47 protein-coding genes, 1 tRNA gene and 1 pseudogene (2 of these 49 cut by a window edge) are annotated in these 57,671 nt (G+C 65.2%); 26 read left to right on the forward strand and 23 right to left on the reverse strand.

The annotated features are described in order from the left end of the window. A protein-coding gene (locus tag H4W01_RS05980) for a polysaccharide deacetylase family protein (RefSeq protein WP_209610289.1) crosses the window boundary here: on the forward strand, window positions 1-244 show its 3' end. 713 nt of this gene lie to the left of the window's left edge; 244 of the gene's 957 nt are visible here — the last part of the coding sequence; the start codon falls outside the window, past its left edge; it ends in the stop codon at window positions 242-244. Window positions 245-247: 3 nt separating this feature from the next. Here the strand turns inward: H4W01_RS05980 and H4W01_RS05985 are convergent, their stop codons facing one another. Beyond that, window positions 248-1,564 carry a sensor histidine kinase gene (locus tag H4W01_RS05985; protein WP_334685171.1) on the reverse strand — a complete coding sequence of 439 codons (1,317 nt, stop codon included), beginning with the start codon at window positions 1,562-1,564 and terminating at the stop codon, window positions 248-250. Next, on the reverse strand, window positions 1,561-2,235 hold the full coding sequence (locus tag H4W01_RS05990) for a response regulator (RefSeq protein ID WP_010408453.1): 675 nt from the start codon (window positions 2,233-2,235) through the stop codon (window positions 1,561-1,563). Before H4W01_RS05990 ends, H4W01_RS05985 begins: the two co-directional genes overlap by 4 nt. 88 nt (window positions 2,236-2,323) lie before the next feature. Between H4W01_RS05990 and H4W01_RS05995 the strand changes: the two genes are divergently transcribed. The 13 genes and pseudogenes from H4W01_RS05995 to H4W01_RS06055 all read left to right on the forward strand — a co-directional run bounded on the left by H4W01_RS05995 (window position 2,324) and on the right by H4W01_RS06055 (window position 21,687). Continuing rightward, the gene (locus tag H4W01_RS05995; RefSeq protein WP_209610290.1) at window positions 2,324-3,586 is read left to right on the forward strand and encodes an efflux RND transporter periplasmic adaptor subunit; all 1,263 of its coding nucleotides are present in this window, start codon (window positions 2,324-2,326) and stop codon (window positions 3,584-3,586) included. After that, window positions 3,583-6,774, forward strand: a complete 3,192-nt coding sequence (locus H4W01_RS06000) for an efflux RND transporter permease subunit (protein WP_209610291.1) — start codon at window positions 3,583-3,585, stop codon at window positions 6,772-6,774. Before H4W01_RS05995 ends, H4W01_RS06000 begins: the two co-directional genes overlap by 4 nt. Further along, on the forward strand, window positions 6,771-8,192 hold the full coding sequence (locus H4W01_RS06005) for an efflux transporter outer membrane subunit (protein ID WP_209610292.1): 1,422 nt from the start codon (window positions 6,771-6,773) through the stop codon (window positions 8,190-8,192). Before H4W01_RS06000 ends, H4W01_RS06005 begins: the two co-directional genes overlap by 4 nt. A gap of 42 nt (window positions 8,193-8,234) precedes the next feature. Continuing rightward, complete coding sequence (locus H4W01_RS06010; RefSeq protein WP_010408459.1) at window positions 8,235-8,798, forward strand: DUF4337 domain-containing protein; 564 nt, start codon at window positions 8,235-8,237, stop codon at window positions 8,796-8,798. A gap of 72 nt (window positions 8,799-8,870) precedes the next feature. Further along, window positions 8,871-10,490 (forward strand): SulP family inorganic anion transporter, encoded by a 1,620-nt coding sequence (locus tag H4W01_RS06015; RefSeq protein WP_209610293.1) that lies wholly within the window; start codon window positions 8,871-8,873, stop codon window positions 10,488-10,490. Further along, a complete protein-coding gene (locus H4W01_RS06020; RefSeq protein WP_209610294.1) occupies window positions 10,487-11,119 on the forward strand; it encodes a ParB-like protein in 633 nt (210 codons plus the stop codon). Before H4W01_RS06015 ends, H4W01_RS06020 begins: the two co-directional genes overlap by 4 nt. A gap of 238 nt (window positions 11,120-11,357) precedes the next feature. Next, window positions 11,358-12,649: pseudogene (locus H4W01_RS06025) on the forward strand (carbohydrate porin). A gap of 49 nt (window positions 12,650-12,698) precedes the next feature. Continuing rightward, entirely contained in the window at window positions 12,699-15,716 is a 3,018-nt protein-coding gene (locus H4W01_RS06030) for a valine--tRNA ligase (protein ID WP_209610295.1), read from the forward strand. A 262-nt stretch (window positions 15,717-15,978) separates the two neighbouring features. Further along, window positions 15,979-17,367 (forward strand): MATE family efflux transporter, encoded by a 1,389-nt coding sequence (locus H4W01_RS06035; protein WP_334685172.1) that lies wholly within the window; start codon window positions 15,979-15,981, stop codon window positions 17,365-17,367. Between the two features lie 48 nt (window positions 17,368-17,415). After that, window positions 17,416-18,408 (forward strand): porphobilinogen synthase, encoded by a 993-nt coding sequence (hemB, locus tag H4W01_RS06040; RefSeq protein WP_209610297.1) that lies wholly within the window; start codon window positions 17,416-17,418, stop codon window positions 18,406-18,408. Further along, window positions 18,405-18,950: a GNAT family N-acetyltransferase gene (locus H4W01_RS06045; protein ID WP_209610298.1), complete on the forward strand. Its 546-nt coding sequence runs from the start codon at window positions 18,405-18,407 to the stop codon at window positions 18,948-18,950. Before hemB ends, H4W01_RS06045 begins: the two co-directional genes overlap by 4 nt. Beyond that, a complete protein-coding gene (locus H4W01_RS06050) occupies window positions 18,947-19,474 on the forward strand; it encodes a GNAT family N-acetyltransferase (protein ID WP_209610299.1) in 528 nt (175 codons plus the stop codon). The genes H4W01_RS06045 and H4W01_RS06050 overlap by 4 nt, the downstream gene beginning before the upstream one ends. Beyond that, window positions 19,474-21,687 carry a spermidine synthase gene (locus H4W01_RS06055; RefSeq protein WP_209610300.1) on the forward strand — a complete coding sequence of 738 codons (2,214 nt, stop codon included), beginning with the start codon at window positions 19,474-19,476 and terminating at the stop codon, window positions 21,685-21,687. Before H4W01_RS06050 ends, H4W01_RS06055 begins: the two co-directional genes overlap by 1 nt. On the opposite strand, the gene H4W01_RS06060 is transcribed toward H4W01_RS06055, so the two are convergent. Next, on the reverse strand, window positions 21,684-22,250 hold the full coding sequence (locus H4W01_RS06060; protein ID WP_209610301.1) for a hypothetical protein: 567 nt from the start codon (window positions 22,248-22,250) through the stop codon (window positions 21,684-21,686). The genes H4W01_RS06055 and H4W01_RS06060 overlap by 4 nt on opposite strands. 49 nt (window positions 22,251-22,299) lie before the next feature. Here H4W01_RS06060 and H4W01_RS06065 point away from each other — a divergent pair. Beyond that, window positions 22,300-22,376 (forward strand) — tRNA-Arg (locus H4W01_RS06065). A 148-nt stretch (window positions 22,377-22,524) separates the two neighbouring features. Here the strand turns inward: H4W01_RS06065 and H4W01_RS06070 are convergent. The 13 genes from H4W01_RS06070 to H4W01_RS06130 form a co-directional block, all read right to left on the reverse strand. Further along, on the reverse strand, window positions 22,525-23,409 hold the full coding sequence (locus H4W01_RS06070) for a tyrosine-protein phosphatase (protein ID WP_209610302.1): 885 nt from the start codon (window positions 23,407-23,409) through the stop codon (window positions 22,525-22,527). A gap of 25 nt (window positions 23,410-23,434) precedes the next feature. After that, window positions 23,435-25,828: a TonB-dependent receptor gene (locus H4W01_RS06075; RefSeq protein WP_209610303.1), complete on the reverse strand. Its 2,394-nt coding sequence runs from the start codon at window positions 25,826-25,828 to the stop codon at window positions 23,435-23,437. A gap of 119 nt (window positions 25,829-25,947) precedes the next feature. After that, the gene (locus H4W01_RS06080) at window positions 25,948-27,294 is read right to left on the reverse strand and encodes an ATP-binding protein (RefSeq protein WP_209610304.1); all 1,347 of its coding nucleotides are present in this window, start codon (window positions 27,292-27,294) and stop codon (window positions 25,948-25,950) included. A gap of 88 nt (window positions 27,295-27,382) precedes the next feature. Continuing rightward, a complete protein-coding gene (locus H4W01_RS06085) occupies window positions 27,383-28,138 on the reverse strand; it encodes a 3'(2'),5'-bisphosphate nucleotidase CysQ (protein WP_334685173.1) in 756 nt (251 codons plus the stop codon). Next, entirely contained in the window at window positions 28,135-30,033 is a 1,899-nt protein-coding gene (cysN, locus tag H4W01_RS06090; protein WP_209610306.1) for a sulfate adenylyltransferase subunit CysN, read from the reverse strand. The genes H4W01_RS06085 and cysN overlap by 4 nt, the downstream gene beginning before the upstream one ends. A 122-nt stretch (window positions 30,034-30,155) precedes the next feature. Next, the gene (cysD, locus tag H4W01_RS06095) at window positions 30,156-31,058 is read right to left on the reverse strand and encodes a sulfate adenylyltransferase subunit CysD (RefSeq protein ID WP_209610307.1); all 903 of its coding nucleotides are present in this window, start codon (window positions 31,056-31,058) and stop codon (window positions 30,156-30,158) included. Between the two features lie 68 nt (window positions 31,059-31,126). Then, entirely contained in the window at window positions 31,127-31,345 is a 219-nt protein-coding gene (locus H4W01_RS06100; RefSeq protein WP_010408505.1) for a hypothetical protein, read from the reverse strand. A 65-nt stretch (window positions 31,346-31,410) separates the two neighbouring features. Continuing rightward, complete coding sequence (locus H4W01_RS06105) at window positions 31,411-32,664, reverse strand: N-succinylarginine dihydrolase (protein ID WP_209610308.1); 1,254 nt, start codon at window positions 32,662-32,664, stop codon at window positions 31,411-31,413. Between the two features lie 6 nt (window positions 32,665-32,670). Further along, window positions 32,671-33,687 carry an arginine N-succinyltransferase gene (locus H4W01_RS06110; RefSeq protein ID WP_209610309.1) on the reverse strand — a complete coding sequence of 339 codons (1,017 nt, stop codon included), beginning with the start codon at window positions 33,685-33,687 and terminating at the stop codon, window positions 32,671-32,673. Further along, window positions 33,684-34,892, reverse strand: coding sequence for a hydrolase (locus H4W01_RS06115; protein WP_209610310.1), 1,209 nt, complete (start codon window positions 34,890-34,892; stop codon window positions 33,684-33,686). Before H4W01_RS06115 ends, H4W01_RS06110 begins: the two co-directional genes overlap by 4 nt. A gap of 46 nt (window positions 34,893-34,938) precedes the next feature. Next, on the reverse strand, window positions 34,939-35,880 hold the full coding sequence (locus H4W01_RS06120; RefSeq protein ID WP_209610311.1) for a DUF481 domain-containing protein: 942 nt from the start codon (window positions 35,878-35,880) through the stop codon (window positions 34,939-34,941). Between the two features lie 62 nt (window positions 35,881-35,942). Next, window positions 35,943-36,422, reverse strand: coding sequence for an RNA pyrophosphohydrolase (locus tag H4W01_RS06125; RefSeq protein ID WP_209610312.1), 480 nt, complete (start codon window positions 36,420-36,422; stop codon window positions 35,943-35,945). A 17-nt stretch (window positions 36,423-36,439) separates the two neighbouring features. Next, a complete protein-coding gene (locus H4W01_RS06130; protein ID WP_435804017.1) occupies window positions 36,440-37,387 on the reverse strand; it encodes an alpha/beta hydrolase in 948 nt (315 codons plus the stop codon). Window positions 37,388-37,433: 46 nt separating this feature from the next. On the opposite strand from H4W01_RS06130, the gene H4W01_RS06135 reads away from it, so the two are divergent. The 5 genes from H4W01_RS06135 (at window position 37,434) to H4W01_RS06155 (ending at window position 44,222) form a co-directional block, all read left to right on the forward strand. Then, entirely contained in the window at window positions 37,434-38,360 is a 927-nt protein-coding gene (locus H4W01_RS06135) for a histone deacetylase family protein (protein ID WP_209610314.1), read from the forward strand. Window positions 38,361-38,455: 95 nt separating this feature from the next. Then, window positions 38,456-40,363, forward strand: a complete 1,908-nt coding sequence (locus tag H4W01_RS06140; RefSeq protein WP_209610315.1) for a 2-oxoacid:acceptor oxidoreductase subunit alpha — start codon at window positions 38,456-38,458, stop codon at window positions 40,361-40,363. 30 nt (window positions 40,364-40,393) lie between these two features. Continuing rightward, window positions 40,394-41,431 (forward strand): 2-oxoacid:ferredoxin oxidoreductase subunit beta, encoded by a 1,038-nt coding sequence (locus H4W01_RS06145; protein ID WP_010408528.1) that lies wholly within the window; start codon window positions 40,394-40,396, stop codon window positions 41,429-41,431. A 179-nt stretch (window positions 41,432-41,610) separates the two neighbouring features. Then, entirely contained in the window at window positions 41,611-42,984 is a 1,374-nt protein-coding gene (locus tag H4W01_RS06150; protein ID WP_209610316.1) for a cryptochrome/photolyase family protein, read from the forward strand. 41 nt (window positions 42,985-43,025) lie between these two features. Continuing rightward, complete coding sequence (locus tag H4W01_RS06155) at window positions 43,026-44,222, forward strand: class I SAM-dependent methyltransferase (RefSeq protein ID WP_209610317.1); 1,197 nt, start codon at window positions 43,026-43,028, stop codon at window positions 44,220-44,222. On the opposite strand, the gene H4W01_RS06160 is transcribed toward H4W01_RS06155, so the two are convergent. Together H4W01_RS06160 and purF are read right to left on the reverse strand one after the other, a co-directional pair. Continuing rightward, window positions 44,219-44,929 carry an SDR family NAD(P)-dependent oxidoreductase gene (locus H4W01_RS06160; protein ID WP_209610318.1) on the reverse strand — a complete coding sequence of 237 codons (711 nt, stop codon included), beginning with the start codon at window positions 44,927-44,929 and terminating at the stop codon, window positions 44,219-44,221. The genes H4W01_RS06155 and H4W01_RS06160 overlap by 4 nt on opposite strands. Window positions 44,930-45,030: 101 nt before the next feature. Next, window positions 45,031-46,515, reverse strand: coding sequence for an amidophosphoribosyltransferase (gene purF, locus H4W01_RS06165; RefSeq protein WP_209610319.1), 1,485 nt, complete (start codon window positions 46,513-46,515; stop codon window positions 45,031-45,033). A 259-nt stretch (window positions 46,516-46,774) separates the two neighbouring features. Between purF and hisI the strand changes: the two genes are divergently transcribed. From hisI to H4W01_RS06185, 4 genes are read left to right on the forward strand one after another with little or no spacing between them, the layout of a single operon-like run. Continuing rightward, window positions 46,775-47,137: a phosphoribosyl-AMP cyclohydrolase gene (gene hisI, locus H4W01_RS06170; RefSeq protein WP_209610320.1), complete on the forward strand. Its 363-nt coding sequence runs from the start codon at window positions 46,775-46,777 to the stop codon at window positions 47,135-47,137. Next, window positions 47,134-47,655, forward strand: a complete 522-nt coding sequence (locus tag H4W01_RS06175; RefSeq protein WP_209610321.1) for a hypothetical protein — start codon at window positions 47,134-47,136, stop codon at window positions 47,653-47,655. The genes hisI and H4W01_RS06175 overlap by 4 nt, the downstream gene beginning before the upstream one ends. 37 nt (window positions 47,656-47,692) lie before the next feature. Next, complete coding sequence (locus H4W01_RS06180) at window positions 47,693-48,121, forward strand: MerR family transcriptional regulator (RefSeq protein ID WP_010408546.1); 429 nt, start codon at window positions 47,693-47,695, stop codon at window positions 48,119-48,121. Window positions 48,122-48,127: 6 nt separating this feature from the next. Beyond that, window positions 48,128-49,930 carry an acyl-CoA dehydrogenase C-terminal domain-containing protein gene (locus tag H4W01_RS06185; protein ID WP_209610322.1) on the forward strand — a complete coding sequence of 601 codons (1,803 nt, stop codon included), beginning with the start codon at window positions 48,128-48,130 and terminating at the stop codon, window positions 49,928-49,930. Window positions 49,931-50,018: 88 nt separating this feature from the next. Here H4W01_RS06185 and H4W01_RS06190 read toward each other — a convergent pair whose 3' ends face one another. The 5 genes from H4W01_RS06190 to H4W01_RS06210 all read right to left on the reverse strand — a co-directional run bounded on the left by H4W01_RS06190 (window position 50,019) and on the right by H4W01_RS06210 (window position 55,158). Beyond that, window positions 50,019-50,879 (reverse strand): hypothetical protein, encoded by an 861-nt coding sequence (locus H4W01_RS06190; protein ID WP_334685174.1) that lies wholly within the window; start codon window positions 50,877-50,879, stop codon window positions 50,019-50,021. Window positions 50,880-51,037: 158 nt separating this feature from the next. After that, window positions 51,038-52,393: a cell wall hydrolase gene (locus H4W01_RS06195; protein WP_209610324.1), complete on the reverse strand. Its 1,356-nt coding sequence runs from the start codon at window positions 52,391-52,393 to the stop codon at window positions 51,038-51,040. Between the two features lie 182 nt (window positions 52,394-52,575). Further along, complete coding sequence (locus H4W01_RS06200; RefSeq protein WP_209610325.1) at window positions 52,576-52,890, reverse strand: hypothetical protein; 315 nt, start codon at window positions 52,888-52,890, stop codon at window positions 52,576-52,578. Window positions 52,891-52,957: 67 nt separating this feature from the next. After that, on the reverse strand, window positions 52,958-53,878 hold the full coding sequence (cysK, locus tag H4W01_RS06205; protein WP_209610326.1) for a cysteine synthase A: 921 nt from the start codon (window positions 53,876-53,878) through the stop codon (window positions 52,958-52,960). After that, the gene (locus tag H4W01_RS06210; RefSeq protein ID WP_209610327.1) at window positions 53,875-55,158 is read right to left on the reverse strand and encodes an MFS transporter; all 1,284 of its coding nucleotides are present in this window, start codon (window positions 55,156-55,158) and stop codon (window positions 53,875-53,877) included. Before H4W01_RS06210 ends, cysK begins: the two co-directional genes overlap by 4 nt. 164 nt (window positions 55,159-55,322) lie before the next feature. On the opposite strand from H4W01_RS06210, the gene pdhA reads away from it, so the two are divergent. Together pdhA and H4W01_RS06220 are read left to right on the forward strand one after the other, a co-directional pair. Further along, entirely contained in the window at window positions 55,323-56,369 is a 1,047-nt protein-coding gene (gene pdhA / locus H4W01_RS06215) for a pyruvate dehydrogenase (acetyl-transferring) E1 component subunit alpha (protein ID WP_209610328.1), read from the forward strand. Continuing rightward, window positions 56,369-57,671, forward strand: the 5' portion of a protein-coding gene (locus H4W01_RS06220) for a pyruvate dehydrogenase complex E1 component subunit beta (RefSeq protein ID WP_209610329.1). Its footprint extends 95 nt past the window's final position; 1,303 of the gene's 1,398 nt are visible here — the first part of the coding sequence; it begins with the start codon at window positions 56,369-56,371; its stop codon lies beyond the right edge, outside the window. Before pdhA ends, H4W01_RS06220 begins: the two co-directional genes overlap by 1 nt.

The following is a 57,671-nucleotide window of genomic DNA, read 5'->3' on the forward strand; positions in this document are numbered from 1 at the left end:
GAATGCAGATTCAATCGATGATCTCGCGGCCATCCTCCGGCGCGAGCATCTGCGACCGGTGACGCTATCGCAGGCGATGAAGGACCCGGCGTACCGCACCCCCGATCCCTATGCCGGAAAAGAGGGGATCGAATGGATCGAGCGCTGGTCGATGGCGCTGCACAAGCCGCTGCCGTGGAGCAGCTTCACCGACGTGCCGAAAGAGATCGAAGCCGCCTATGACCGGGTCGATCACGATCGGTGAGGTTCAATCGCCGGTGACGCCGAGTTTCGGCCGCCGGACCTTGATTTCAAACACCAGTCCGCGCCCGGCGTCGCCGCGCCGCACGTTCAGCCGCCCGCCATGGGCATGGGCGACCCGGTCGACAATCGAGAGACCGATGCCCGAACCTTCGACGGGTGAGCCGGCCCCGCGCCAGAGCCGTTCCGTCAGGCGCGCCAGATCATCCTGCGGCAGCGGCGGGCCGTCATCGCTGACAATGATGTGGCTGCTGCCGCTGCGGACGTGGATCGCCGTCCCGGGCGGGGTATGGCGGGTTGCATTATCGAGCAGGTTCTCGAGCGCGAGCGTCAGGGCCTCGCTATAGCCGTAGACCTGCGCCGGTCCGGAATCGCGATCGAGCGCAATGCTGCGGCCCGATGCCAGTATCGCAGGGGCGCGATCGGCGACGACCTGTTCCGCCAGGCGGTGAAGATCGACGGTTGTTCCGCTCGATTCCAACGGTCGCTCCAGCTCCGCCAATGCCAATAATTGGGCAATCACCCTCCCGGCGCGATCCACGGCCGCCATCAGGGCCGAGCGCGCCTCCGCGTCGGCAATCGCATCGGCGCGCAGCCGTATCGCCGCCAATGGCGTCCGTAATTCGTGTGCGACATCGGCGGCAAAGGCGGTTTGCACCCGGATCGCGGCGGCGAGACGGTCCAGCGCGGCATTGGCCGCCTCGGCCAGCGGCTCCGCTTCCAGCGGGAGTAGACCGCGCGGCAAGCGCGCATCGAGCGATTGCGGGCCGATTTGCGCGGCCGCCAGCGAGACCATGCGCATGCGGTGCGTCAAACGGCGGGCGAGCAGCGCGCCGATCACTGGCACGAGCAATGCAATCGGCAGTGATATCAGCGCGAAGCGCGAGAGGAAATTGCGCACGACATCGTCGGTGACCACCTCCGGGTCGGCATCGTCTTGCGATACGACGATCCAGCCAACCGAGGCGGGCAGGCAGAAGGCCTGGATCGCACCCTTGCGAAAGAAATGCGATGTCTCATCAAGCGGAGCTGCCGCCAGGATCTGCGGCCGCGGCGGTCCGTAGGAATTCAGCACCCGGCGATTCCGGCCGATCACGCTGACTGCCATGCCATTGGACAAGACCACGGGTTGCGGCGCACCGGCCTGCCCGAACGACGCCGAAAGCGCCGCCTGTCGGCGCAGCAAATTCCGCTGAAAATGGTCGGCGGTCTGGTGCAGCAGGGCAGACGCGCTCCACAGCAACGTAATCGCGGCGACCAGCGCGATGCCGACATGCAGCGCGATAAACTGGCCAAGCAGCGAGCGCGGCGCGCGCACTCTCACGCGGCGGCGACCATCATGTAGCCGACGCCGCGCACCGTCTCGATCCGCGCGCAGCTCGATCCGTCTTCCAGCTTCTTGCGCAAGCGGTGAATATAGACCTCGACCGCATTGGACCCCAGATCGCTGTCGAGGCCGAAGAGCTGATCCTCCACGACGGTCTTGGGCACGACCTTGCCCGATCGGCGCAGCAGCAGTTCCAGCAACTGCGTTTCGCGTACGGACAGCGCCAGCGGCTGGGCATCGATATAGGCGACGCGCGTCTCGACGATGAATTCCAAGGCCCCGCAGCGGAGCGACTTGCCGGTATAGCCGTCGCGCCGCCGGAGGATGGCAAGCAGGCGCGCGTGCAGTTCATCGACGTCGAAGGGTTTGACCATATATTCGTCGGCCCCTTCGTTCAGGCCGCGAATGCGGGCATCGATCGCGCCACGCGCGCTCAGCACCAGCACGGGCCGCGTGTCGCCGCGCGCGCGCATCCGCGTCAACAAAGCGATGCCGTCTTCGTCGGGCAAACCCAAGTCGAGCAACACCGCCGCGTAATCGATTGCGGCGAGATACGCTTCGGCCTCGCCAACGTCGCGTGCGCGTTCCACCGACACACCGCGCCGCGAGAGGGCATCGACCAGCGGCACCGCCACTTCATCGTCGTCCTCGACCAACAAGACCCGCATTCTCGGACTTTCTGCACTGCAGCAATTTGTAAGCGAGATGTAAGCTGGCTTACGTAGAGGTGCCAGCCTTGCCGCAATAGGGTTTCCGATGCACGCTTCTCCGACACCCGAATCCCTGCCCCAGACCCGCACGCTGGCCCCGGCCACGCAGACACGCTGGCTGGTCGTTGCCGCCGTCTGCGCGGTTGGCGCGGTGCTGTTGTGGTTCGCCGTCGAGCGCCTGACTCACCGCGAGCCCGCCGCCCCGCAACCGACGCCGCCGGGAACCTTGCGGCTGACCGCCGACCAGATGGCGGGATTGAAGACGATGCGCGTCGGCTATTCGGCCTCGGATGACCGCACGCTGGCGAGCGGCGCGATTACCGTCGATGGCGATCGCAGCACGCCGGTGCTGATGCCCTATGCCGGCCAGATCGTACGCGTCATGGCCGATGCCGGGCAATATGTCCGCGCGGGGCAGCCGCTGCTGCTGGTCAAGACCAGCGATTTCGTCGATGCGCGCAGCGGCCTGTTCGCGGCGCGCGCGGCGTTCCAGAATGCGCAGGCGCAATTGGCGACCGCGACGCGCAATGCCGAGCGCCAGCGCCAGATTTTCGAAACGGCGGGCGGCGCGCAGAAGGATTATCTTCAGGCGCAGACCGATCTCGTCGCGGCACAGGCGACCGCGCGCACGGCGGCGGCGGCGCTGGGCGCAGCGCGCGACAAATTGTCGATCCTGGGCAAGACGTCGGGCGAAATCTCGCGGCTGGAAAGCGTCAGCGAGGTTTCGGGCATTCACGACCGCACGACGCTCCACGCGCCGATCGGCGGCCTGATCGCTTCGCGCGATGTGTCGGCCGGGCAATATGTGTCGCAAGGCGGCGACAAGCCGGTGATGACGATCACCGATCCGTCGCATGTCTGGCTGATCGCGCAGATCGCCGAAAGCGATGCCAATGCGGTGCATGTCGGGGATTCGGTGACGGTGACGACGCAGGCGCTGCCGGGACGCAGCTTCCATGCAACGATCGATCTGGTCGGCGCGGCGCTCGATCCGCAAACGCGCCGCCTGCCGGTCCGCGCGACCATCGCCAATCCCGATGGGATGCTGAAGCCGCAAATGTTCGCCAGCTTCTCGATCCAGCGGCCGCAACGCGGCACCGCGCTGCGCATCCCTGCAGAAGCCGTGATCCATGAGGGCGAAACGGCGCGGGTGTGGGTGGTGCGCCCCGATGGGCTGCTCCAGGCCCGCACGATTACCGCCGGTGACGCGCAGGATGGCACCATTGCCGTGCTCGCCGGTCTGAAGTCGGGCGAGCGGATCGTCACCTCGGGCGCGCTGTTCGTGAACGAGGCGGGTCTCGGCGAATGAACCGCCTGGTCGAATTTTCGCTGCGGCAGCGATTGCTGATCGTCGGCATCTTTGCCGCCATGCTGGTCGCGGGCGCGATCGGTTTCTGGAACCTCAATATCGAGGCCTATCCCGATCCCGTGCCGCCGATGGTCGAGGTCATCACCCAGACGCAAGGCCTGTCGGCGGAGGAGATGGAGCGCAATGTCACCATCCCGATCGAGGTCGGCATGGCGGGCATTCCCCATTTGACCGCGATCCGCGCAATCTCGCTGTTCGGCCTGTCCGACATCAAGATCCAGTTCAGCTATGACCTGACCAATGAGGCGGCCAAGCAGCAGGTGATCAATCGCCTGTCGCAATTGCCGCCGCTCGCGGGCGGGGCGCAGCCGTCGCTGTCGCCGACCAGCCCGGTCGGCGAAATCTTCCGCTACAAGATCAGCGCGCCGCCGGGCTATTCGGTGATGGACCTGAAGACCTTGCAGGACTGGGTGCTGCAACGACGCTTCAAACGCATTCCGGGCGTGATCGACGTGACTGGCTGGGGTGGCAAGCTGCGTGCTTATGATGTCGTGATCGACAATGATCGGTTGTCGGCGCACGGCGTCGCGGTCGGGCAAGTGCTCGCCGCGCTAAGCAAGAGCGATGGCAATGTCGGCGGGCAGACGATCAACTTCGGCGCGCAGGCGGCGATCGTCCGCGGTGTCGGGCTGATCCAGTCGGTGTCGGGGATCGAGAATGTGCTGGTCGGCACCGCCAATGGTCAGCCGATCCTGTTGAAGGACGTCGCCCATGTCGAGATCGGCAATGCGCCGCGGCTGGGTATCGCCGGCTATAACAATGAGGACGACATCGTTCAGGGCATCGTGCTGATGCAGCGCGGCGCGCAATCGATGCCAACGATCGAAGCGGTGCAGAAGGAAGTCGCCGACATCAACGCCTCGGGCATCTTGCCGCCGGGCGTGCATCTTGATCGCATCTATGACCGATCCGACCTGATCCACCTGACGATCCACACCGTGCTGGAAAATCTGGTGGCGGGGATCGCGCTGATCTTCTTCCTGCAATGGGCGTTTCTCGGCAATTTGCGCAGCGCGATCATTGTTGCCGCGACCATTCCCTTTGCGCTGGCCTTCGCGATCCTGATCCTGGTGTTGCAGGGCGAGAGTGCGAACCTGTTGTCGGTCGGCGCGCTCGATTTCGGGCTGGTGGTCGATGCCAGCGTCATCATGGTCGAGAATATTTTCCGTCATATGGTGGAACGCTCAGCGCATGTCGAAGGCGGGCGCGGCCATTATACGCTCGCCAGCCGCTTCTCCGCGGTGTTGGGGGCGAGCCATGAGGTGAGTCGGGGTATCTTCTTCGCCGCCGCGATCATCATCGCGAGCTTCTTGCCGCTGTTCACGCTGACGGGCGTCGAGGGCCATATCTTCGGGCCGATGGCAAAGACCTATGCCTATGCCATTACCGGCGGCCTGATCGCGACCTTCACGGTCGCGCCGGTGCTGGCGACGATGCTGCTGCCCGATAAATTGTCCGAGGTGGAGACATGGATCGTCGCGCGGCTGCGCCGCCTGTACGAACCTGCCGCCGCCTTTGCGCTGGGCAATCGCGTGCTGGCGATCGGGGGTGCGCTGCTGCTGCTCGGTGGGGCGATGGTTGGCGTGCGCTCGCTTGGCATTGAATTTCTGCCCCATCTCGAAGAGGGCAACATGTATATCCGCGCCAGCCTGCCGGCCTCGATCAGCCTGGAGGCGGGGCAACCGGTGGTGGATGGTGTGCGCCGCATGATCGCGCAATATCCCGAAGTGGAATCGGTGTTGTCGGCGCATGGACGGCCCGATGATGGCACCGACTCAACGGGCTTCTTCAACGCCGAGTTCTTCGTGCCGCTGAAACCGGCCGGTAGCTGGCCGGCCGGCGTGACCAAGGAAACGCTGACCGCCGAACTGTCGAAAAAGCTGCAGGCCAAATATCCCGGCGTCGATTTCTCCTTCTCGCAATATATCGAGGACAATGTCGAAGAGGCCGCGTCCGGGGTGAAGGGTGCCAATTCGATCAAGCTGTTCGGGCCGGATCTGCCGACGCTCGCCAAATATGCCGATGCGATCAAGGCGGAGATGGCCAAGGTCAAGGGCATTGAGGATCTGGGCGTGTTCCAGTCGCTGGGGCAGCCGACGGTGCGGATCGATGTCGATCGCGCGCGCGCCTCGCGTTATGGCCTGACTCCCGACGACATCAACGCAACGGTGGCGGCCGCGATTGGCGGGCAATCCTCGGCCGAACTGTATGAAAAGGGCACCGACCGGCACTTCCCGATCGTGGTGCGCCTGAAGGCCGAACAGCGCGATTCGATCGATGCGATCCGCCGTATCACCATTGGCGCACCGGCACCCAATGGCAGCGGTACGATCCAGGTGCCGCTGTCCGAAGTCGCCGATATCAAACTGACATCGGGCGCATCGTTCATCTATCGCGAGCATCAGGAACGCTACATCCCGATCAAATTCTCGGTCCGCGGACGCGATCTCGGCGGCGCGGTGGAGGAGGCGCGGGCGCGGATCACGCGGAGCGTGCATTTGCCGACGGGCTATCATCTCGAATGGGCCGGCGAACTCGACAATCTCACCAACGCCGTCGCCCGGCTGGAGGTGGTGGTGCCGATCAGCCTGCTGTTGATCCTGTTGCTGCTCTATGCCAATTTCGGGTCGATCCGCGACAGCCTGCTCGCCTTCTCGGCGATCCCGATGGCGATTATTGGCGGCGTGCTGGCGCTGGCGTTGAGCGGCACCGCGTTCAGCATTTCCTCGGCGATCGGGTTTGTCGCTCTGTTCGGCATTGCGGTGATGGACGGCATTCTCGTCGTCACCACCTATAACCATGCGATCGACGAATATATGGGGCGGCAGGGGGCGTTGGCGACGACGGTGCGGCACAGCTTGCGCCCGGTGGTGATGACGTGCCTGGTGGCGGCCATCGGCCTGCTCCCTGCCGCTATCTCTAACGGCATCGGCAGCCAGGTGCAGAAGCCGCTGGCGCTGGTGGTGGTGGGCGGCATGACGCTTGCCCCGCTGCTGATCCTGCTGGTGCTGCCGGTGCTGATCGATCGCTTCTCGCGCCGGGTGCCGCCGGGGGATCGCGGTGCGCACGGGCGCGATGTCGGGCACCACCAGCCCCCCGCCGCCGATCATGGGGAGATGCCCGCATGAAGCGCCTCTTGCTCGCCTTGCTCGCCGGGTCGGTATCGGCCTGCGCAGTCGGCCCGCGCGACCTGGATCCGCACGTCGCGTTACCGCCGCCTGTCAAACCGCAGAGCTTCGCGCCGCGCGCTGGCGAGGCGCAGGTGGCGCAGACCGGCACGGTGGCGAGTGACTGGTGGCGCGCGTTCGGTTCTGCCGATCTCGATGCGCTGGTGAACGAGGCGCTCGGCCATGCGACCGACATCGCCGTCGCGGATGCGGCCTTGCGCCAGGCGCGCGAGCTTGCCGGGGCGGCGGGCGGCGCGGCGTCACCGCAGGTCGATGCGAGCTATCAGGCGCAACGCACGCGCGTGTCCAAGGCGCTTGCGCCCGCCGTTACCGATGCGTCGCAATATCTGTATTCGTTGCACACCGCGCAGGTGACGGTCAGCTATTCGCCCGACGTGTTCGGTGGAACGCACGCCAAGATCCGGTCGGCGCGCGCTGCGGCGGATGTGGCGCGATATCGTCTGGACGCGGCACGCGCGACCGTCGTGTCCAATCTGATCCAGGCCGTCATCCAGCGCGCCTCGCTGGCCGACCAGATCGAGGCGGCGCGGGCGAGCCTGGCGGTCAACCGCGACATTCTGCAAGCGCAGCGCCGCCGCCAGCAACTCGGTGCCGTGGGCGAGGCGGATGTGGCGACCCAGCAGACCGCCTTGGCGACGGCGGAAGCGGCGCTGCCGGCACTGGTGCGCGCTGAGGCGCATCAGCGCGTGGTGATCGGCACCTTGCTCGGTCGCGCGGCGGGGGGCGATTTGCCGACGTTGCCGACCCTTTCAGCACTCTCGCTGCCGCGCGAAGTACCTTTTGCCCTGCCATCGGACCTGGTGGCGCGCCGCCCCGATGTGCGCGCGGCGCGGGCGCAGCTCGAAGGGGCAGGGGCCGATGTCGGCGTGGCGATTGCCGCGCGGCTGCCCAGCCTTCAGTTGAGCGCGACCGCTGGCGGTGAAGCGCAGCATTTGTTCGACCTGTTCCAGAACGGCAATCCGTTCTGGGCGTTGCTTGGCGGCGTTACCCAGCCGATTTTCCACGGGGGGGCCTTGCGCCACCAGCAACATGCTGCCGAAGCGGCCTTGGACGGCGCGAAGGCGCAATATCGCGCGGCGGTGCTACAAGCCTTTGGCGATGTGTCGGACGCGTTGAGCGGTCTGCGGACGGATGCCGATGCGCTGGATGCCGCGGCCCGCGCGAGCGATGCCTCGGGCCGTGCTTTGGGGTTCGTCCGGCGCCAGTTGGCGCTGGGGGATGTCGGCACGCTGGCGCTGCTCAACGCCACCGCCGCCGATGCACAGGCGCGGGCGCAGCTCATTCAGGCCCATGCGGCGCGCTTGGCCGACACCGTTGCCGTGTTTCAGGCGGCAGGTGGCGGTGTCGTCACCGATTGAGACGTGATAGCGCGGCCTATTGCGATCACGAGGAGCTAGAGGATGCCGGAAGAAGGTTTTGAAATCCGCGGCGCGCATGAAGAGGAAATCGAGGAGCGCGCCCACCACCGCGAACCGCTCAGCCAGAAGATCGCGCTCTTTTCGGCGGTGCTGGCGACGCTCGGCGCGATCGTCAGTTTTCTCGGCGGTCACACCCAGAACGACGCACTCTATTACAAGAATGAAGCCGTGCTGATGAAGGCGCGGGCATCGGATAGCTGGGCCTATTATCAGGCGGAGGATATCAAGCGGCATTTGGCCGATAGCGTGGCCAAGATCGCGCCCGCTTCGGCCAGCGCCGCGGCGGCGGATTCGCGCAAATATGCCGAACGTGCCCGGGAACTGCGCGCTACGGCGGAAGAGCTTGATCGCAAATCCGAAGAGGCGGATGCGGAGTCGCGGCGCGCGCTTTCGCCCCATACCAAGCTCGCCATCGCAATGACCTTCATCCAGATCGCGATCGCGCTTGCTTCGATCAGCGCGTTGACTCAGCGGCGCTGGCTGTTGTGGGGCGCAGGCGCGTCGGCGGTGCTGGGCGTTGTGCTGAGCGTGGTTGCGTGGATTTGACGCGCGGCGAACCCGCCCAACCTCGACCGTAGCTCCTGCGCGTGTAAGGGGCGATTGATGGATCGGGATGGAATGAGACGGGACAGCGTCGCGGGCGTGTCGGTGGCAGCGTTGCTGCTGCCCGAGGCGATCGCTTATGGCGGCATTGCCGGTTTTCCACCGGGCCAGGCGCTGGTCGCGGCGTTGGCCGGGATTGCCGCTTATGCGCTGGTTGGGCGCAGTCGCGTCGCCATTGTTGCGCCGACCTCGGCATCGGCCGCGACGCTCGCTGCGGCGACGGCATCGCTTGCCATAGTCGACCCATCGCAGCGGTTGCTGGCGGCGGTGGTGATGGTCGGGCTGGTGGGGCTGTTGTTTCTCGTCGCGGGGGCGCTGCGGCTTGGTTTTGTCGCGGCGTTCGTTTCGCGGCCCGTGCTGCGCGGCTTTGCGATCGGGCTGGCGGCGAGCATCGTGCTGCGCCAGTTTATCGCCACCACCGGGGTCGCACCGGGCGATGGCAACGTGCTGTCGCAACTGGCCGTGACGGTCGCCCATATCCCGGGGTGGAACGGTGCCAGCCTCGCGATCGGGGCGGGGGCGCTCGCGGTGGCGTTGCTGCTGCGGCGCTGGCCCATGGTGCCGAGTGCGCTGGTCTTGCTGGCGCTGGGTACGCTCCTGGCGTCGCTCGTCGATCTTCGGGCATGGCATGTGCCCCTGGTCGGCGCGATCGACTTGACCTTTGCCGCGCCGCGCTTGCCGCAGCTCGATCACGCGCATTGGGTGGCGCTCGCCTCGGCCGCCATGCCGCTGGCGTTGATCGTGTTTGTGGAATCCTGGGGCACGATGCGCTCGCTCGCGCTCAACCGCGGGGAAAGTGTCGACCCCAATCGCGAGCTGGTGGCGATCGGTGTTGCCAATCTCGCCGCCGCAGCGGTGGGCGGGCAAGTGGTGGGGGCGGGGTTTTCCGCCGCGTCTGCCAATGACAGCGCCGGGGCGGCGACGCGGCGCGCCAGCCTGATCGCGGGCGGCGTTCTGATGGCGTTGATGGCGCTGGCGCTGGGGCTGATTGCGCGCGTGCCGATGCCAGTGTTGGCCGCAGTGGTGGTTTCAGCTTTGCTCCACGCGCTCGACCCGTCGCCCTTGCGGCGGCTGTGGCGGATCGACCGCGACCAATATGTGGCGAGCGCGGCGGCGCTGGGTGTGCTGGTGCTGGGCGTTTTGTACGGCATGTTGCTGGCGGTGGGGTTGTCGGTACTGGCGATCATCCACCGGCTGGCATCGCCCGAAATCGCGCAGCTCGGGCGGCTCGGCACGGGGCGTGATTTCGTCGATCTGTCGCGCCACCCGGAGGCTTTGGTGCAAGCCGATGTGCTGGTGCTGCGCCCCGGCGAACCCTTGTTTTTCGCCAATGCCGAGCGAATCATGGCGCTGGTCGAACGGCGCGCAGTGGCGCAGGATGCGCACACGGTGATCCTCAGCCTGGAGGAAAGCAGCGATTTGGACAGCACGGCAGTCGATGTTCTGAGCGAAGCGTCGATCCGCTTGGGGGCAGCCGGGCGCACATTGGTGCTGGCACGGCTGAAGGATCCGGTGCGCGATTTGCTCAATGCGAGCGGCCCGGCCTTGGTGGAGCTGGCCGGGCGCAGCGCACGCAGCGTCGCCGACGCGGTCGATTCAGCGACACGCCCTTTTTCACAGGAGACAACGGTATGAGAACCAGCCGCGAGCCGATGCTTCTTCCCATACACCTCGACGCGCTGCGCCCGACGCAGATGACGGTCGGCTTGCGCGAAGTCGAGCGCAAACGCGCGGAATGGCGCGGGCAGCGCGACGATGCCGGCAAGTATCTTGGGCGGCACATGATCCCGGTGGTGCTCGGCCCCAAGGGCAAATCCTATGTGATCGACCACCATCACCTTGCGCGTGCGCTGGTCGAAGAGGGGCAGGAGGAGGTGCTGACCACCGTGATCGCCGACCTGCGGCCGCTCAGCCAGGATGCCTTTTGGGTGTTCCTCGACAATCGCGGCTGGCTGCACCCGTTTGACGAGCAGGGCCAGCGTCGCGGCTATGACGATATCCCCAAACGCATTCGCGACCTTGCCGATGATCCGTTCCGCTCGCTGGCGGGTGCGGTGCGCCAGGCGGGCGGCTATGCCAAGGAAACCACGCCGTTCAGCGAATTCATCTGGGCGGATTATCTGCGCCGTCTGATCAAGCAAACGACGGTCGAAAAGAATTTCGACAAGGCGCTCGACAAGGCATTGGGCTATGCGCGGTCGCATGAGGCGCGGTTCATGCCGGGCTGGTGCGGTGTCGACCCGGACCTTGCGCATCACGTATGAAGCGTGCCGTTTCCGGCTAGCTTCGGTGCGCCCGGGCGATTAGGGGGCGTGGCGATGTTGCGCCGCCGAATCCGAAGCCGGGCGGTTGGCGGGACATTGTTAAAAGACAGATCGTCCGCTTCCGGTGCCGGATAGGTGTACGCACACCGTTTGGGCGTACCGGCGCTGGCGCGTGAATTCGGAGTCGCCGATGCGCATCTACCTCCTGGCTCTTCTGGCTGGCATTACGGCACCGGCGATGGCGCAGACCACACCAGCTGCGGAGTCGATCACCGCGGCCTCGGCCCCATCGCTGTCCGACATTTTCGCCGTCCACGGCCAGTTCACCCTCACCGCGCAAGGCACGCCGGGCTTTAGCTCGCCTTATGCGGGGCAGAACAGCCTGACGCCGCACCAGATCAAGGAAACGGTCGACGCGACGCTCTATGCCGGGGTGCGCCCGTGGCAAGGCGGCGAGGTGTGGATCAATCCGGAAATGGACCAGGGCTTTGGCCTGTCCAACACGCTGGGCGTCGCGGGTTTCCCCAGTGCGGAGGCGTATAAGGTTGGCAAGAGCAATCCCTATTTCCGGCTGCAGCGGCTGTTCTTCCGCCAGACGATCAATCTCGGTGGCGCGCGCGACGATGCGACCGCGACGCTCAATCAGTTCGCCGCCCGGCGGACGGCCGACCGGGTGGTGGTGACGCTCGGCAAGTTCGGGGTCGGCGATGTGTTCGATACCAACCGCTACGCGCATGATCCGCGCGCCGATTTCATCAACTGGACGCTCGTCGATGCCGGCAGCTTCGATTATGCCGCCGACGCCTGGGGCTATAGTACGGGTGCGGCGGTCGAATGGTATCGGGGGCCGTGGACGGTGCGGGGTGGGCTGTTCAACCTCTCCAAATTTCCAATGGCGAGACGCTGGAACGCGATTTCAGCCAGTTTCAACTGGATGGCGAAATCGAGCATCGCCACAAGATCGGGGCGCGCGACGGTGCTGTCCGCGTCACCGTCTTCCGCAATCATGGGCGGTTCGGGCGTTTTGACGATGCGCTGGCGCTTGCTGCAAAGACGGGTGCGGCTCCCGACACCGCGCCGGTGCGCGATTGGCGGACGCGGATCGGCGCGTCGGTCAATCTGGAGCAAGCGGTAACGGCATCGGTCGGCGTGTTTGCGCGCGCAGGGATCGCGGACGGGCAGATCGAGCCCTATGACTTCACCGATGTCGACCGCACCGCCTCGGCCGGCGTTTCGATCAAGGGCGCGTCGTGGGGGCGGGGCGGGGACACGGTCGGCATCGCCGCTGTCGTCAACGGCATCTCGGCTACGCATCAGCGTTATCTTGATGCCGGTGGCGTCGGGGTGCTGGTCGGCGATGGGAAATTGCCGCATCCGGGTGCCGAAGCGATTGGCGAAGTCTATTATTCGTGGGTGCCGATCGGGCCTGTCTCGATCACTGCCGATTATCAGGTGATCGGCAACCCTGGCTATAACCGGGATCGCGGGCCGATCAGTGCCTTTGCGATCCGCTTGCACGGGCAGTTTTGAGGGCGGGCCGCCCTTTTCTTTTGCGGCGTCGCGGCTAAAGCCAGACGCTATGAGCGAGCTTCCAAAAACCTTCGACCCCGCCGAAATCGAACAGCGCTGGTATGCGCATTGGGAAAGCACGGGCCAGTTCCGCCCGGATCGTCCCGGTGCCGAGCCGTGGACCATCGTCAACCCGCCCCCCAACGTGACGGGGTCGCTCCATATCGGCCATGCGCTTGATAACACGCTGCAGGATATCCTCGCGCGCCACGCCCGCTTGCAGGGCAAGGATGCCTTGTGGGTGGTCGGCACCGACCATGCCGGCATCGCCACGCAAATGGTGGTGGAGCGGCAGATGGCGGAGCGCCAGCAGAAGCGCACCGATTACACGCGCGAAGCGTTCGTCGCCAAAGTGTGGGAATGGAAGGAAGAGAGCGGCGGGGAAATCACCCAGCAGCTCCGCCGCCTCGGCTGTTCGATGGATTGGAAGAATGAGCGCTTCACCATGGACGAGGGCTTTTCCAAGGCCGTCCTCAAGGTGTTCGTCGATCTGCACAAGGAGGGCCTGATCTACCGCGACAAGCGGCTGGTGAACTGGGACCCCGGCCTCGGCACCGCGATCAGCGACCTCGAGGTCGAGACGCGCGAGATCAAGGGCAGCTTCTGGCATTTGCGCTATCCGCTGGCGGATGGATCGGGCTTCATCGAAGTCGCGACCACGCGGCCCGAGACGATGCTCGCCGATATGGCGGTCGCGGTGAATGCGGCGGACGAACGCTACACGCACCTTGTCGGCAAGCATGTGAAGCTGCCGATCACGGGCCGCCTGATCCCGATCATCACCGACGACCATGCCGATCCCGAGCTTGGCTCGGGCGCGGTGAAGATCACGCCGGGGCATGATTTCAACGATTTCGAGGTCGGCAAGCGGGCTGGCATCGCGGCGGGCGCAATGCTCAACATGCTCGATGCCAAGGCGCAGGTCGTGCAGGTGGCGGACGGGCTGATCCCCGGCACGTATCTCGGCCTCACCACCGCCGAGGCGCGCAAGGCCGTGGTCGCGCAGTTGAAGGCCGACGGCTTCCTGATCCCGCACATCGACAAGGACGGCGTGGAACACGACGCCGAACCGCGCACGATCCAGACGCCTTATGGCGATCGTTCGGGGGTGGTGATCGAGCCGTGGCTGACCGACCAATGGTATGTCGACGCCGCGACCTTGGCGAAACCCGCGATCGAGGCGGTGCGCAGTGGCGCGATCCAGATCGTGCCCAAGACGTGGGAAAAGACGTTTTTCAACTGGATGGAGAACATCCAGCCTTGGTGCGTCTCCCGCCAGCTTTGGTGGGGGCATCGGATACCGGCTTGGTTTGGGCCGACGATCGAGCAAGGTAGACCGCTTTATGAAAAGTCACTGATAACTCCGTCGGCGGAGGGACCAGTGTTTGTCGCAGAAGATGCTGCGGAGGTGTTGGCTCAAGCTCGTGCGTTTTATCGCTACGATAAAATCGAGTTCGCGAGCAGCTTCGCTGAAGCGATGATGCGCGAAAAGGTCGACACAGACTATGTATTGTATCTTTGGCAAGACATGGACGTCCTCGACACGTGGTTCTCCTCGGCTTTGTGGCCGTTCGCGACGATGGGCTGGCCCGACTCTTCTTCTCCCTCTCCCCGCTCGCGGGGAGAGGGTCGGGGAGAGGGGGACGCTGCAACAGGCGGCTCGCTCGATGTTCCAGGACAGCCCCTCTCCCCGACCCTCTCCCCTGAAGGGGAGAGGGAGACTTTGGGCGGTCGCTACCCCAATGACGTGCTCATCTCGGGCTTCGACATCCTGTTCTTCTGGGATGCGCGGATGATGATGCAGGGCATCCACTTCATGGGCGATGTGCCGTTCAAGAAGCTCTATTTGCACGGCCTCGTCCGCGCGGCGGATGGCGCGAAGATGTCCAAGTCCAAGGGCAATGTCGTCAACCCGCTCGGGCTGATCGACACATATGGCGCGGACGCGTTGCGCTTCTTCATGGCGGCGATGGAAAGCCAGGGCCGCGACATCAAGATGGATGAGAAGCGCGTCGAGGGCTATCGCAACTTCGCCACCAAGCTGTGGAACGCCTGCCGCTTCGCGCAATCGAACGGCATCGGCGCGAGCAAGACGCTCGATGCGCCGGAGGCCACGCTCGCGGTCAACAAATGGATCATCGCCGAGACGATCTCGACCGTTCAGGCGGTAGACCTCGCGCTCGCCGATCTGCGCTTCGATGGCGCGGCGAACGCGGTCTATCAGTTCGTGTGGAGCCGCTTCTGCGACTGGTATCTGGAACTGATCAAGCCGGTCTTGTCTCCCCTCCCGCTTGCGGGAGGGGCTGGGGGAGGGGCTGTCGCCGACAGCGCACTGACCTCTGACCTGCCCTCCCCCAACCCCTCCCGCGAGCGGGAGGGGAGTTTGGAAGCCGATGAAACCCGCGCCGTCGCCGGCTGGGTGATCGACCAGATCCTCGTGCTGCTGCACCCGTTCATGCCGTTCATCACCGAGGAACTGTGGCACGCCATGGGCCCGCGCGAGAACGATCTGATCGTCGCCAAATGGCCGATGGCGGACGCGCGCTCGATCGATCCGGAGGCGAGTGCCGACATCGACTGGCTTATCCGAGTGGTAAGCGACGTCCGTGCTGCGAAGAACGAACTTGGCATTTCTCCCGGTACGATGCTGACCGCCTATGTGCGGGACGCAAACGAGACCACACAGAAGCGGATTAATGTCTTCTACACGGCGCTGCGGCGATTGGCCCGTTTGCAGGATAGCTATGTGCAGGCACCGCCATCTGGTGCGGCACTGCAAATCGTGATCGACGAAGCCACCTTCGTCATACCCCTCGAAGGCGTGATCGATCTCGATGCCGAGCGCGCGCGCCTGACCAAGGGGATCGAAGCGGCAGCCAAGGAACGCGATGCGCTCGCCGGGCGGCTGGGCAACCCCAGCTTTGTCGAGCGCGCCAAGCCCGAAGCGGTCGAAAAGGCGCGGGCCGATCATGCCGAAAAGGCCGCCGAAGCCGAGCGGCTGAGCGCGGCACTGGCGCGGCTGGGATAAAATTCCCCTCCCGCTTGCGGGAGGGGTTAGGGGAGGGCATGGGCGTAGGATGAGCGATCGTACAAGCCCTCCCCCAGCCCCTCCCGCAAGCGGGAGGGGAGTAATAGGGGCAGCCCCTCCCGCAAGCGGGAGGGGAGGAATTGAGGCAACCCCTCCCGCAAGCGGGAGGGGAGCCTTAGCGGCAGCGCCTCCGGCACGGGGCAGGGGCGGCAAGCACGATCTCACCTCCGGCCCGATCGGCCGGACGCTGCTCGCCTTCGCGTTGCCGACGCTCGGCGCGAATATCCTCCAGTCGCTCAACGGCTCGATCAACACGATCTGGGTCGGCCGCTTCCTGGGCGAGGGCGCGGTGGCGGCGACCGCCAATGCCAACACCATCATGTTCCTGATGTTCGCGGCGGTGTTCGGCTTCGGCATGGCCTCGACCATCCTGATCGGCCAGAGCATCGGCCGCCGCGATATCGAGGGCGCGCGGCGCGCGTTTGGTGCGTCAATGGGGCTGGTGATGAGCGCGGCGGTGGTGATCGCGGTGCTCGGCTGGATCTTCACGCCCGAAATCCTGAAGGTGCTCGCCACGCCGTCGAGCGCGATGCCGCTGGCGCTCGCCTATCTGCGCGTCATCTTCCTCGGGCTCCCGGCGACCATGCTGCTGGTGCTGCTCGGCATGGCGCTGCGCGGCGTGGGCGATTCGATTACGCCGTTATGGTTCACCGTGCTGAGCGTCGTGCTTGACAGCGGGCTCAACCCCGTCTTCATCCGCGGCTGGTACGGCATGCCGGCGATGGGCATTGCCGGTTCCGCCACCGCTACGCTCATCTCCGCGCATGTCGCCGCGCTCGGGCTGCTGGCCTATATCTATCTGCGCGATTTGCCGATCCGGCTGCGCGGGCATGAACTGACCTGGCTGATTCCGTCGCCCGCCTTGATCCGCACGATCGTTGCCAAGGGGCTGCCGATGGGCGCGCAGATGCTGGTGGTGTCCTTCGCCGCGCTGACGATGACGGGGCTGGTCAACCGCTACGGCGTCGACACCAGCGCGGCGTACGGCGTGTCGATGCAATTATGGGGCTATATCCAGATGCCCGCGCTCGCGGTCGGCGCGGCGGTCAGCAGCATGGTCGCGCAGAATATCGGTGCCGGGCTGTGGGATCGGGTCGATCGCATCACCCGTTCCGGCCTCCTGTTCAGCGCCTTGCTCACCTCGACCATGGTCGTCGCGGTGATCCTGTTCGATCGCCCGGTGATGGCGGTGTTCCTCGGTGGCGACAGCCCGGCCTTGCCGATCGCGCGCCACATCCAGGTGCTGGCGAGCTGGAACTTCATCGTCTTCGGCATGACGATGGTGCTATTCTCGGCGGTGCGCGCAAACGGCGCGGTATGGGCCCCGCTGGTGATGCTGATCATCGCCATGTACCCGGTGCGGCTCGGTTTCGCGCTGGCGTTCAAGGACAGCCTCGGCGCGGACTCGCTGTGGTGGAGCTTCCCGCTCGGCTCGGTCGCCACCTTGGTGATGTCGTCGCTTTATTATCGCTACGGTGGCTGGCGCAAACAGCGGCTGGTCGTTCCGGCCGAAACCCCGGCCAGCGCCGCTGCCGCCCCGGCGGAAGCCGCCGCCGCAGAACCGATCGGCGCGCAACATCCGGTCGGCTGATCACCGACTCGCTTGCGCATGCGCGCGGGCGGTTCCAGAAAGCGGGGCATGACCGCACAATACCCCGCTCTCCGCCTTCGCCGTACCCGCGCCAGCGCGTGGAGCCGCCGTCTCTATGCCGAGACCGTGCTCACCCCGGCCGATCTGATCTGGCCGCTGTTCATTGCGGAAGGGCAGGGCGTGGAAGAGCCGATTCCCTCGCTCCCCGGCGTGTCGCGCTGGTCGGTCGATGGCATCGTCGCGCGCGGACGCGAGGCGCGCGATCTCGGCATTCCGTGCCTGGCGCTGTTCCCCAATACGCCCGGGCATTTGCGCACCGATGACGGGCGCGAGGCGCTCAACCCCGACAATCTGATGTGCCGCGCGATCCGCGCGCTGAAGGATGCCGTGCCCGAAATCGGCGTGCTCACCGACGTCGCGCTCGACCCTTATACCACGCACGGCCATGACGGGCTGGTCGACGAAGCCGGCTATGTCGTCAACGACATCACGGCGGAGGCGCTGGTCGCGCAGGCGCTCAACCAGGCCGAAGCCGGATCGGACATCATCGCGCCTTCCGACATGATGGACGGCCGCATCGGCGCGATCCGCGAAGCGCTGGAGCAAGGCGGGCACCACAATGTCCAGATCATGTCCTATGCCGCGAAGTACGCCAGCGCGTTCTACGGCCCGTTCCGCGATGCGGTCGGCAGTCGCGGGCTGCTGAAGGGCGACAAGAAGACCTATCAGATGGATTCGGCCAATGCCGAGGAAGCGCTGCGTGAAGTCGCGCTCGACCTGGCCGAGGGTGCGGACAGCGTGATGGTCAAGCCCGGTCTGCCCTATCTCGACATCGTCGCGCGGGTGAAATCGGCGTTCGAGGTGCCGGTGTTCGCCTATCAGGTCAGCGGCGAATATGCGATGATCGAGGCCGCCGTCGCAGCGGGTGCCGCCGAGCGCGACCCGATGGTGCTGGAAACGTTGATGGCGTTCAAGCGCGCGGGCTGTTCGGGCGTGCTCACCTATCATGCGGCGCTGGCGGCGCGGTTGCTGGGCGCGTGATCGAGGGCGTCGTCGAGACCGGGCGGCTGCGGTTGCGCGTGCGCACGCCGGACGACCGCGCGGTGCTGCACGGCTGGTTCGGCGATCCGCTGGTGATGGCCGATCTCGGCCCGGTGCGGGACGCCGCCGCTTCCGACGCGACGATCGCGCGGCACCAATCCTATCAGGCCGAGGGCCTTGGCTTTTGGATCGTCGAGAGCCGCGCCGATCGCGTCCCCGTCGGCTTTTGCGGATTGAAGCCGAGCGACCCCGGCCGCCCGCTTGCGGGAGAGCTCGAAATCGGCTGGATGTTCGGCTCGGCGCATTGGGGGCAGGGCTATGCGAGCGAGGCCGCCGGGGCGGTGCTCGACTGGGCCTGGGCCCATCGCGCCGACCCGCGCATCGTCGCGGTGACCGCGCGGGTCAACCTCAAGAGCCAGCGCGTGATGGAGCGCATCGGCATGCGCGCCGAACCAACGCTGGATTACGAGCATCCCAGCTACCCCGAGGGCGACCGGCTGCGCGACAGCGTGGTCTATGTGATCGACCGGCCCGCCACATGATCGAGACGCCGCGCCTGATCCTGCGCGGCTGGCGCGAAGCCGATGTCGCGCCGTTCCATGCGATGGGGCAGGACGAAGAGGTCATGCGCTATCTCGGCCCTTTGATGACGCTCGATCAGGCGCGCGCAGGCTATGAACGCTGCATCGCGCGGCAGGCCGAAGCGGGCTGCTGCTTCTGGGCGATCGAACGCAAAAGCGACGCCGCTTTTCTCGGCTTTTGCGGCCTGCAAAAGGGATATGACTTTCTCGAAGGCGAGATCGAGATCGGCTGGCGCTTGCGCCGCGAGGCGTGGGGGCAGGGCTATGCGCGCGAAGCCGCCGAGGCGAGCCTGGCCTGGGGCTGGGCGACGCTCGACATCCCGCGCATTACCGCGATCACGGTACCCGCCAACCACCGCAGTTGGAACTTGATGGAGCGACTCGGCATGACCCGCGACCCTGCTGCCGATTTTGATCACCCGGCGGTGCCGGACGGCAGCCCGCTTAAGCAGCATATTCTTTATCGCATCGTCCGCCCCGCCTGATGGCTTCGCGTCTGGCGCGCCCGCTGTTCGTGTTGACGATCTTCGCCGGGTCGTTTCTGCTGTTCCTGGTCCAGCCGATGGTCGCGCGCATGGCGTTGCCGCGGCTTGGCGGTGCGCCGGCCGTGTGGAACTCGGCGATGCTGGTCTATCAGGCGTTGCTGCTCGCCGGATATGGCTATGCGCATTGGCTGGGACGCCTGAGCCAGCGCGCGCAGGGAATGACGCATCTTGGCGTGCTGTTGCTTGCCGGATTGTGGCTGCCGATCGGCCTCATCGCCCTGCAGCCGGGGCCGACCGCGCTGCCGACATTATGGGTGCCGTGGCTGCTGACGCTGTCGATCGGCCCGCTGTTTTTCGCGATTTCGGCCCAGGCGCCGTTGTTGCAACGCTGGTTCAGCCTGTCACGTGACGGCGAGAATCCCTATGCGCTGTACGCCGCATCCAATTTCGGGAGCTTTGCGGGCCTGATCGCCTATCCGTTGATGGTGGAGCCCGGCATGGCGCTGGTCGGGCAACGTGTCCTGTGGAGCAGCGGCTATATCGTGGTCGGGTTGCTGGTTGCCTTATGCGCCGCCACCTTGCCGAAAGCCGGATCGGGCGCAGTCGGGTTGGCGGAGCCATCGCCGCAATCCGCGCCGCCCACGCGGGGTCGCGTCGCGCACTGGATCGCGCTGGCCTTCGTGGCGTCGGGGCTGATGCTTGCCACCTCCACCTATATCTCGACCGACATCGTCGCGATGCCGTTGCTGTGGGTGGTGCCGCTTGGCCTGTATCTGCTGAGTTTCACCGTCGCCTTCGCGACCGACCGCACGACGGCGGACATGCAAACGCGGATCGCGCCGGTCGCGATCCTGTTATTTGGGGGTATCCTCGTCGGCGGGATGGGGGGGATGCCATATCTCGGCGCGATCATGGCGCTGGCGCTGCTGTTTCTGGGGTCCGTCGCGCTCAACACCGCCCTGTACCGCCTTCGACCAGAGCCGGACCGGCTGACGGGATTCTATCTGGCGATGGCGGTGGGCGGTGCGCTCGGCGGGCTGTTCGCGGCTGTGATCGCGCCAATCGTCTTCGACTGGACGTATGAATATCCGATCCTGGTGTTAGCCGCTGCGCTCTTGGTGCCACAGCATCCGCTGCTGGGGCCGCTCGGGGTCTTGTGGCACCGGAGCGCGCAGCGCCGCCATGTCCTTACCGGCGTGGTGGCCCTTGCCGTGCTGGCGCTGGTCGTGCTGATCCTCGCTAACCCGGGGCCGGCTGACGGGCCGGGCCCGCTGCAGCAAGCGGCGTTGCTGGCGATGGTTGCGATCGGGCTGGTGGCGATCGGCGCGCGCTGGGCGTTCGCGCTGGCCGTGCTTGGCGCGTTGATCGCGTTTGGCGGATACCGCGCGGTGCAGATCTCGCTCGAGCCACACGCGCGCACGCGGAGTTATTTCGGGGTCTATACCGTTCACTCCATGGCGACCCAGCGCCAGTTGGCCCATGGCACGACCGTCCATGGGACGCAGTTGCTGGGCTCGCCCGCGCGTGAGCGGACGCCGACCGCTTATTATGTCGCGGGATCGGGCGTGGGTCGCGCGATGCAGGCGCTGCCGACGCTATATGGAGCGCATGCGCGTGTCGGCGTCGTCGGGTTGGGGGCAGGCACGCTCGCTTGCTATGCTGCGGCGGGGCAGGCGTGGCGTTTTTACGAAATCGACCCTGCGGTGGTGCGGATCGCGCGCGACACTGGGCAGTTCACGTTTCTTTCGCTTTGCCTGCCGCATCCGACGATCGTGCTGGGCGATGCGCGGCTCAATCTCGATAGAGCGCGTCCCACCTCGCTCGACCTGCTGGCGCTTGATGCGTTTTCGTCGGATTCGGTGCCGATGCACTTGATGACGCGCGAGGCATTCGCCAGCTACGCCCGGGTGCTGGCCCCGCGCGGCGTGCTGCTCGTCCACATTTCGAATCGCTTCCTCGATTTGGAACCAGTCGTCGCGGCGGCAGCGCGGGGCGGTGGCTGGCACAGCGCACAGCTTTTCTATCGTCCAGGGGCCACCAATCGCGATGCGGCGACGATGTCGCAATGGATCGCGCTGTCGCGGGATCCGGCGGTGATCCAGACGCTGAAATCCCGCGATTCGGCGTGGGAGCCGGTCAAGCTGCGGCCGGGCTTTGCGCCGTGGACCGACGATTATTCGACGATCCTGCCGCTGCTGAAGGCGGGGCGCTAGGCGTCCGGCAGGCGCGCGGCGATCGCGGCGATTCGCGCGCTCTGCGCTTCGAAGGCCGCTTGCGCCGCATTGTGCAGGCTAGCGATGGCGGGATAATCGGGTTTGCCATCGGCGGCGCGCGCGATCGCCATCGAATCGATGTCGGTCAGCGTCGACGAGGTGGTCGCGCGATAGCCATCCAGCGCCGCCAAGGCGGTCTGCGCGGCAATCCAGCGTTCCCCGCCGACTCTGTCGCCTTGCGCCGCAGTGGCCAAACGCTCGGCGGTTTCAGCGGCGGGCGCGAACGCCGCCGTGGTTTTGTCGAGCGTTTTGCGCAGATCCGCCAAGGCCAGGTCGGTGGCCGGGTCCGCCTCGGTCACGGGAATGACGACGTCGGGCTCGGCATCGCTGCGCGATTCGATCGCGCGCGGCAGCAGCGAGGGATAGCGGGTCGAGGTTTGCGCGGCGCACCCCGCCAGCGACGGCGCGATCGTCAGGACAAACACCAGCGCAAGGCGGGCGCGGCGGGCGGGCGGGGTGGGGGGCGTCATCACGAATTGCTCTATGCCGATGAGAAAGGTCACGCAACGCACTTGCATCTCTTAAAAGACGCCGCTAACAGCGCGTCTCCACGCACCCATAGCTCAGCTGGATAGAGCATCAGACTACGAATCTGAGGGTCGGGCGTTCGAATCGCTCTGGGTGCACCATTCTTTCAAAAGTGTCTGATCGCAGGACGTTACCGGGGTTCCCGGAGACGCCGCGACAGGCACGGCGGTAGACCGCAGTGGCGCACGCCACGCTGTTCCAAAGACTGCGCTGTGCTTCGCCCTTGTGCCCTTACGGCGGCGAGACGCTCTATTCGAGGTAGCTGCGGCGCAGGCGCGTAAGGTCTGCGTCCGACAATCCCATTTCGTCATGAAGCCAGCCGCGCGCGCCGCCGCGATGCGAATCGAGCACCTTGAAGGCAGCCTCGATATAGCTGCGGTCGGCGTTCAGGAGCGCCTGCATCACCGGCGACGGCATTTGCCCCATGGAGCTGGCGGTTGCCTTGCTGTCCTTCGCCAGCAGCGTGCTGGCGTTGAGATAGCGGTTGGTGAGCAGATAGTCTTCTATCACGGTGGCGCGGGGCACGCCCAGCGCGGTCAGCAGCAAGGCGGCGGCGACCCCGGTGCGATCCTTGCCGGCCGAACAGTTGAAGGCCAGCGGGGCATGCCCCGCCAGCAATTCGTCGAACATCCGGCGATATTGGTCGTGAAATTGCACCAGCATATGCGGGTAGCTCGCCGCCATCGCCGCGCGCGCCGATTCGGCGGTCCAATCCTTCATCGGCCCGGCTGGCATGAAGCCCGCCATGTCGAGCTTGTAGTCGTCGCTCAGCACGCGCGGTGCGCCCGCTGCAGGCCAGTTGACCGGCTCGGACGCGCGTTCGCGCGTGTCGCGGAAATCGCAGACGACGCGGATCCCGCGCCGCTCGAGATAGGCATAATCGCTGTCGGTCAGGCCGTGCATCGAGCCCGAACGAAACAGCAGGCCCCATTTGACGTGACGACCATCGGTGGTGCGATAGCCACCAAGGTCGCGAAAGTTGCGGCCGCCCTGCAACGGCAGCAACCGCTCCTGCGGTGCCGCCGTTGCGATGCGGGTATCGGCCCAGGCGGGCAGACCTGCCGCCCCGCTTGCCATCATTACCGTGGCCAAAGCAGCGAAGGCAATTTTGAAGCGAAGCGGGGCGATCGTCATGGTCGGTCTCCTGGATCGGATCGTCTTAGAACTTCACCTGCACCTGCCCGCCAAAGGTCCGCGCTTCGTTGAAGAAGCCGTTGTAACCGCTGGTGAGGCTGAGCGCGCGGTAGAACACATGCTGTTCGTTGAACAAATTGCGCGCCCAGACCGAGACCGTCACGCGCGCGTCGCCCCGGCCCATATCGATATCGGCCAGTGCCAGCGTGCCGTTGACGATGAACGCGCTGTCGCCCTTGGGCTGGTACACGTTGCCGGGGTTGCCCGCGCCCAGGAAGAGCGGGTCGGTCGCGTTGGCGTAGAAGCCGCTGTCGTAATTGCCGTCGAGATGCGCGCGGACCGTCGCGCCTTGCAGCGGGATTTCATAGTCGATCGTACCGCTGGCACCGTGCTTCGGGGTGTAGGTCTGGTAGATTTCTACCGGCGTGTTGTTGACCGAGCCGCCTGCGGTCGCAGGGAACGGGTTGGCCGTCGAGGGGATCCGCACATAGGTATACGCATAGGATGCGCCCAGCGTCAGGTGCGGAACCGGGGTGAGCTTGAAATCGGCTTCGACGCCGTGGATGCCGCCGGTGCCGGGCGCGTTGAGCGTCTCGGTGGTCGTGCGGTTGCTGCGCGTCAACACGCCGTTGATGACCGTCTCGTACAGGCCCGAGAAATCGACCTGTACGTTCTTGTACGTGCCGGCATAGGCCGAAATGTTGAAGCGGGCGTGGCGGTTGAAGAACTCGGTCTTCAGGCCGGCTTCGAACACCGACACCGTTTCGGGATTGAAAGCGAGATATTGCAGCGAGCGCGAATTGGCACCGCCCGATTTATAGCCCGTGCTCCATTTGCCATACACATGGATGTCGCGCGACACGTCGACGAGGACGTTGACCATCGGATCGACGCGCGACCAATGCGCATCGAGATAGCGCGTGCCGCTGACGCCGAACACCACCGGAGCCGCGCCGTTCACCGTAAAGAGCTGGCCATGCTTGGCATCGCGCGTCCAGCGCAGACCGCCGGTGACGTGGATCGCGTCGTCTAACAGCGCGGGCGTGTAGGTCGCCTGACCGAAGGCGCCGACGCTGGTGGTGCTGACATGGCTGGCACGGTCGATGCGCTGCGCGTCATAGTTGAGCGACAGAATGGTGTAGGCGCTGCCAGCCGCATCGGTGAACTGATTGGTGGCAAAGGCCTGGGCGTTGTCCTGCACGTTTTCGCGGTAATACAGTGCACCCGCGACGTACTTCAGGCGGCCAAGTTCGCCGATCGCCTGCAGTTCCTGGCTGAACTGGTTCTGACGGAACTGCGCCAGGCTGTAGCGGCTGAACGCGACGTTGGTGAACACGCCCGAGGCGTTCGACATGGTCGTCGCAGCCGAACCGTTATCATATTGGCTCTGGGTCAAGGCGCGATACGAGGTGATCGACTTGATCGTCAGATTGCGCGCCGGGTGATATTCCAGATTCAACTCATGGCCGTGTACTTTGCCGACGCTGGGCTGTTCGGGAACACCGACATTGGCAACGTCGGCGCGCGTCGCCTGGACGGTGCCAAGCGCGGCCTGCTTGTTGGTGCCAAGGCCGAGGAGCTGCAGATACAGCGACGTCGAGGCATCATAAGAAGTGTCGAACGCGTAATCGGCGCTGAAATCCGAGGTCGGCTTCCACAGCGCTTCGACACGAACGCCGCGCTTGTCATAGGCGTTGAAGCCCGATGCGCCGGTCAGCGTGTTCTTCACCAGTGGGTCGCGGCGGCTGACGACGCCATCGATTTTCAGTGCGATTCCGGCGACCGACGGCAAGTCGATATGCCCCTCGGCTTTATAGCTGCCGAAATTGCCGACACCCGCGAGCAGGTTTGCGTGAAACTCGCCGGTCGGCTTTTTGGTGGTGATGTTGATCGCGCCGCCTTCGGTATTGCGACCGAACAGCGTGCCCTGCGGGCCTTTCAGCACTTCTAGGCTGTCAATGTCGAACAGCGCGGTGCCAAGGCCCTGCGCACGGCCGAGATAGACGCCGTTGACGTAGACACCGACGCCCTGGTCGCGCGCGGGCTGGTTGCCGTCCGAGAGCACGCCGACGCCGCGAATGTTCACGATCAGCGCCGAGTTGCGCGAATAGAACGGCGCGACCTTGAGCGACGGGATCGACCCGTCAGTGAGGTCGGCCAGCGAAACGACATGGCGGTTCGCAAGATCGGCTCCGCTCAGCACCGAAATCGAGATCGGCGTCTTTTGCGCGGTTTGGGGCCGCTTTTCTGCGGTCACCACGATGTCGCCAAGCTGGTCCCCTTCGCTGGCAGCGGCGGCCGGCGGTGTCGGCGCGGTCTCGGGTGCGGTCGCCGCAAAGGCCGGCGACAAAGCGATGGTCGAACAAAACGCGGTCGCGGCGAGCAGCCGAACCATCACGGTGTGGTGATTGGTAAACATTAGATCCCCCGTTCTTAAGAACTGTCAGGGCTCCGTGTGCGTATTTCGTGTCGCGTGCGTTACGAATATTGTTCAGAAATGTTGCGACGCACAATTATAGGGGAAAGGGGCGTTCGCCGTCATGCGGTTGGCGGTGTCGCCGGTAAAATGACCGTAACGCGTAACCCGCCCAGCGGAGAGGGCCCCGCCTCGATCCGCCCATGATGCGCCTCGACGATCGCCTGGGCGGTGGCAAGCCCAAGACCGGAGGTGGTGACCGATTCTCCGGGTAGCTTGGTGGTGCGATAGAAGGGCTCGAACAATTGCTGTGCCAATCCAACGTCGACGCCCGGCGCGCTGTCGTCGATGATCAGCCGCCACGCGTTGCGATGCCCCTCCAGCCCCAAGGCGATGCGCCCGCCGGCGGGTGTGTAGCGCAGGCTGCTTTCGATCAGCGCGGTGAACAATTGTTCGATCCGCGCGCCATCCCATTTCACCAGCACTGTCGTCGCGGGCAGTTGGCCGGGTTCCACCGATACCGATTGCGCCTTCGCGCGGCGGCTATTGGCCCAGACCGCATTGTGGATCAGCGCGACGGGATCGACCGTGGCGAAGGTGACCGGAAGACGCCCGAGATCGGCCAAGGCGACGGCGTGGAGATCCTCCGCCATCTCCTGCAAGCGCTGCACGCCTTCTGCGACCTCGGCAAACTCGCGCTGCTTGTCCGGCATCTTGTGGTATAAAGCCGCAACGTTTTCACCGAGCCGAAGAACGGGAACCCGCAATTCCTCGGACACCGCCACCAGCCAGGTGCGCCGCGCGGATTCGAGCCGGTCGAAGCGGCGGGCGATGTGGGCCAGATTGCGCATCGTGGCGCGGGTTTCAACTGGGCCGGTCTCGTTGAAATCGGTTGCGAAATCCCCGTGGGCGATCGCGCGGCTGGCGCGGAACAGCGCGCGCTGCGGGCGCACCCAGCGCGCGGCGATGCCATAGCCGCAGCCCAGCAGAAGCAGCAGTGTCGCGACGGCGGCCGCCCCAATCCCCAGCAGTTGATCGCGCATGAATGTGTAGCTTGCCAGCGTCTGCCCGCTGCCCGCGACGATCTTAAGAATGGCCCGCCTTTGCCCTGCCAGCATCACCGGCTGGGCGGCGCGGACGCCTTCTGCATCAGGGGCTGCACCCGCCAGACGCGCACCGTCCACGGTGTACAGCGCGACTCGGTTTTTCAGCGGTGGAAGCGCCGCTCCAGCCGCAGTGTTCTGGTTCTCTATTTCCTGTGCGGCCGGCAAGGCAGCGGCCAACGGCGTTCCGGCGCGGATCTGCGTCGCGATCAAGGCGCTCAACGCGATCAGCGACTGGCGGTCCTGCGCTTCAAGATAAGCATGCTGTCCGCGCTGCAGATTGACGATCAGCGCGCTGCCCGGCAGCACGGCAACCAGCAACGCCTGACCTGCCAGCAGCAGGAACAGTCCCGAAAACAGCCGCACCGATGATCTCCCGCGAGCGGACGGGCGTCCGGTCAGACGGGGTTTAAAGCCGATTCACCATCGAAACAATCGCCTGTTTTGAGCGGCTTCATCCCGGTGTGGGATTCTCGGCCGCGACGGCCGCCAACACCGCTTGCGCGTAGTCCGGGCGGCAGATCAGCAAATCGGGCAGCAACGGATTTTCGCAATTGTAGCGCAGCGGCGATCCGTCGATGCGCGAGGCATGCAGCCCGGCGGCATGGGCGACCGCCACAGGCGCGCAATTGTCCCATTCATATTGCCCGCCGGTATGGAGGTAGATTTCGGCATCGCCCTGCACCACCGCCATCGCTTTGGCCCCCGCCGAGCCCATCGGCACCAGTTCGGCACCGATCGCGGCGGCGACGCGAAGCACCAGCGGATGCGCGCGTGTGCGGCTGACCACCATGCGCGGCCGGGTGGGGGCGGGAGGCAGCGACGGGAAGGAATCGTCCGTGGCGAAGACACGACCGGCGGCGGGGAGCGAAACCGCGCCCGCCACGGCCACGCCATCGATCGCGAGGCCAATATGCACCGCCCAATCCGCGCGCCGCTCGCGAAATTCGCGCGTGCCGTCGAGCGGATCGACGATCCACACGCGCCGCGCGCCGCACCGTGCGGGGTCATCCTGCGCTTCTTCCGAAAGGATGAAATCGTCGGGACGCGCGCTATGGAGCAAGTCCAGGATCAGCGCATTGGCCTCGGCGTCCCCGCGATCGCCAAGCTCGTTATCGGCACACGCACCGGCCTTGCAAAGCTCGATCAGCAGCGCGCCGGCGGCAAGCGCGACGTCGCGGGCGAGTTGGGCGTCGGTCTGTGGGCTCAAAGGTCGGGACTCCATACGCCCATAATATGTTCGACAATCCGCTCGGCGGCGGCTTCGGGGCTTTCGCGCAGCGTGTCGATGCGGATGTCGGGGCTCTCGGGCGCTTCATAGGCGCTCGAAATGCCGGTGAAGTTCGCGATTTTGCCCGCGCGCGCCTTGGCATACAGCCCCTTCACGTCGCGCGCCTCGGCTTCAGCCAGCGGCGTATCGACGAAAATTTCGACGAACTCCTCGGGCAGCATCGCGCGCACCATCTCGCGTTCGGCGCGGAAGGGGGAGATGAACGCGGTCAGCACGATCAGCCCGGCATCGGTCATCAGCTTGGCGACTTCGCCGATCCGGCGGATATTCTCGACGCGGTCGGCATCGGTAAAGCCGAGATCCTTGTTGAGGCCGTGCCGCACATTATCGCCATCGAGCAGGAAACTGTGGCGGCCGAGCGCATAGAGCTTCTTTTCGACAAGGTTGGCGATGGTCGACTTGCCCGAGCCCGACAGGCCGGTGAACCACAGCAAGCGCGGCGTCTGGCCCTTTTGCGCGGCATGCGCGGCGCGAGTGATGTCGATCGCCTGCCAGTGCACGTTTTGCGCGCGGCGCAGTGCGAAGTGCAGGATTCCCGCCGCGACGGTGGCGTTGGTCGCCCGGTCGATCAGGATGAAGCCGCCAAGATCCGCGCCCTCGCTAAAGGGTTCGAACACCAGGTCGCGATCGGTATAGACTTCGGCCACGCCGATATCGTTGAGCGCGAGCGTCTTGACCGACAGCTCGGCGAGTGTGTTGACGTCGATCGCATGGCGCGGCGCTTGTACCGTCGCCGCCACGGTTTGCGTGCCGAGCTTCAGCCAATAGCTGCGCCCAGCCAGCAGCGGCGTTTCGGCCATCCAGACGATCGTCGCCTGGAACTGATCGGCGACCTGGGGCGGATTGTCGGCAGTGGCGATGACGTCACCGCGCGAGCAGTCGACTTCGTCGGTGAGCGTCAGCGTGACCGATTGGCCAGCGACGGCTTCGGGCACATCGCCGTCCATCGCGACGATCCGCGCGATGCTGCTGGTGCGGCCCGAGGGCAGGATGCGCACGGTGTCGCCCGGCTTTACACTGCCGCTCGCGATCAGCCCGGAAAAGCCGCGGAAATCGAGATCGGGGCGGTTGACCCATTGCACCGGCATGCGGAAGGCGCGCGCTTGCGCCACATCGGTTTCGACGTCGATCGTCTCGAGATGCTCGATCAGCGTTGGCCCCGCATACCAGGGGGTGGCCTCCGAGCGGGTAGCGATATTGTCGCCGACAAAGCCCGATATCGGGATCGCGGTGAAATCGGTGATGCCGATCGCTGTGGCAAAGGCGCGGTAATCGGCGACGATCGTGTCGAACACGCTTTGGTCATAGCCGACCAGATCCATCTTGTTCACCGCCAGCACGACGTGGCGCAAGCGCAGCAAATGGACGAGAAAGCTGTGGCGGCGCGTTTGCGTCAGCACACCTTTGCGCGCATCGATCAGGATGACGGCGGCATCGGCGGTCGAGGCACCGGTGACCATGTTGCGAGTGTACTGCTCGTGGCCCGGTGTGTCGGCGACGATGAACTTCCGTTTCTCGGTCGCGAAGAAGCGGTAGGCGACGTCGATCGTGATGCCCTGTTCGCGCTCGGCGGCGAGCCCGTCGACCAGAAGCGCGAAATCGATATTCTGGCCCTGCGTGCCGACCCGCTTGCTGTCCGCCTCCAGCGCGGAAAGCTGATCGGCGAAAATCGCGCGGGAATCGTAGAGCAAACGCCCGATCAGCGTCGACTTGCCGTCATCGACCGACCCGCAGGTGATGAAGCGCAGCAGCGACTTGCGCTGGTGCTGTTCGAGATAGGCGGTGATGTCCGAGGCGATGAGGGAGTCGGGCAAATACTCCCTCTCCCCCCCGGGGAGAGGGTTGGGGAGAGGGGCTGTGTCGAGGGAGGGCACCTGTAACTGCCCCTCTCCCCGACCCTCTCCCCGAAGGGGAGAGGGAGAAGTGGTGATCCCCATCAGAAATACCCCTCCGCTTTCTTCTTTTCCATACTCGCCGCCTGGTCGTGGTCGATCGCGCGGCCCTGGCGTTCCGACGTGGTCGTCAGCAGCATTTCCTGGATGACCTCGGGCAGCGTCGTCGCTTCGCTCTCCACCGCGCCCGTCAGTGGATAGCAGCCGAGCGTGCGGAAGCGGATCGAGCGCTCGACCGGCACTTCGCCGGGGGCGAGGCGGAAGCGCTCGTCATCGACCATCAGCAGCATCCCGTCGCGCTCGACCGTCGGGCGTGGCGCTGCCAGATACAGCGGGACGATCTCAATCCCTTCGGCCAGGATATATTGCCAGATGTCGAGCTCGGTCCAGTTGGACAGCGGGAAGACGCGGATGCTCTCCCCCTTCGCCTTGCGCGCATTGTAGAGGTGCCACAGTTCCGGCCGCTGTGCCTTGGGGTCCCAGCGCTGGCTGGCCGAGCGGAAGCTGAAGATGCGTTCCTTGGCGCGGCTCTTCTCCTCGTCGCGGCGCGCGCCACCAAAGGCGACGTCATAGCCGCCTGCGGTCAGCGCCTGTTTCAGCCCTTCGGTCTTCCACAAATCGGTATGCAGGCTGCCATGGTCGAACGGGTTGATCCCCTGCGCCTCGGCGTCGGGGTTCTTGTGGACGATCAACTCCATTCCGGCAGCCTGCGCCGCCCGATCGCGCAGATCGTACATTGCGCGGAATTTCCAGGTCGTGTCGACATGGAGCAGCGGGAAGGGCGGGTTGCCTGGGAAGAACGCCTTCTTCGCCAGATGCAGCATCACAGCGGAATCCTTGCCGACCGAATAGAGCATCACCGGGTGCTCGGCCTCGGCGACGACTTCGCGCAGGATATGGATACTCTCGGCTTCGAGCCGCTGGAGATGGGTCAGGGCGACGGACATGATCAGCCCCAGATAGAGCAGAACAACGGCCGTGCGATCAACTTATCCTGTTACGGCATAAAGCAAGCTCACGGCGCGCTGTTATGCTCGACCGAGTCGAGAATGCGCGCACCCGCCATGAACACGGCGAGCGGACACACCGCGAACAGCAGCCACCCCCCGAACCCAGGATATTGCTGGAGATAATGGACGCCCCGTTCGACCGCGCCCAGCGCAAGCGCATAGATCACCGCGAACGCCTCGAATTTGTTCTTGATGACGAACAGGCGAGAAAACTTTGTCCACATGCGAAAAGGTTAAGCAAGCGCCGGGCCAATGGCGGATTTGCGTGCTTTTGGGTTTAGCCTGATGGTTAAGTGTAAATTAACTCGACGATTTCGAGCGTCTCCAGCAGCGTATTGCGGGCGTCGCGGATGCGCGCCAGCAGGTTTGCATCGCCGATATCGCCGGGCGCGATCGCCTCTGGCCAATGCCCCTCGATCACCGCGGCAATTGTGTCGAGCCGCGCATCCTCCACCAGGAAACGCGGATCGACCGTGGCGGGATCGGCGACGACGCGCAGCCGCAAACAGGCGGGACCGCCGCCATTGGCCATCGACTGGCGCACATCGACCACTTCGACCCGGCGAATCGGCCCGTTGCCCGCCAGCATCGTCTGGAGCCAGCGCCAGACCGCCGCGTTCTCGCGCGCTTCCTGCGGCACGATCAGCGCCATTGTCGTATCGGGCAGTGTCACCAATTGCGCATTGAACAGATAGGAGGCGATCGCATCGGCGAGGCTGACCGCATTTGCGGGCACTTCGACGATCTCGGCCCAGGGCGCGCGCTCACGGATCGCGGCATAGGTGCCCAGGCGATCGGCGAACGCCAGTTCGTGCGCGAACAGCACGCGCTCGTTCGCTACCGCCACCACATCATTGTGGAACGCACCCGCCGCAATCGCCTCGGGGGCCTGCTCGATGAACAGCGTGCGGGCCGGGTCGAGGGCGTGGCCCCGGGCAACCGCAGCGCTCGCCTCAAGCCGCTGACGGGCCGGAAAACCGCCGCCCGATACGCCATAGACGAACAGCTCTATCCCAGGCGCATCATGCCGCTCGCACAGCCGCATATGGTTGGCGGCCCCTTCATCGCCGAAGGGCGCAGGGATCGCGTCATGCACCGCAAAAGCGGGGTTGGCGAAGGCGAGCCGAAGCTGGCGCACTGTCTCGGCGGCTTCGTGGCTGCGATGCGGCATGGTGACGAGGTTGGCGACGGTCAGGTGGCAGCGACCGTCGCTTGTGTCAGGGGCCGGGGAGACCGTCGCGGCATTGGCCGCCCACATCGCCGACGCCGACAGGGCTTGCGCCTGCAATACGGGATCGGCGGTAGGATATTCGGTCGAAAGCGCTGCGAGCCAGCGCGTGTTGGGCCGATCATGCGGCAGCAAAATGCCCTGCGTCAGGCCAAGCGCGAGGTTCGCGCGCATCTTGGCCACTCCCTCCAGCGCGGCGCGACGGGGAAAAGCGGTCGCCCCAGCGTTGCGCGTCGCGGCGAGGTTGCCGTGGCTGAGCCCGGCATAATTGTGGCTCGGGCCGATGATGCCGTCGAAGTTGATCTCGCGGATCATGACCGGTCAGTTCCGCGCAACATGGCTGATCGAATCGCCTGCGCCGACGCCGAGCGCCGCTGCCGTGGCCGACGACAGCACCACGCCCCCCTCCTGCGACTGCAATGCGCCATAGGTGCAGCGGAACTCCGCCAGCCGGCCCTTCGAGATCAGCGCGGGCTCGCCAGCACCGCCGTCAATCGCCACCACGCGCTCGGTCCGGGCCTCGCGAATGGTGCGGACCTGGTCGGTCTTGGCCAGCATGGTCGGGCCGCCGTCGAAGATGTCGACATAGTTTTCATAAGCGAACCCCTCATTCTCCAGCATCCGCATCGCCGCGCGGCCGGAGGGGTGGGGCAGGCCGATCACCGCGCGCGCGCTCTCGGGGAGCATGGCGATGTAGATCGGGTGCTTGGGGAACAGGTCGGCGATGAACTGGTGCCCGCGCACCGCGTTGAACTGGTCGGCATCCTGGAAATTCATGCCGAAGAAGCGCCCGGCAAGACCGTCCCAGAAGGGCGATCCCCCCGCTTCATCGATGATCCCGCGCAATTCGGCCAGCACGCGATCGGCAAAGCGCATGCGATGCTGGGCGATGAACAGATAGCGGCTGCGCGCCAGCAACATGCCGAGGCCCCCCGCCCGTTCGCCCGGATGCAGGAACAGCCCGCCGACTTCGCTGCAGCCTTCCAGATCGGTGGTGAGGCCCAGCATGTCGGCGCGGAAGGTGCGGCCGAGTTCCTTGCTGTGCTGCGTCAGCGTGCCCAGCCGATAGCTGTAGAACGGGTAATTCTGCCCGACATGGGTGAAGATCTGGCAGGTGCCGCGCACTTCGCCGGTTTCGATATTCTCCAGCACCAGCACGAACAGATCGTCGGCCTTGCTGTCCTCGATCCGGGCGAAGGCGGTGGCGCTGCGTTCCAGCTTGGCGCGCAAGGCGGCGCGGTCGGGCGGCAAATTGGTGAAGCCGCCGCCGGTCAATTTCGCCATTTCGTAAAGCGGCTGGAGATCGCTGTCGCGCGCGGCGCGGATTACGTGAGTCACAGGGCCCCCCTTTGGGCGATACGCAGGATCGTGAGGGCTGAGAGCGCGGCGCGCTCGGGCAGCGAGTCTACGATCAGGAATTCATCGGGCGAATGGATCGCGCCGCCGCGCGCGCCCATCGTGTCGACCACCGGGACGCCGCACGCTGCGATCGTATTGCCGTCGCACACCCCGCCGGTCGCGCGCCACGCAATGTCGAGGCCGAGGTCGGCACCGCATTCCTTGACCAAGGTGAACAGCTTGGCCGCACCGGGGTCGATTGGCTTGGGTGGGCGGTTGAAGCTGCCATGGACCGCAATCGACACCTCGTGCGCGGCCGCCACCTCTGCGGTTATGCGGTCGAGCGCGGCTTGCGCGCGGGCGATTTGATCATGGTCGGCGGGGCGGAAGTTGATGCGCAACACGGCATGATCGGGCACGACATTGTTGGGGCCGCCCCCCTCGATCCGCGCCGGATTGACCGCGAGCGTCGGGCTGCGCAGCGCGAACAGCCGCACCGCCAGATCGGATGCGGCGACGATCGCATTGCGGCCTTCGTCCGGGTTGCGCCCGGCATGCGCGCTCTTGCCCGTCACCACGATCGAGAAATTCCCCGTGCCACCGCGTGCACCGGCCAGCGTGCCGTCGGGAAGCGCAGGTTCATAGGTCAGCGCGGCAATCTTGCCGCGCGCGGCTTGGGCAATCAGCGCGGATGAGGAGAAGGAGCCGGTTTCCTCATCGGAGTTGATCACGACGTCATAGCCGATGCGCGGGGCAAGCGGGCTTGCCTCGACCGCCGACAGCGCCGCCAGCATCACCGCCAGCCCGCTCTTCATGTCGGCGACGCCGGGTCCGTTCAGCGTGCCATCGGGCAGCGTGGTGAGCGTCTGGAAGGGGTGGTCGAGCGGATAGACGGTGTCCATATGGCCGGTCAGCAGGATCTGCACCGGGGCGTCGGGGCGCACCACCAAGTGCAGATGCTTGCCATGGTCGAGCACGGTCACCGTGCCGTCAGCGGCAACGTTCTGCGCCATGTTGCCCGCCACCAGCGCCAGCTCGCCCGGCAGCACGCCGAACGCCTCCGCCAACACTTCGGCCATGTGCGCCAGGCCCGCGAGATTGCGCGTGCCTGAATTGATCGCTGACCAGGCCTCAACCTGCGCCAGCATTGGCGCTGTCGCGACATGGTCGATTGCTGCGCGTTCGTCGTCTGTCATCCCCACCATGAACGCGGTCTAGCCGGTCATGCGCGGAGGCTCCACCCCATGCGGGTCAGAAACTATAGACCAACGCCGCGCGACTGGTGGTGTCGGTGCCGACCCGGCCGACGGGCGGCGTGCTCTCATATTGCACCGCGTAAGACAGCTGCGCCGCGAGCGGGCCGATCAGTTTCGCGTTGAGCGCGGTCGTGCTGCTGACGGTCGAGTTGATCTTCTGGACATAGGCCGAGGCGACCTGGGTGAAGTTGATCGCCTTGGACAGCTTCCACGCGAAATCGACCGAGCCGCGCGCGGCGACGCTATTTTCCTTGGTTGAGTCGGTGAAATCGGTCTTGCGATAGGCCGGCCCGAGTTCAAGATCGAGCTTCAACCCGCCGCCGCGCAGCGCGCTATACCCGGCACCGAGCGATGCCGAATACCGGTCATAATAGCCAAGGAAACGATCGCTCTCAAACTGCGTCGCGCCATAGACATAGGCGCGCGGCGAGAATTTGAAGTTGGGTTCGTACGCGGCGAGAAAATGCTCGCGGCTGATGAGCCCGCCGCTTTCCTTATAATCGGCCGCGAGATTGACCTTATGCCGCCACCGCACGCTTTCGCGCGTCAGCGCGATCGCCCCGCTGACGCCAACGTCGCGGGTGTTGCCGGTGGTGAGATAGCCACCAAGCTCGGCCTTGCCATGCCACAGATCGAAAATGCCGGCATCCTCGATCCGCTCGCGCTTGCTCGCTTCCTGCGCGGCTTTCCAGGCTGCCACCTGCGCATCGATCGCCTTGGCCGCCTCCGGGGCTGCGGTGCGCGCATATTTGGCGACGGTGACGATTTCGCCATCGTTGTTGGACGCGATCGCGGCATCAAGCATCGCCTTGACCGCAGGCGGAATCGGCGCGGGCGCGGGCGCAGGCGGCGTTGCGGCGAGTATCGTTTGGGCGGGCGGTGCCGGATCGGCGTTGCCCAGAAGGACGGGCGCAGCGAAGATCAGCATTGCAAGCATGCGAACCTGATAGAGGGGCAATTGCCGTAACGGAATAGCGTTCGTCGCCAGCGGGTTTCGGTTCAGCGCAGATGCGGTGCGAAAGCGGCAAGCACCTGTTCGTACAGCGGCTTTTTGAACGCGACGATCACTTCGGGAAGGGTGTGCGGCTCGACCCACGTCCAATCCTTGAATTCCTGATGTTCGGTGGCGATGTCGATGTCCGCATCGCTGCCGAGGAAACGGTACAGGAACCAGCGCTGCCGCTGACCGCGCCATTTGCCCTTCCATACCTTGCCGACCAGTTCCTCGGGCAAATCGTAGAACAGTTCATCGGGGGCGATGGCGATCAGTTCGACCTTATCGGGGGCGATGCCGGTCTCTTCCCCGAGTTCGCGAATCGCCGCCGTTTGCGCGTCCTCGCCCGCGTCGATGCCACCCTGCGGCATTTGCCACGCCTCGACCTCGGCATCGATGCGCTGCCCGACAAAGACTTTGCCGTCGGCGTTCAGGATCATCAGCCCGGCGCATGGGCGGTAGGGCAGGGTGGCGATATCGGTCATGAACGGTCCTTACGGGGTTACGCGGTGGCCTCGGCGATCAGCGCCTTGGTGGCAGCCAATGCGGCTGCCACATCGGCGACCGAGGAGGGGATCGCCTTGCGCAGCGTGATGAAGCCGTGGATGTTGCCGACCGCCTCGCGGTAAACGACCGGGACGCCGGCTTGGGCGAGCGCGGCGGCATAAGCGCGGCCCTGGTCGCGAATGGGGTCGAGGCTGGAGGTTACCACCACCGCCGGGGGCATTCCGGCAAGATTGCCTTTGAGCGGCGACGCGCGGACATGTTCGGCCTCGGCCTGATAGGCGGCATTGAACCAGCTCATACTGTCATGCGTCAGCAAATACCCCTCGGCGAACTGGCTGTAGGACGGATAGTCCTGCGTCGTGTCGGTCACCGGATAGAAGGGCAATTGCGCGATCACCGGTACAGCGGCGGGCGCATCGCGCAGCGCCATCGCGACGACGATCGCCAGATTGCCCCCGGCGCTGTCACCGCAGGTGACCAGCCCGGTAACTTCGCGACCCAAAGCGGCGGGGCTGGCGGCGGCCCAGCGCGCGGCCGCTTCGCAATCGTCGGGCGCGGCGGGCCAGGGCGATTCGGGGGCGAGTCGGTAATCGACCGCGAGCACCGGCAGGTCGAGCGTGCGCGAAACCTCCGCGCAGAAGCTGGCATGCGTGTCGAGATCCCCGATCACAAAGCCGCCGCCATGGAAAAAGACCACGAGCGGCCCTGCCGCGCGGCTTTCCGCCACGTCGAACAGGCGGGCTGGAATCGCTCCGGCCGGGCCGGGAATGGTCAGGTCGGTGATGGTGCCGAGATCGCCCACCGGCGGATCGGCAATGTCCTTCATCGCGGCATAGGCCGCGCGCGCCGCCGGGGCTTCCAGTTGGTACATCTTGGGGCCGGGCAGATTGTTGAGAAAGGCGAGGAAACCCGCGACATCGGGGCGGACATAAGGTTCGGTCACGCGTCTCTCCATTGGTCTGAGCCAGCTCCGTGCCTACCTAGGCGGGATGATCGCGGTCGTCCATCACCCAGCCTATGTCGCCTCCGGCCAATCCGCCAATCCGAGCCAGCTCAGCAAAAACGCCGCGATCCGCGACCTGTTGCGCACACACGGTGCCGCGATCGAATGGCATGAACCTCCGGCGATGCCATTGCGCTGGCTCGAGGCCGTGCATGATCCGGACTATGTTGCCGAGGTGCTGGCAGCCCGAGTGCCGCGCGAAAAGGAGCGTCGGATTGGCTTTGCCGTCACGCCGTCGGTCGCGGCGCGCGCGGCGGTGGTGCCGGGCGGCACGTGGCTTGCGGGCAAGCTCGCGCTCGAGCGCGGTTTTGCGGCCAACAGCGCGGGCGGCAGCCATCATGCGCTGGCGGCGACCGGGGCGGGCTATTGCGTGCTCAACGATCTCGCCATTGCCGCCGTTCGCCTGGCCGAGGAGGATGCGCGGCGCGTGCTGGTGGTCGATTGCGATGTGCATCAGGGCGACGGCACGGCGGCGCTCACCGCCGGACATCCGGGAATCGCCACCTATTCGATCCATGCCGAAAAGAATTTCCCCGCGCGCAAGGCACGCTCCACCCGCGACGTTGCATTGCCGGACGGGACGGGGGACGCCGCATATCTCGCAGCGCTGAGCGAAACGGTGCTGCCAATGCTCGATGAATACCGTCCCGACCTGATCCTGTATCAGGCGGGAGTCGATCCGTTGGCCGATGATCGGCTCGGCCGTCTGGCGCTCAGCCCGCAGGGGTTGGTGGCGCGTGATGCGTTGATCGGCCGGGCCGCCGCGGCGCGCGGCATCGCGCTCGCCAGCACCGTTGGCGGTGGCTATGGGCATGACGTTGCGGTGCTGGCCGAGGCGCATGTGCGGGCGATGTTGACGCTGGGGCAGGCCTATCACGATGCCCGCATCACTGGCCCTGCGCCGTTGCCCTAAAGCAACGGTTGCCTTCCCCCGCGCTCAAACTACCTTGGCCCGCCGCCTTCTGAGGCATAAGGGGCATGACAACGATATCCCGCAGGACAGACGTAATGGCGACCGCCGCGCATGAAGTGACCCCCCAAGAAGCCTCCGCCCACCCGCTTGCTGAATCGGTTGTCGTCCGGTTTGCGGGCGATTCGGGCGATGGGATGCAGTTGACCGGGGGGCAGTTCACGCTGTCCACCGCGCTTTCCGGCAACGATCTCGCGACCTTCCCCGATTTCCCCGCAGAAATTCGCGCGCCGCAGGGCACGCTGTTCGGCGTCTCCGCCTTCCAGATCAATTTCGGGTCGACCGCTGTGGACACGGCTGGCGATGCGCCCGACGTGCTGATCGCGATGAACCCGGCGGCGCTGAAGGTGAACGTTGGCCAGTTGAAGGCCGGTGGCCTGATCATCGCCGACGAAGGCGAATTTGGCGAACGCAACCTCGCCAAGGCAAAGTACGCCGCCAATCCGCTCACCGATGGTAGCCTCGCCAAATGGCAATTGCTGAGCTTCAACATCTCGCAATTGACGCTCGACGCGGTCAAGCCGTTCGGCCTTGGCAACAAGGAAGCGTTGCGCTGCAAGAACATGTGGACGCTGGGTCTGGCGCTGTGGATGTTCGACCGCGACCGGCAGCCGATCATCGACTGGCTTAAGTCGAAATTCGCCAAGGCCCCGGTGCTGGCCGAGGCCAATATCGCCGCGCTGAACGCCGGGCACGCTTATGGCGAGACCGCCGAGCTGGCCGGACCGATGAAGCAACACCACATCGGCGTCGCTCCGGCAGAGCCGGGCTTGTACCGCACCGTCACCGGTGCCGAGGCGATCTCGCTCGGGCTGGTGGCAGGCGTGCAATTGGCGAACGTGCCGATGTTCTTCGGCGGCTATCCGATAACGCCCGCCTCGGCGATCCTGCATTTCCTGTCGCGCCTGAAGGAATATGGCGTCACCACCTTCCAGGCCGAGGATGAGATCGCCGCGATCGCCTCGGCGATCGGCGCGTCTTATGCCGGGCAGCTTGGCGTCACCTCCTCCTCGGGGCCGGGTATCGCGCTGAAGGGCGAAGCGATGGGTCTGGCGATCATGACCGAGCTGCCGCTCGTCATCGTCAATTCGCAGCGCGGTGGCCCGTCGACCGGCCTCCCCACCAAGACCGAGCAATCGGACCTCTATCAGGCGGTCTATGGCCGCAATGGCGATGCGCCGATGCCGGTGATCGCCGCGCGTTCGGCGGCCGACTGCTTCGATTGCGCGATCGAAGCAGTGCGGATCGCGGTGCAGTATATGACGCCAGTGATGCTGTTGACCGACGGCTATATCGCCAACGCCGCCGAGCCGTGGCTGGTGCCGGATATGAGCAGCTATGCGCCGTTCCCGGTTGAGTTTGCCGGCAAGCAGGAAATGAAGGACAAGCTCGCATCCGAAAATCCGGACGAGTGGAAATTCCTGCCCTATGGCCGCGATGAGAAATTGAAGCGTCCGTGGGTAAAGCCCGGCACGCCGGGCTTGCTCCACCGCATCGGCGGGATCGAGAAAGCGGTCGGCACCGGCAACCTCGATTACGGTGCTGAAAACCACCAGAAGATGACCGACATCCGCCGCGACAAGGTCGCCAATATCGCGGTGCCCGATCAGATCGTCGAACTCGGCGAAACCTCGGGCAAGCTCGCGATCGTCGGCTGGGGCTCGACCTTCGGGCCAATCCATCAGGCGGTGCGCCGTGCGCGGGCGAAGGGGCTGGATGTCGCGCACATCCACATCCGCCACATCTGGCCGATGCCCGCCAATCTGGGTGATTTGCTAAGGGGTTATGACCGGATCATCGTACCGGAAATGAACACAGGGCAGCTCAAGACGGTGCTGCGCGATCAATTCCTGGTCGATGCCAGGCCGCTCAACAAGGTGTCGGGGCAGCCGTTCCTGATCTCCGAAATCGAGGCCGCGATCGACGCAGCCTTGGCCGCCCTCTAAAACCCCACTTCCAAATTCAGGTCTTCACCCATGAACGACATGACCCCTATCGCCAAGTCCACCACGCCCAAGGATTGGGAAACCGACCAGGAAGTGCGGTGGTGCCCCGGTTGCGGTGACTATGCGATCCTCAAGGCGGTGCAGCGCACCATGCCCGAGATCGGCGCGCGGCCCGAAAACACCGTGTTCGTCAGCGGCATCGGCTGCTCGTCGCGTTTCCCTTATTATATGGAAACCTACGGCTTCCACACTATCCATGGTCGCGCTCCGGCGGTGGCGACGGGGGTGAAGCTCGCCAATCCCGATCTCGACGTGTGGATCATCACCGGCGACGGCGATGCGTTGTCGATTGGCGGCAACCACACGATGCACCTCATCCGGCGCAATCTTGATTGCCAGGTGCTGCTGTTCAACAACGAGATTTATGGCCTGACCAAGGGGCAATATTCGCCCACCTCGCGCGTCGGCACGCGCACGCCATCGACGCCGTTCGGCTCGGTCGATCGCCCGGCGAACCCATGTGCCTTTGCGCTGGGCGCGGGCGGGCGATTTATCGCGCGCGCGATCGACGTTCACAAGAATTTGGTCGGCGTGCTCAAGGCGGCCTACGCCCATAAGGGCACCGGGTTCGTCGAGATCTTCCAGAACTGCATCGTCTACAATGACGATGTGTTCGCACCCTTCACCGAAAAGAAGAATGCGGCGGGAAGCCAGATGTGGGTCGAGCACGGCAAGCCGTTGCTGTTCGACGGCGGCACCAAGGGCCTGACGATGGACCGCGAGCGGCTGGTGCTCAAGGTCGTCGACGTGGTCGATGGCGATTGGCAGGCGGCGGGCGTGATCGTCCATGACCAGACCAATCGCGGGCTGGCGCACATGCTGGTGGAAATGCCGTTCGGGGCGTTCCCGATGGCGCTGGGCGTGCTGTTCGACGATCCCGCCCCGACCTTCGAAAGCGCGGTCGTCACGCAGAACATCGAAGCCGCCAAGGGCAAGACGCCCAACCTCCAGCATTTGCTGAGCCAGGGCCAGACGTGGCAGGTGGAGAAAGAACCGCGGGCGGAGTAAGGACTTTCTGCTGCGGAGGGATTGTCACGCGAAGGCGCGAAGCCGCCAAGGAAAGATAGTTTGAACGAGACCTTGAGACGAACTGTTTAAGGTTTGAAATTGAATTTCATACACCAACCTTATTCCACGGGCCTAAAATCAACCTTCGCGCCTTCGCGTCTTCGCGTGTGTAATGTTCCTTGACGACTCCCGCGATCCTCTGGCTGCGCCGTGACTTGCGTTTGGCCGACCAGCCAGCGCTTGCCGCTGCGATCGGGGAGGGGGCGGTCGTGCCTTTGTATGTCCTCGATGACGAGACGCCCAAACATTATGCGATGGGCGGTGCGTCGCGCTGGTGGCTGCACCATAGCCTTGCCAGCCTCGATGCCGATCTGCGCGCGGCGGGATCGCGACTGATTTTGCGGCGGGGTAGGTGCGACGCGGCGCTCACCGAACTCGCCGCCGAAACCGGCGCGACCCGGGTGCATTGCATCCGCCATTTCGAGCCGTGGTGGCGCAATGCCGAGCGTGCGGTGGCGAAGCGGCTCGATCTCGTCTGTCATGGCGGCAACTATCTCGCACCGCCCGGGTCGATCACCACCGGCAGCGGCGGGCAGTATAAGATCTTCACCCCGTTCTGGCGCGCGCTGCAGCAGCAGATGCCGCCGCCCGCGCCGCTGCCCAAACCGTCGAGCATTCCCGCGCCCGCGCATTGGCCGCGCAGCGAGCGGCTTGACGAGTGGGGCTTGCTGCCGACCAAACCCGACTGGTCGACCGGCTTCGGGGCGGACTGGTCCCCGGGCGAAGCGGGTGCCCATCACAAACTGAACGGCTTCAAACGCCATGCCGCCACCTATGGCGAAACCCGCAACCTGCCCTCGGTCGAGGGCAGTTCGCGCCTGTCGCCCCATCTGCATTTTGGCGAAGTCTCGGCCGCCCAAGTGTGGCACGCGGTGGCCGGGGCGGGGGGATCGGTCGATACCTTCCTCGGCGAGCTTGGCTGGCGCGATTATGCGCAGACCGTGATCCTGCAATTGCCCGATTATGGTAGCCGGAACGGCCGTCCCACACTCGACACGCTGCCGTGGCGCACTGGGCCGGATGCTGCTGCCGATCTGAAGGCATGGCAGCAGGGCCGTACTGGCTACCCCATCGTCGATGCGGGGATGCGGCAGCTTTGGGCGACAGGCTGGATGCACAATCGCGTGCGCATGATTACCGCGAGTTTTCTGATCAAGCACCTGCTGATTGACTGGCGCGAGGGCGAGCGCTGGTTTTGGGATTGTCTGGTCGATGCGGATTACGGGTCGAATGCGGTCAACTGGCAGTGGACTGCGGGGACCGGGATCGACGCCAACATGTTCGTCCGCATCATGGCACCACTCGTGCAATCGCCCAAATTCGAGGCTGGAGACTATATTCGCCAATGGGTGCCCGAGCTGGCGCAGGTGCGCGGCGAGGCCATTCATGACCCGGACGAGGCCGGATGTCGCCCCGCGGCCTATCCGCCCAAGATCATCGGCCACCGCGCGGCGCGCGAGCGCGCCTTGGCGGCGGTAAAACAGGCGCATTGAACCGCTTGCGAGCGCGCCCTGAGGGTGCGAGGGAAGCCGCGATGACCAGGCTTCTCACGACTCTGTTCGATCGTTTGCTCGACCGGATTGATGCCGGCTTGGTCGAAGGATCATTGACGGCAACCCTTCCCGGGGGGCGAATGCGCGTGCTTGGTGGGCGAGCGCCGGGGCCTGACGCCGTGGTCGATCTGGTGCGCTGGCGCGCGCTGCGCCGTTTGGTGACCGGCGGGTCGGCAGGCTGGTACGTGGCCTGGTCGAAGGACGAATGGCGCAGCCCCGATCCGACGGTGTTGTTCGAGTTGTTCATGCGCAACCGGCGCACGCTGGGCGGGGCGGCGCGCTCGCAGGGTTTGGTCCGGCTGTTTCGCCATTGGCGCAATGCGTTGCGCCGTAACTCTCGCACCGGCTCAAAGCGGAACATCGAGTTTCACTATGATCTCGGCAACGATTTCTACAGCCTATGGCTCGACCCGAGCCTCACTTATTCTTCCGCGATGTTTGCCGAACCGCTCGCGCCAGAGGAGCCGCTGGAAGCGGCGCAGGCGCGCAAAAATACTGCGATTCTCGATCGGCTGTCGCTCGCCCCGGGCGCGCATGTGCTGGAGATCGGCTGCGGCTGGGGCGGGTTTGCAGAGGCTGCTGCGCGGCGCGGACTGAGCGTAGCGGCGATCACGCTGTCGGCGGAACAGAAGCGGGCGGTCAACACGCGGATCGCGGCGGCCGGGCTCGCGGGCGTCACGGTTTCGCTGACCGACTATCGCGACGTGACCGGCCAGTATGACGGCGTCGCCAGCATCGAAATGGTGGAGGCGGTCGGCCAGGAATATTGGGGTACCTATCTCGCCACGATCGCGCGCGCGCTGAAACCGGGCGCGCGGGCGGCCATCCAATATATCGCGATCGATGATGCGATCTTCGAAGCCTATGCGGCCAATGTCGATTTCATCCAGCGCTTCGTCTTTCCCGGCGGGATGCTGGTGTCGGAGAGCCGGTTTCGCGCGCTGGCCGAGCAAAACGGACTGGAATGGCGCGACCAGCGCACTTTCGGTCCGCATTATGCCGAAACGCTGCGGCGCTGGCGCGATAGCTTCGATGCGGTGGTGAGCGCTGGTCGTTTGCCCAAGAAATTCGACCAGAAATTCATCGCCTTGTGGCGCTATTATCTGATGTATTGCGAAGGTGGCTTTCGCGGCGGCGGCATCGATGTCGCGCAGGTGACACTGGTCAAGCGCGCTTAGTCGACGCGCTCGAAATGCCCGGTCTCAAAATCCTCGGTCAGCAGCGCAACGATGCGGTCGGCGACGACTGACGGTTCCTTGACCGATTTGGGGTCTTCGCCGGGATAGGCCTTGTGGCGCATCGCGGTGCGCGTCGCGCCGGGGTCGAGGATGGCGGTGCGAATATTGCTGATCCGCTCCATCTCGTCGCCATAGGCCGCCAGCAAGGTCTCGAACGCCGCCTTGGACGCGCCGTATAGCCCCCAATAAGCGCGCGGCTTGCGTGCGACGCTGGAGGTAAGGCCAATCACGCGCGCGCGCTTGGACTTGCGCAGCATCGGGTCGAACGCTGCGATCAGCGCGGCTTGCGCGCTGATATTGAGCGTCAGGACTTGCGCCATTTCCTTGACGTCGATTGCGGGCACGGCGGACAATTGCCCGAGCATGGCGGCGTTGAGCACCATGATGTCGAGCGCAGGCCAGCGCTCGCCAATCGCCGCGCCCAGCCGTGCAATGCTGTCGGTTTCTGTCAAATTGAGCGGGGCGATCGTCGCCGAGCCACCCGCTTCAAAAATCGCGCTTTCGACCGCTTCGAGCGCAGAGGCGGTGCGGGCGGTGAGCACGACATGCGCGCCCGCCGCCGCCAGCGCCTGGGCGGTGGCGGCCCCGATGCCGCGGCTGGCACCGGTGACGAGCGCGATCTGGTTGGCGAGGGGCTTGTCGGTCATGTGCTAACTCCCGTTCGCCCTGAGCTTGTCGAAGGGCTGCACTTCCTGAAGCGTTAGAAGAAAGTGCGGTGCTTCGACAAGCTCAGCACGAACGGAGACGATCAGATCATCCGTTCCGCCAGCAACGCAAACTGGTCGACCGAGGAGACATCGTCCTGGTCGGTCAGCGTCGTCGGATAATCGCCGGTGAAGCAGGCGTCGCAATGGCTCGGGCGGATCGCGTTGCGCTGCGGTTCGCCGAGCGCCTTATAGAGCCCGTCGATCGAGATGAAGGCGAGGCTGTCGGCCTTGATATAGGTCGCCATCTCTTCGAGATTCTTGGTCGCGGCGAGCAGCTTGGCGCGCTCGGGCGTGTCGACGCCGTAGAAGCACGAATGCCGCGTCGGCGGGCTGGCGATGCGCATATGCACTTCGGCGGCGCCCGCTTCGCGCATCATCTCGACGATCTTGAGGCTGGTGGTGCCGCGCACGATCGAATCGTCGATCAGCACGACGCGCTTGCCCTTGATCAGCGCGCGATTGGCATTGTGCTTCAGCTTCACGCCGAGGTGGCGCACCTTGTCACCCGGCTGGATGAAGGTGCGGCCAACATAATGCGAGCGGATGATGCCGAGTTCGAACGGAATGCCCGATTCCTGCGCATAGCCGAGCGCCGCCGGGGTGCCCGAATCGGGAACCGGGATCACCAGGTCGGCCTCGACCGGGCTTTCGATCGCGAGCTGCGCGCCAATTGCCTTGCGCACGGTGTAGACGCTGCGGTCCTCCGAAATCGAATCGGGGCGCGAGAAATAGACGAATTCGAAGATGCACGGGCGCGGGGCTACGGCCGCGAACGGGCTGTGCGAGGTGATCTCGCTGCCCTTGACCATCACCAGCTCGCCCGGCTCGATCGAGCGGACGAAGGTGGCACCAACGACGTCGAGCGCGACGGTTTCGGAGGCGAAGATCACCGCTTCGCTGCCATCCGATTGTTCGATCTTGCCCATCACCAGCGGGCGGATGCCGAGCGGATCGCGGCAGGCGATCATGCCCTCGGGCGTCATCACGATCAGCGAATAGGCCCCTTCGACGCGTTTCAGGGCATCGATGAACTTGTCGACGACGGTGCGGTAATTGGAGGTCGCGACCAAATGGATGATCGTCTCGGTGTCGCTGGTCGACTGAAAGATCGAGCCGCGCCGCACGAGATCGCGCCGCAGCCGCATCGCGTTGGAAATATTGCCGTTATGCGCGATCGCAAAACCACCTGAGGCGAGGTCGGCATAAAGCGGCTGGACGTTGCGCAGCGCGGTCTCGCCAGTGGTCGAATAGCGCACATGCCCGCAGGCGACGCTGCCGCGCAGCGGGACCATCACCTCTTCGCGGTCGAAATTGCCCGCGACATGGCCCATCGCCCGGTGGGTGTGGAATTCGGTCCCGTCAAAGCTGGTGATGCCAGCCGCCTCCTGGCCGCGGTGCTGGAGCGCGTGCAGCCCCAAAGCGACCAGGCGCGCCGCGTGGGCTGCGCCAGAGATGCCGAAAATGCCGCACTCTTCATGCAGCGTGTCTCCATCTTGGGAGACGTCGAACGGATTGGTTGTCAGCATGGGGGCCCTTTGGGGGAGGGTAGAGCTTCGAGGCGGCATATAGGGAGCGGCATTCGGTTTGTCGCGCTTTTGTCACATCACCGGGAGCGATTGGTCGCATTGTTCGTTTCGGCGGCGTTCGGGGACAGTTTGTTATCGCTCACACGGGATTGAGCATGGCGAAGGATCGCGGATGGCAGGCGCGAGGCCCGGTCCGCCGATTCGCGCCACCGGACTGCGGGAGGATGACGCGCCCGGACAAGCGCGCTAGACCTGCGGCATGGCAGACCTTCGCGAAACCGGCCTGGTGCTGGACCCCAAATATGATTCCGCTGGCCTGATCACCGCGGTCGCGACGGATCGCGTGTCGGGCGATGTGCTGATGCTCGCGCATATGAATGCCGAGGCGCTGCGGCTGACCGTCGAAAGCGGGGAGGCGCATTTCTGGTCGCGCAGCCGCGCCGCGCTGTGGAAGAAGGGCGAGACGTCCGGCCATGTGTTGCGCGTCGCCGATATCCGGATCGATTGCGATCAGGACGCGGTGTGGCTGATCGTCGATCCCGCCGGGCCGGCTTGCCATACGGGCGAGCGGAGTTGCTTCTATCGCCGGATCGAGGGCGATCGGCTGGTGTCGGCTGCGTGAGGCGGACCGCGCTGCTGTCGCTGCTCGCCCTTGCCGGGTGTCACCGCGCCGATCCCAAGCCTGCGGCCACGCCGACCCCGGTGGGCCTGGAAGCCGCAGCGATTCAGGCGGGCGTCATCCCCGACCCCGCCAGCACCGACATCACCGGCCTGTATGCGCGCGAAAGCGACCGGGTCTGCATCGTGCCCAGCGCAACGGCGTACCGCATCGGGGTGTTCGTCGATTATGATGAACAGCAGAATTGCGGCGGGTCGGGCATCGTGACGCGGGTCGGCGAGACGCTGCACATCACCTTGGGCAGCGGCGGTGAAGCGGGCGATTCGGCGTGCAGCTTTGACGCGCGCTTCGAGGGCGACCGGATCGTCTTTCCCCCCCGCGTGCCGGAGGGGTGCCAGAAGATTTGCCTTCATCGCGCCTCGATCGCGGCGCTGGATGTGGCGCGGCTGAGTGATTCGATTTCGGAGGCGTCCACCTTGCGGGACAGCCGGGGCCGATTGCTGTGCGCAAGTGGCGGATGATCTTGACGTTCACGTAAAGGTCAACTATTTGTCGGTCATGCCTAGCGGTCCAGCCTATGCCGTGATCGATCGCCACCCGACGCGCGATCACTTTTCCATTTCCGATTTGTCGGCCGAATTCGGCGTGACCGCGCGGGCTTTGCGCTTTTACGAGGATGAGGGGCTGATCGCGCCCGAGCGGCGCGGCACCTCCCGCATCTATTCGCAGCGCGACCGCGCGCGGCTTGCCTGGATTTTGCGGGGCAAGCGCGTTGGCTTCAGTCTCGGCGAGATTCGCGAGATGATCGACCTGTATGACATTGGCGACGGTCGTCAGGTTCAGAAAGCCACCACCATCGCGCGCTGCCGCGAGCGCATGGCGCTGCTCCAGTCACAAAAACACGATATCGATGCGGCGATTACCGAACTTGCCGACTTCGTCACCCTGCTTGAAACCAACGGCGCGCAAGGCCGCCTGAAGGACTAAAACCCCATGCCGAAATATACGCCCCCCGTTCGCGACGTCCGCTTCGTGCTCGATCATGTGGTCGGCTTGTCGGCGCATGCCAATCTTGCCGGTTTCCAGAATGCGACCCCCGATGTGGTCGATGCGGTGCTGGATGAAGGCGGCAAGTTCGTCGCCGAAGTGCTGTTCCCGCTCAACCATTCGGGCGACCAGGAAGGCTGCACGCGGCATGACGATGGTTCGGTCACCACGCCCAAGGGCTTCAAGGAAGCGTATGACGCGTTCGTCGAATCCGGCTGGGGCACGCTCAGCGCGCCGGAGGAGTTTGGCGGGCAGGCGATGCCGCATGTGGTGTCGACCGCGTTTCAGGAGTTCATGATCTCCTCGAACATGGCCTTCGCCATGTATCCCGGGCTGACCCACGGCGCGATCGCTGCGTTGCTGGTCAAGGGCTCGGACGAGCAGAAGGCCAAGTATGTCCCCAATATGGTCAGCGGCAAATGGGGCGGCACGATGAACCTGACCGAGCCGCAATGCGGCACCGATCTCGGCCTGATCCGTACCCGCGCCGAGCCGCAGACAGATGGCTCCTATGCGATTACCGGCACCAAGATTTTCATCTCGTCGGGCGAGCATGACCTGACCGAGAACATCATCCATCTCGTGCTGGCCAAGACGCCCGGCGCGCCGGAAAGCTCGAAGGGCATTTCGCTGTTCGTGGTGCCCAAGTTCCTGGTCAACGCCGATGGCAGCCTCGGCGCGCGCAACGCGGTCACCTGCGGCTCGATCGAGCACAAAATGGGCATCCACGCCAATTCGACCTGCGTGATGAACTATGATGGCGCGACCGGCTGGCTGGTCGGCGAGGAGATGAAGGGCCTGGCCGCGATGTTCATCATGATGAACGCGGCGCGGCTTGGCGTTGGCTTGCAGGGCCTCGCGGTGGCCGAAGTCGCGTACCAGAACGCCGTGCAATATGCGCAGGACCGCCGCCAGGGCCGCGCGCTGACCGGCCCGAAAGAGCCGAACGAAAAGGCCGATACGCTGTTCGTCCACCCCGACATCCGGCGGATGCTGATGGAAGCCAAGGCGCTGACCGAGGGCTTGCGCGCTTTGTGCCTGTGGGGCGCGTTGCAGGTCGATCTCGAACATGCCGCCGCGACTGAGGAAGAGCGCCAGCTCGCCGCCGATCTGATCGGGCTGCTGACCCCGGTGATCAAGGGCTATGGCACCGACAAGGGCTATGACATCGCCACCAACGCGCAGCAGGTTTATGGCGGCCATGGCTACATCGCCGAATGGGGCATGGAGCAATATGTCCGCGATGCGCGGATCGCGATGATCTACGAAGGCACCAACGGCGTGCAGGCGATGGATCTGGTCGGCCGCAAGCTCGCCCAGAACGGTGGTCGCGCGGTGCAGGCCTTCTTCAAGGTCGTCGCCGATGACGTGGCGGCGGGCAAGGCCGATCCGGCGACCGCCGACTTCGCGACCCGCCTCGAAAAGGCCAATGGCGAACTGCAGGCGGCAACGATGTGGTTCATGCAGAACGGCATGCAGAACCCCGACAATGTCGGCGCGGGTGCGCACAGCTACATGCACATCATGGGCATTGTCGGCCTGGGCGTGATGTGGCTGCGCATGGCGACCGCTGCCACCAAGCTGAAGGCGGCAGGCGAGGGCGATGCCGCCTTCCTCGACGCCAAGCTGATGACCGCGCGCTATTTCGCCGAACGCATCATGCCAGAAGCGGGCGCGCTGCGCCGTAAGATCGAGGCCGGTGCGGAAGCGCTGATGGCGCTGCCGCCCGAGATGTTCGAAGCGGCGTGAAGGGTGGGGGCGGCGATCGCCCCCCATCTGCCTCTGTGCGATCGTTCGGCTCGATCCGGAGAGCACGTTCGATCTCAGACAGGCATGATCAGCGCATATCGGCCATGAACGGATACCATTCGCGCCAATGCTCCTTGAGCGCGTCCCCCTCGATGCGTTTGAATTCCATCCGGTAATAATGGATCGCGGCGCGGCCGGTCTTCCGTACCGGAAGCGCCACCCCAGCATCCAGCGTCATGCAGCGCGGCATTGTCATGCCTGTCGGGGGAAGCGATCGTCCTGCAGCGGGGCCAGCGACGGTATCGAGCGCGTCGAACGCCGCTTTCGTGTCGAAGGCCAGAATTGACGGGTAGCGGATCGGGGAGGCGCTCCCGCTGCGGCCGGGCGGCAGCGAAACCTCGAACAGACGGATGACATCGTCTTCGAACAGTTTCTTTTCTACCATCGACCGTTGCTGGGTCACCGGACGGCCTCGCCGGTCTTCATCCAGGCGGCGGAACTCGATGCGATAGAAATGCTGCGGGGCGACGCCGTGGTTGACCGGTCGATGCGGCGCTTGTGGGTCGGCGGCAGTACACTCCAGCGAAGGCGTCCCTTTGGGTGGGGGCGCACTGTGCCAATGTTCGCCGTTTCGCCCGCCCGATGGTTCCAGATATTGGTCGCTTGGTCCGCCGCCCCCGAGCCGTGTCTGTCCCGAGGATCGCGCGAAGATGGAGGGATATGGGTGACCGTGCATCTGCATCGGATAGCCAGGAGGGTTGGCGACTTCCATCAAGAGGATGTGATCGTCCGAATAGCGCACCCGGTGCACAGCGGGGGCGGCAACCTCCGCGTCGTAATCGGCAGAGAAGCCATATCCCCATTGGTTCGGCTGAAGCCGCTGCGCGGCTGCGGCGGTGGCGGCGATGCTGCCAAGGGCCAGCAGGCTGATGTTTCGATTCCAGCGCATCGCTTTCCTCTTGCCGCTGCGCGAATCGGCTTTCGGTGTTTTTACATCGAAGACGCGGCGGTTCCGATGCAGCATCGGCCGATATCCGATCGGAAACAACCCACGCTTTCCCCGTTCCCGGAGCCTTCGCCCGCGCGAACCGACGGCGGGTCCGTGCGTTAGCGTCCCTCGCCACTGCCCGCGGCGGTGACCGGCGGGGCCGTCGCGGCCGGCATTGGCTTGGCCACCGCTGCTTCGGGTTTGCGGCGCACCCCGACCAGGCCGTCGGGCCGGGTCGGCTCCGGCGTGCGCGGCACTGTCGCTTGCGCGGTGGCGGCGGTTGGTTGCGCATCCTCGGTCCGCGCAGCGACGCCTTGACTGGGCAGGAAGGTCTGCGCTTTCATGCATTGTGCGGCGGTCGCGCGTCGAAATTCGCTGCAATTCCACAGCGCCTTGTCATACCCATGCGCCCGGTCGCGCAGATAGCTGAACGCCATGGAGGCGATCTGCGACGGTTGCAGGGGCAGGGTGGTGGCGGTCTTGGTCGGGTCGCTCCAGCCCATCACCTTGCAATAGGGGCGATCGGCGCATGCGCGCGCGGCGAGCTGGGCAAAGCCGTCGGGCGACAGCGTGGCGGGGTCAAGCGTCAGCAGGAAGCTGTTCGGGTCGCCGGGCAAGGGGCGGGGGAGTGGCGCGGTGGCGGCGGCTGCGTCAACCGGGACGGCCCCCTCTGGTTTGGTCAAGGCATCGGTGCCGCGATGCGCTTCGGAATAGGCGGCGAGCGCGGCGATGACGGGCTCGTCGGCCGAAACATGGCGATTGAACGCAGGCGGTGTGCCCCACCAACCGGTCCAGCGGAAAAACAGATGGGTATTGACCGCGGCAATCTTGTCGAGGCTCGACTGCCAATACGGCACGACCCAGTTCGTGTGGTAATGCGTGGCATGGCCGACTGGCCGGAACACGGCACCGTTCAGCGCTGTCGTCGCGACGGACCGCGCGCGTGCCCATTGCGCGTCGGCCCAATGGTGCCGCACCAGCGCGCCGTCACAGGTAAAGGTGAATTGGCAACCGGTCGGTCGCTCGGCCCCCTGGAACACTACGCCGCAAATCGTCTTGGGAAAAGCGGGATGGCGAACGCGGTTGATGACGACTTGCGCCACCGCGCGCTGCCCGACCGGCTCGTCCCCGGCCTCATAGAGGACGGCCGCCGCCATGCAGTCGATCGCGCGGGCTTGCTGTGCCGGGTCGCCCGGCAGGCGGAAGGGGCGGGCAGCGGGGTTGGGACCCTGAACGAAGGGCACGCTGGCGTTGAATGCGCGCGCGTCGTCCGGATCGAGATCCTCAAAGGCTACGGGCTCGACCGCCGGCAGCTCTGCTTGCGGTACCACGCGCGCGGGCACGGGATGCAGGCTATGATGTCGGCCGATCGGCGGCGCGAAATGCACGATCAGCGCGGGTAGGAGGATCGCCAGTGTGGCGATCAGCAGCAGGACCGCGCGCAATGTGCGGCCAGGGCGCGAGGAAGGGAGCATCTAGATCAAAGCGCTTTTTGTTGCGGGAGCAGGATCAGAACTGCTTCTGTCGAGCGATTGCCGGGGCCTTTACCCTAATTTGGCGCGAAACTGAAACCGCGTCAGGGGGCGGGGCAGGGCGTCCCGTTTCCGGACGCCAGTGCGCGCAGCCTTATGTCATGCCCTGCCGCTGCAATACGCTGCTAATTGGGCCAGACGCCAGTCGCCTCGCACAGATCCCATTGATCGGCGGCATTGAGGTGACATGCTCTGTCGGCAGTACCGCATTGCTGAAACTTCGCCTGATATTGGCGATAGCAGCTTTTGGGCGTTGGCGCAGATGCGGCGACTGCCGCCATTTGCGGGGCGCTGGCGGCGGCCACGGCCAGCATCGCGCGCGGGGCCGCTGCTACGACGCTCGCGGCGGTGGGCGCTTTGTCGCGGCGACCGGTGGCCGCCATCGAATAGAGCTGGAACACCGCCAGCATCACGCTGACGAAAATCATCATTTTACGCATAACAGGCCCCCGACGGACCCCCGCCCGTCGGGACTCCTTATACCGCAGAAAACCGGTTACTGCGACATCAACCTTCGGGCAGGAAATCGGGCACCGACAGATAGCGTTCGCCGGTGTCGTAGTTGAAACCGAGCACGCGCGAGCCCGCTGGAAGCTCGGGAAGCTTTTGCGCGATCGCGGCGAGCGTCGCACCCGAACTGATCCCGACCAGCATCCCTTCCTCGGCAGCGGCGCGGCGCGCCATTGCCTTGGCGTCGGCGGCTTCGACCTTGATCGCGCCGTCGATCACCTGCGTGTGCAGATTGGCGGGCACGAAGCCCGCGCCGATGCCCTGGATCGGGTGCGGCCCCGGCGTGCCGCCCGAAATGACGGGCGATGCCGCTGGCTCGACGGCGTAAACCTTGAGGTTCGGCCATTCCTGCTTGAGCCGTTCGGCCACGCCGGTGATGTGGCCGCCCGTGCCGACGCCGGTGATGATCACGTCGATTGGCGTCTCGCGGAAGTCGTGGAGGATCTCGATCGCGGTGGTGCGGGTGTGGATGTCGATATTGGCGGGGTTCTCGAACTGCTGCGGCATCCACGCCCCTGGCGTCTGCTCGACGAGCTCGAGCGCGCGCTCGATCGCGCCCTTCATGCCCTTTTCGCGCGGGGTCAGGTCGAAGGTCGCGCCATATGCCAGCATCAGGCGGCGGCGTTCGAGGCTCATGCTCTCGGGCATGACCAGCACAAGCTTATACCCCTTCACCGCCGCGACCATCGCCAGGCCGACGCCGGTGTTGCCGCTGGTCGGCTCGATGATCGTGCCGCCGGGCTTTAGGTGGCCGTCCTTTTCGGCGGCCTCGATCATGGCGAGCGCGATTCGGTCCTTGATCGATCCGCCCGGGTTGGAGCGCTCGGACTTGATCCAGACTTCGGCCCCTGGAAACAGCTTCTGGACGCGGATGTGTGGCGTGTTGCCGATCGTGTCGAGGATCGTGTTGGCTTTCATGGCGTGGCCTCCAGTTCGAGATCGCGGGAATCTTGCGGGCTTTTGGGCGGGTCGAAAGTCTTGGCGTTACGGATGCTGGGGAAGAGATAGGTCCACAGGATCGTGACTACAATCGCGCCGCCGCCGCCGACCAGCACCGCGCCGACCGGCCCAAGCGCCGAGGCGAGGAAGCCCGATTCGGCTTCGCCCAGCTCATTCGAGGCGGAGATGGTCAGCTGCGACACCGCGCCAACGCGGCCGCGCTTGTCGTCGGGGGTGTGCAGCGTGATCAGCGATTGGCGGATATAGACCGAGAACATGTCCGCCGCCCCCGCCACCGCCAGCGCGACAAGGCTGAGCGCCATGATCTGCGATAGGCCGAACACCACCGTTGCCGTCCCGTACACCAGCACCGCGCCCAGCATCTTGGGCCCCACATTGGTTTTGATCGGACGGAACGAGAAGAACAAGGCGACCACCGATGCACCGGCGGCGGGGGCAGAGGCGAGCAGGCTCAACCCCTGCGGCCCGACCTTCAGGATGTCGTGGGCGTAGATCGGCAGCAGCGCGCTGGTCCCGGCAAGAAACACGGCGAACAGATCGAGCGTAATCGCCCCCAGCACGAGTTTGTTCTGGCCGACATAGGCCAAGCCATCAATGATTTGGCGAATCGGGTGCGCCTTGCTCGGCGTGGTCGGACGCGGGACCGGTCCGATCGTGAACAGCGCGAGCAGGGCGGTGAGGAACAGCGCCGTCGCCACAGCATAGGCCCCCCACGGAGCCGCCGCATAAGCGAAGCCACCGATCGCCGGCCCGATGATCGTGCCGATTTGCCACGAGATCGAGCTCAGCGCGATGGCGGTTGGCAACACTTCGCGCGGCACCAGATTGGGGGCAAGCGCACCGAAAGCGGGCCCGGCAAAGGCGCGCCCGAGGCCGAGCAGCACCGCGATCGAGAACAGCACCGGCAGGGTCATACCCTCGGTGTATGTCACCAAGGCTAACGTCAGCGCGCACAGCGCCTGCAGCGACACGGTGCAGCGCGTGATCAGACGCCGGTCGAATCGGTCAGCGACCCAACCGGTGATCGGCGTCGTCACGAACAACGGAATGAACTGCAGCAGGCCGATCAGCCCAAGCTGTGCGGCGGCACCGGCGGGCGACATGGTCGTGCGGGCGATGGTATAGGTCTGCCAGCCGATGACGATGATCATCGCATTCTGCGCGATCGTCATCGAAAAGCGCGCCGCCCAATAGGCGCGGAACTGTGGGATGCGAAGGGGGTGGGGTGCTGCGTCCATTGTCTGTGGCCTTAAGCGCTGCGGCGCGCGCTGGGCAATCGTGGAGTTGCTTGGGGCGCGGAAACTTCTGCTCGCGCGAAGGTTTTACGGAGGCGATTGATAAACCCGCTGGATCGCGCCTATAGGCTCGCGTTCCTCTCCCCAGGTCATGAGGTCTTCCAGACGTGGCAAAAGCTCCCGCCGCCGTAAAGGCACAACCCCCGGTGCCGAACCGCGAGCGCCCCGACGAGCCCAAATTGTACGAGGCCTCGACCGAAGAGCTGCTCGAATTTTACAAGCAGATGCTGATGATTCGCCGCTTCGAAGAGAAAGCAGGCCAGCTGTACGGCTTGGGTTTCATCGGCGGTTTCTGCCATCTTTATATCGGCCAGGAAGCCGTTGCGGTCGGCCTGCAATCGGCGCTGGACGGTGAGAAGGACTCGGTCATCACCGGCTATCGCGATCATGGCCACATGCTCGCTTATGGCATCGACCCCAAGGTGATCATGGCCGAACTGACCGGTCGCGGCGCGGGGATTTCGCGCGGCAAGGGCGGCTCGATGCACATGTTCTCGACCGAGAAGAAGTTCTACGGCGGCCACGGCATTGTCGGCGCGCAGGTCTCGCTCGGCACGGGCCTCGCCTTCGCGCACAAATATAACGAGGATGGCGGCGTTGCGGTCGCGTACTTCGGTGACGGTGCCGCGAACCAGGGCCAGGTCTACGAATCGTTCAACATGGCCGAGCTGTGGAAGCTCCCGATCATCTATGTGATCGAGAACAACCAGTACGCCATGGGCACCAGCGTCAACCGCTCCTCGGCCGAGGATCAGTTGTACAAGCGCGGCGAGAGCTTCCGTATTCCGGGCATCCAGGTGGACGGCATGGACGTGCTGGCGTGCCGCGGTGCCGCCGAGGAAGCGCTGGCGTGGGTGCGCGCGGGCAAGGGGCCGATCATCCTCGAGATGAAGACCTATCGCTATCGCGGGCATTCCATGTCCGACCCCGCCAAATATCGCTCGCGCGACGAAGTGCAGGCGGTGCGCGACAAGTCCGATCCGATCGATCACGTCAAGAAGCTGCTCGACGCGCAAGGCGTCAAGGAAGACGCGCTGAAGGCGATCGAGCAGGAGATCCGCAAGATCGTCAACGAAGCGGCCGACTTCGCCGAACAGACGCCCGAACCCGATGCGTCTGAACTGTATACCGACGTTCTGGTGGAAACCTACTAATGGCCGTAGAAATCAAGATGCCCGCGCTTTCCCCCACGATGGAGGAAGGCACCCTCGCCAAATGGCTGGTCAAGGAAGGCGATGTCGTCAAATCCGGCGACATCATGGCCGAGATCGAGACCGACAAGGCGACGATGGAGTTCGAAGCCGTCGACGAAGGCACGATCGGCAAGATCCTCGTCGCCGAAGGAACTGACAACGTGAAGGTCGGGACCGTCATTGCGACGCTGTTCGCCGAGGGCGAAGATGCGTCGACGCCGGTTGCCGCTTCGGCACCGCGTGCTGCCGCGCCGACCGCCGCCGAAGTGACCAAGGCCGAGGAAACCGGCACTGGCGAAGGCGCGACCAAGGTTCCCGAGCCGCTCAAGACCAACGCCGACACACCTGTGCCCGCCGAAATCCCGGAAGGGACCGAGCTGGTCAAGATGACGCTCCGCGAGGCGCTGCGCGATGCGATGGCCGAGGAAATGCGCGCCGACCCGCGCGTGTTCGTGATGGGCGAGGAAGTCGCGCAATATCAGGGCGCGTATAAGGTTACACAGGGCCTGCTCGACGAGTTTGGCGAGAAGCGCGTGATCGATACGCCGATCACCGAATATGGCTTTGCCGGCATCGGCACGGGCGCGGCGATGGGCGGTCTGCGCCCGATCGTCGAGTTCATGACCTTCAACTTCGCGATGCAGGCGATCGACCACATCATCAATTCCGCCGCCAAGACCAATTACATGTCGGGCGGCCAGATGCGCTGCCCGGTGGTGTTCCGTGGTCCCAACGGCGCGGCGAGCCGCGTCGGCGCGCAGCACAGCCAGAATTACGGGCCCTGGTATGCGAGCGTGCCTGGCCTGATCGTGATCGCGCCCTACGATGCGGCGGATGCCAAGGGTTTGCTGAAGGCGGCGATCCGCACCGAAGACCCGGTCGTGTTCCTCGAAAACGAGCTGCTTTATGGCCGCACGTTCGAAGTGCCCAAGCTCGACGATTACGTGCTGCCGATCGGCAAGGCGCGGATCATGCGCGAGGGCAAGGACGTGACGATCGTCAGCTATTCGATCGGCGTCGGCCTTGCGCTGGAAGCCGCCGAGACGCTGGCGGGCGAGGGGATTGACGCCGAGGTGGTTGACTTGCGCACGCTGCGCCCGCTCGACACCGCGACGGTGCTCAAGAGCCTGAAGAAGACCAACCGCGTCGTGGTGGTCGAAGAAGGCTGGCCGACCTGCTCGATCGCGTCGGAAATCTCGGCGGTGTGCATGGAACAGGGCTTTGACGACCTCGATGCGCCGGTGCTGCGCGTCACCAATGAGG

The organism is Sphingomonas sp. PL20 (assembly GCF_017875905.1).
In the GTDB taxonomy this organism is placed as follows: domain Bacteria; phylum Pseudomonadota; class Alphaproteobacteria; order Sphingomonadales; family Sphingomonadaceae; genus Sphingomonas; species Sphingomonas echinoides.

Bases quoted from the DNA above. Each gene is read 5' to 3' on its own strand.
- H4W01_RS05990 (WP_010408453.1), bottom strand. From the start codon at position 2,235: ATGCGGGTCTTGTTGGTCGAGGACGACGATGAAGTGGCGGTGCCGCTG.
- H4W01_RS05995 (WP_209610290.1), top strand. From the start codon at position 2,324: ATGCACGCTTCTCCGACACCCGAATCCCTGCCCCAGACCCGCACGCTG.
- H4W01_RS06000 (WP_209610291.1), top strand. From the start codon at position 3,583: ATGAACCGCCTGGTCGAATTTTCGCTGCGGCAGCGATTGCTGATCGTC.
- H4W01_RS06005 (WP_209610292.1), top strand. From the start codon at position 6,771: ATGAAGCGCCTCTTGCTCGCCTTGCTCGCCGGGTCGGTATCGGCCTGC.
- H4W01_RS06010 (WP_010408459.1), top strand. From the start codon at position 8,235: ATGCCGGAAGAAGGTTTTGAAATCCGCGGCGCGCATGAAGAGGAAATC.
- H4W01_RS06015 (WP_209610293.1), top strand. From the start codon at position 8,871: ATGAGACGGGACAGCGTCGCGGGCGTGTCGGTGGCAGCGTTGCTGCTG.
- H4W01_RS06020 (WP_209610294.1), top strand. From the start codon at position 10,487: ATGAGAACCAGCCGCGAGCCGATGCTTCTTCCCATACACCTCGACGCG.
- H4W01_RS06030 (WP_209610295.1), top strand. From the start codon at position 12,699: ATGAGCGAGCTTCCAAAAACCTTCGACCCCGCCGAAATCGAACAGCGC.
- hemB (WP_209610297.1), top strand. From the start codon at position 17,416: ATGACCGCACAATACCCCGCTCTCCGCCTTCGCCGTACCCGCGCCAGC.
- H4W01_RS06050 (WP_209610299.1), top strand. From the start codon at position 18,947: ATGATCGAGACGCCGCGCCTGATCCTGCGCGGCTGGCGCGAAGCCGAT.
- H4W01_RS06055 (WP_209610300.1), top strand. From the start codon at position 19,474: ATGGCTTCGCGTCTGGCGCGCCCGCTGTTCGTGTTGACGATCTTCGCC.
- H4W01_RS06070 (WP_209610302.1), bottom strand. From the start codon at position 23,409: ATGACGATCGCCCCGCTTCGCTTCAAAATTGCCTTCGCTGCTTTGGCC.
- H4W01_RS06075 (WP_209610303.1), bottom strand. From the start codon at position 25,828: ATGTTTACCAATCACCACACCGTGATGGTTCGGCTGCTCGCCGCGACC.
- cysD (WP_209610307.1), bottom strand. From the start codon at position 31,058: ATGTCCGTCGCCCTGACCCATCTCCAGCGGCTCGAAGCCGAGAGTATC.
- H4W01_RS06100 (WP_010408505.1), bottom strand. From the start codon at position 31,345: ATGTGGACAAAGTTTTCTCGCCTGTTCGTCATCAAGAACAAATTCGAG.
- H4W01_RS06105 (WP_209610308.1), bottom strand. From the start codon at position 32,664: ATGATCCGCGAGATCAACTTCGACGGCATCATCGGCCCGAGCCACAAT.
- H4W01_RS06115 (WP_209610310.1), bottom strand. From the start codon at position 34,892: ATGGTGGGGATGACAGACGACGAACGCGCAGCAATCGACCATGTCGCG.
- H4W01_RS06120 (WP_209610311.1), bottom strand. From the start codon at position 35,880: ATGCTTGCAATGCTGATCTTCGCTGCGCCCGTCCTTCTGGGCAACGCC.
- H4W01_RS06125 (WP_209610312.1), bottom strand. From the start codon at position 36,422: ATGACCGATATCGCCACCCTGCCCTACCGCCCATGCGCCGGGCTGATG.
- H4W01_RS06135 (WP_209610314.1), top strand. From the start codon at position 37,434: ATGATCGCGGTCGTCCATCACCCAGCCTATGTCGCCTCCGGCCAATCC.
- H4W01_RS06140 (WP_209610315.1), top strand. From the start codon at position 38,456: ATGGCGACCGCCGCGCATGAAGTGACCCCCCAAGAAGCCTCCGCCCAC.
- H4W01_RS06145 (WP_010408528.1), top strand. From the start codon at position 40,394: ATGAACGACATGACCCCTATCGCCAAGTCCACCACGCCCAAGGATTGG.
- H4W01_RS06155 (WP_209610317.1), top strand. From the start codon at position 43,026: ATGACCAGGCTTCTCACGACTCTGTTCGATCGTTTGCTCGACCGGATT.
- H4W01_RS06160 (WP_209610318.1), bottom strand. From the start codon at position 44,929: ATGACCGACAAGCCCCTCGCCAACCAGATCGCGCTCGTCACCGGTGCC.
- purF (WP_209610319.1), bottom strand. From the start codon at position 46,515: ATGCTGACAACCAATCCGTTCGACGTCTCCCAAGATGGAGACACGCTG.
- hisI (WP_209610320.1), top strand. From the start codon at position 46,775: ATGGCAGACCTTCGCGAAACCGGCCTGGTGCTGGACCCCAAATATGAT.
- H4W01_RS06180 (WP_010408546.1), top strand. From the start codon at position 47,693: ATGCCTAGCGGTCCAGCCTATGCCGTGATCGATCGCCACCCGACGCGC.
- H4W01_RS06185 (WP_209610322.1), top strand. From the start codon at position 48,128: ATGCCGAAATATACGCCCCCCGTTCGCGACGTCCGCTTCGTGCTCGAT.
- H4W01_RS06190 (WP_334685174.1), bottom strand. From the start codon at position 50,879: ATGCGCTGGAATCGAAACATCAGCCTGCTGGCCCTTGGCAGCATCGCC.
- H4W01_RS06195 (WP_209610324.1), bottom strand. From the start codon at position 52,393: ATGCTCCCTTCCTCGCGCCCTGGCCGCACATTGCGCGCGGTCCTGCTG.
- H4W01_RS06200 (WP_209610325.1), bottom strand. From the start codon at position 52,890: ATGCGTAAAATGATGATTTTCGTCAGCGTGATGCTGGCGGTGTTCCAG.
- cysK (WP_209610326.1), bottom strand. From the start codon at position 53,878: ATGAAAGCCAACACGATCCTCGACACGATCGGCAACACGCCACACATC.
- H4W01_RS06210 (WP_209610327.1), bottom strand. From the start codon at position 55,158: ATGGACGCAGCACCCCACCCCCTTCGCATCCCACAGTTCCGCGCCTAT.